At 72.2% G+C, this 56787-nt stretch carries 51 protein-coding genes (2 of these 51 only partly in view); 32 read left to right on the top strand and 19 right to left on the bottom strand.

The window, feature by feature from the left end:
• On the top strand, window positions 1–46 hold the 3' end of the coding sequence (locus tag ACFWJW_RS08135; protein ID WP_387236585.1) for a TetR/AcrR family transcriptional regulator. The gene continues 611 nt to the left of window position 1, outside the view; 46 of the gene's 657 nt are visible here — the last part of the coding sequence; the start codon falls outside the window, past its left edge; the stop codon is at window positions 44–46.
• Here ACFWJW_RS08135 and ACFWJW_RS08130 read toward each other — a convergent pair.
• Window positions 37–1521, bottom strand: a complete 1485-nt coding sequence (locus ACFWJW_RS08130; protein WP_387236583.1) for an LVIVD repeat-containing protein — start codon at window positions 1519–1521, stop codon at window positions 37–39. The two genes, ACFWJW_RS08135 and ACFWJW_RS08130, sit on opposite strands and share 10 nt — an antisense overlap.
• A gap of 174 nt (window positions 1522–1695) precedes the next feature.
• Between ACFWJW_RS08130 and ACFWJW_RS08125 the strand changes: the two genes are divergently transcribed.
• The gene (locus ACFWJW_RS08125; RefSeq protein ID WP_387236581.1) at window positions 1696–2388 is read left to right on the top strand and encodes a DUF305 domain-containing protein; all 693 of its coding nucleotides are present in this window, start codon (window positions 1696–1698) and stop codon (window positions 2386–2388) included.
• 97 nt (window positions 2389–2485) lie between these two features.
• Here the strand turns inward: ACFWJW_RS08125 and ACFWJW_RS08120 are convergent, their stop codons facing one another.
• The gene (locus ACFWJW_RS08120) at window positions 2486–3667 is read right to left on the bottom strand and encodes a DUF6214 family protein (protein ID WP_387236579.1); all 1182 of its coding nucleotides are present in this window, start codon (window positions 3665–3667) and stop codon (window positions 2486–2488) included.
• A 193-nt stretch (window positions 3668–3860) separates the two neighbouring features.
• Between ACFWJW_RS08120 and ACFWJW_RS08115 the strand changes: the two genes are divergently transcribed.
• Complete coding sequence (locus tag ACFWJW_RS08115) at window positions 3861–5258, top strand: FAD-dependent oxidoreductase (RefSeq protein ID WP_387236577.1); 1398 nt, start codon at window positions 3861–3863, stop codon at window positions 5256–5258.
• Window positions 5259–5364: 106 nt separating this feature from the next.
• Here ACFWJW_RS08115 and ACFWJW_RS08110 read toward each other — a convergent pair whose 3' ends face one another.
• A complete protein-coding gene (locus ACFWJW_RS08110) occupies window positions 5365–5736 on the bottom strand; it encodes an ArsR/SmtB family transcription factor (RefSeq protein WP_387236575.1) in 372 nt (123 codons plus the stop codon).
• A gap of 165 nt (window positions 5737–5901) precedes the next feature.
• On the opposite strand from ACFWJW_RS08110, the gene ACFWJW_RS08105 reads away from it, so the two are divergent.
• The 7 genes from ACFWJW_RS08105 (at window position 5902) to ACFWJW_RS08075 (ending at window position 12899) form a co-directional block, all read left to right on the top strand.
• On the top strand, window positions 5902–7005 hold the full coding sequence (locus tag ACFWJW_RS08105; RefSeq protein WP_387236573.1) for an NADH:flavin oxidoreductase/NADH oxidase: 1104 nt from the start codon (window positions 5902–5904) through the stop codon (window positions 7003–7005).
• Window positions 7006–7150: 145 nt separating this feature from the next.
• Window positions 7151–8236 (top strand): WD40/YVTN/BNR-like repeat-containing protein, encoded by a 1086-nt coding sequence (locus ACFWJW_RS08100; protein WP_387236571.1) that lies wholly within the window; start codon window positions 7151–7153, stop codon window positions 8234–8236.
• Window positions 8237–8381: 145 nt separating this feature from the next.
• A complete protein-coding gene (locus ACFWJW_RS08095; protein WP_387236569.1) occupies window positions 8382–9059 on the top strand; it encodes a uracil-DNA glycosylase in 678 nt (225 codons plus the stop codon).
• 23 nt (window positions 9060–9082) lie between these two features.
• Window positions 9083–10180 (top strand): phospholipid scramblase-related protein, encoded by a 1098-nt coding sequence (locus tag ACFWJW_RS08090; protein WP_387236567.1) that lies wholly within the window; start codon window positions 9083–9085, stop codon window positions 10178–10180.
• Window positions 10173–11201, top strand: coding sequence for an N-acetylglucosamine kinase (locus ACFWJW_RS08085; RefSeq protein ID WP_387236566.1), 1029 nt, complete (start codon window positions 10173–10175; stop codon window positions 11199–11201). The genes ACFWJW_RS08090 and ACFWJW_RS08085 overlap by 8 nt, the downstream gene beginning before the upstream one ends.
• Before the next feature lie 84 nt (window positions 11202–11285).
• Window positions 11286–12239, top strand: coding sequence for a sirohydrochlorin chelatase (locus tag ACFWJW_RS08080; RefSeq protein WP_387236564.1), 954 nt, complete (start codon window positions 11286–11288; stop codon window positions 12237–12239).
• 318 nt (window positions 12240–12557) lie between these two features.
• The gene (locus ACFWJW_RS08075; RefSeq protein WP_387236562.1) at window positions 12558–12899 is read left to right on the top strand and encodes a nuclear transport factor 2 family protein; all 342 of its coding nucleotides are present in this window, start codon (window positions 12558–12560) and stop codon (window positions 12897–12899) included.
• A 15-nt stretch (window positions 12900–12914) separates the two neighbouring features.
• Here the strand turns inward: ACFWJW_RS08075 and ACFWJW_RS08070 are convergent, their stop codons facing one another.
• Both ACFWJW_RS08070 and ACFWJW_RS08065 read right to left on the bottom strand, forming a co-directional pair.
• Entirely contained in the window at window positions 12915–13964 is a 1050-nt protein-coding gene (locus tag ACFWJW_RS08070) for a lactonase family protein (protein ID WP_387236560.1), read from the bottom strand.
• Between the two features lie 155 nt (window positions 13965–14119).
• Window positions 14120–15631 carry an FUSC family protein gene (locus ACFWJW_RS08065; RefSeq protein WP_387236558.1) on the bottom strand — a complete coding sequence of 504 codons (1512 nt, stop codon included), beginning with the start codon at window positions 15629–15631 and terminating at the stop codon, window positions 14120–14122.
• Window positions 15632–15860: 229 nt separating this feature from the next.
• Here ACFWJW_RS08065 and ACFWJW_RS08060 point away from each other — a divergent pair, with 229 nt between their 5' ends.
• Window positions 15861–16337 carry an Lrp/AsnC family transcriptional regulator gene (locus ACFWJW_RS08060; RefSeq protein ID WP_387236556.1) on the top strand — a complete coding sequence of 159 codons (477 nt, stop codon included), beginning with the start codon at window positions 15861–15863 and terminating at the stop codon, window positions 16335–16337.
• Window positions 16338–16488: 151 nt separating this feature from the next.
• On the opposite strand, the gene ACFWJW_RS08055 is transcribed toward ACFWJW_RS08060, so the two are convergent.
• Complete coding sequence (locus ACFWJW_RS08055; RefSeq protein ID WP_387236554.1) at window positions 16489–17568, bottom strand: sugar ABC transporter substrate-binding protein; 1080 nt, start codon at window positions 17566–17568, stop codon at window positions 16489–16491.
• Between the two features lie 812 nt (window positions 17569–18380).
• Here ACFWJW_RS08055 and ACFWJW_RS08050 point away from each other — a divergent pair.
• Window positions 18381–19268, top strand: coding sequence for a phenylalanine 4-monooxygenase (locus tag ACFWJW_RS08050; protein ID WP_387236553.1), 888 nt, complete (start codon window positions 18381–18383; stop codon window positions 19266–19268).
• A 33-nt stretch (window positions 19269–19301) separates the two neighbouring features.
• Here ACFWJW_RS08050 and ACFWJW_RS08045 read toward each other — a convergent pair whose 3' ends face one another.
• The gene (locus ACFWJW_RS08045; RefSeq protein WP_387236551.1) at window positions 19302–20150 is read right to left on the bottom strand and encodes an SDR family oxidoreductase; all 849 of its coding nucleotides are present in this window, start codon (window positions 20148–20150) and stop codon (window positions 19302–19304) included.
• Window positions 20151–20244: 94 nt separating this feature from the next.
• Here ACFWJW_RS08045 and ACFWJW_RS08040 point away from each other — a divergent pair, with 94 nt between their 5' ends.
• The 9 genes from ACFWJW_RS08040 to ACFWJW_RS08000 all read left to right on the top strand — a co-directional run bounded on the left by ACFWJW_RS08040 (window position 20245) and on the right by ACFWJW_RS08000 (window position 32433).
• On the top strand, window positions 20245–20706 hold the full coding sequence (locus tag ACFWJW_RS08040) for a MarR family winged helix-turn-helix transcriptional regulator (RefSeq protein WP_387236549.1): 462 nt from the start codon (window positions 20245–20247) through the stop codon (window positions 20704–20706).
• A gap of 237 nt (window positions 20707–20943) precedes the next feature.
• A complete protein-coding gene (locus ACFWJW_RS08035) occupies window positions 20944–22113 on the top strand; it encodes a lactate 2-monooxygenase (protein WP_387236547.1) in 1170 nt (389 codons plus the stop codon).
• The gene (locus tag ACFWJW_RS08030) at window positions 22110–23123 is read left to right on the top strand and encodes a 2-hydroxyacid dehydrogenase (RefSeq protein ID WP_387236545.1); all 1014 of its coding nucleotides are present in this window, start codon (window positions 22110–22112) and stop codon (window positions 23121–23123) included. Before ACFWJW_RS08035 ends, ACFWJW_RS08030 begins: the two co-directional genes overlap by 4 nt.
• 214 nt (window positions 23124–23337) lie before the next feature.
• Window positions 23338–24624, top strand: coding sequence for an MFS transporter (locus tag ACFWJW_RS08025; RefSeq protein WP_387236544.1), 1287 nt, complete (start codon window positions 23338–23340; stop codon window positions 24622–24624).
• A 274-nt stretch (window positions 24625–24898) separates the two neighbouring features.
• Window positions 24899–26209, top strand: coding sequence for a hypothetical protein (locus ACFWJW_RS08020; RefSeq protein WP_387236542.1), 1311 nt, complete (start codon window positions 24899–24901; stop codon window positions 26207–26209).
• A 165-nt stretch (window positions 26210–26374) separates the two neighbouring features.
• A complete protein-coding gene (locus tag ACFWJW_RS08015) occupies window positions 26375–27424 on the top strand; it encodes a UDP-N-acetylmuramate dehydrogenase (RefSeq protein WP_387236642.1) in 1050 nt (349 codons plus the stop codon).
• Between the two features lie 209 nt (window positions 27425–27633).
• Window positions 27634–27774 (top strand): hypothetical protein, encoded by a 141-nt coding sequence (locus tag ACFWJW_RS08010; protein ID WP_387236540.1) that lies wholly within the window; start codon window positions 27634–27636, stop codon window positions 27772–27774.
• A gap of 133 nt (window positions 27775–27907) precedes the next feature.
• Window positions 27908–31036, top strand: a complete 3129-nt coding sequence (locus ACFWJW_RS08005) for a lantibiotic dehydratase (protein ID WP_387236538.1) — start codon at window positions 27908–27910, stop codon at window positions 31034–31036.
• Window positions 31033–32433 carry a lanthionine synthetase C family protein gene (locus ACFWJW_RS08000; RefSeq protein WP_387236536.1) on the top strand — a complete coding sequence of 467 codons (1401 nt, stop codon included), beginning with the start codon at window positions 31033–31035 and terminating at the stop codon, window positions 32431–32433. Before ACFWJW_RS08005 ends, ACFWJW_RS08000 begins: the two co-directional genes overlap by 4 nt.
• Before the next feature lie 189 nt (window positions 32434–32622).
• Here ACFWJW_RS08000 and ACFWJW_RS07995 read toward each other — a convergent pair whose 3' ends face one another.
• The 6 genes from ACFWJW_RS07995 to ACFWJW_RS07970 all read right to left on the bottom strand — a co-directional run bounded on the left by ACFWJW_RS07995 (window position 32623) and on the right by ACFWJW_RS07970 (window position 38743).
• Window positions 32623–32907 carry an acylphosphatase gene (locus ACFWJW_RS07995; protein WP_387236534.1) on the bottom strand — a complete coding sequence of 95 codons (285 nt, stop codon included), beginning with the start codon at window positions 32905–32907 and terminating at the stop codon, window positions 32623–32625.
• A gap of 84 nt (window positions 32908–32991) precedes the next feature.
• Window positions 32992–33765 (bottom strand): DUF72 domain-containing protein, encoded by a 774-nt coding sequence (locus ACFWJW_RS07990; protein WP_387236532.1) that lies wholly within the window; start codon window positions 33763–33765, stop codon window positions 32992–32994.
• A 122-nt stretch (window positions 33766–33887) separates the two neighbouring features.
• The gene (locus ACFWJW_RS07985) at window positions 33888–35045 is read right to left on the bottom strand and encodes an XdhC family protein (RefSeq protein ID WP_387236530.1); all 1158 of its coding nucleotides are present in this window, start codon (window positions 35043–35045) and stop codon (window positions 33888–33890) included.
• A complete protein-coding gene (locus ACFWJW_RS07980; RefSeq protein WP_387236528.1) occupies window positions 35038–37185 on the bottom strand; it encodes a xanthine dehydrogenase family protein molybdopterin-binding subunit in 2148 nt (715 codons plus the stop codon). Before ACFWJW_RS07980 ends, ACFWJW_RS07985 begins: the two co-directional genes overlap by 8 nt.
• Window positions 37182–38174: an FAD binding domain-containing protein gene (locus ACFWJW_RS07975; protein WP_387236526.1), complete on the bottom strand. Its 993-nt coding sequence runs from the start codon at window positions 38172–38174 to the stop codon at window positions 37182–37184. The genes ACFWJW_RS07980 and ACFWJW_RS07975 overlap by 4 nt, the downstream gene beginning before the upstream one ends.
• Window positions 38171–38743: a 2Fe-2S iron-sulfur cluster-binding protein gene (locus ACFWJW_RS07970; protein ID WP_387236524.1), complete on the bottom strand. Its 573-nt coding sequence runs from the start codon at window positions 38741–38743 to the stop codon at window positions 38171–38173. The genes ACFWJW_RS07975 and ACFWJW_RS07970 overlap by 4 nt, the downstream gene beginning before the upstream one ends.
• A 341-nt stretch (window positions 38744–39084) precedes the next feature.
• Between ACFWJW_RS07970 and ACFWJW_RS07965 the strand changes: the two genes are divergently transcribed.
• Complete coding sequence (locus ACFWJW_RS07965; RefSeq protein WP_387236522.1) at window positions 39085–39663, top strand: TetR/AcrR family transcriptional regulator; 579 nt, start codon at window positions 39085–39087, stop codon at window positions 39661–39663.
• Between the two features lie 27 nt (window positions 39664–39690).
• Here ACFWJW_RS07965 and ACFWJW_RS07960 read toward each other — a convergent pair whose 3' ends face one another.
• The 5 genes from ACFWJW_RS07960 to ACFWJW_RS07940 all read right to left on the bottom strand — a co-directional run bounded on the left by ACFWJW_RS07960 (window position 39691) and on the right by ACFWJW_RS07940 (window position 43507).
• The gene (locus ACFWJW_RS07960; RefSeq protein WP_387236520.1) at window positions 39691–40308 is read right to left on the bottom strand and encodes an MBL fold metallo-hydrolase; all 618 of its coding nucleotides are present in this window, start codon (window positions 40306–40308) and stop codon (window positions 39691–39693) included.
• Between the two features lie 111 nt (window positions 40309–40419).
• Window positions 40420–41562, bottom strand: coding sequence for a trypco2 family protein (locus ACFWJW_RS07955; RefSeq protein ID WP_387236518.1), 1143 nt, complete (start codon window positions 41560–41562; stop codon window positions 40420–40422).
• Window positions 41546–42547 (bottom strand): caspase domain-containing protein, encoded by a 1002-nt coding sequence (locus tag ACFWJW_RS07950; RefSeq protein ID WP_387236516.1) that lies wholly within the window; start codon window positions 42545–42547, stop codon window positions 41546–41548. Before ACFWJW_RS07950 ends, ACFWJW_RS07955 begins: the two co-directional genes overlap by 17 nt.
• A 4-nt stretch (window positions 42548–42551) precedes the next feature.
• Window positions 42552–42896, bottom strand: a complete 345-nt coding sequence (locus ACFWJW_RS07945; RefSeq protein WP_387236514.1) for a hypothetical protein — start codon at window positions 42894–42896, stop codon at window positions 42552–42554.
• 116 nt (window positions 42897–43012) lie between these two features.
• Window positions 43013–43507, bottom strand: coding sequence for a MarR family winged helix-turn-helix transcriptional regulator (locus ACFWJW_RS07940; RefSeq protein WP_387236512.1), 495 nt, complete (start codon window positions 43505–43507; stop codon window positions 43013–43015).
• A gap of 286 nt (window positions 43508–43793) precedes the next feature.
• On the opposite strand from ACFWJW_RS07940, the gene ACFWJW_RS07935 reads away from it, so the two are divergent.
• Window positions 43794–44465: a DUF4142 domain-containing protein gene (locus ACFWJW_RS07935; RefSeq protein WP_387236510.1), complete on the top strand. Its 672-nt coding sequence runs from the start codon at window positions 43794–43796 to the stop codon at window positions 44463–44465.
• Between the two features lie 57 nt (window positions 44466–44522).
• Here the strand turns inward: ACFWJW_RS07935 and ACFWJW_RS07930 are convergent, their stop codons facing one another.
• On the bottom strand, window positions 44523–45665 hold the full coding sequence (locus ACFWJW_RS07930) for a substrate-binding domain-containing protein (protein ID WP_387236508.1): 1143 nt from the start codon (window positions 45663–45665) through the stop codon (window positions 44523–44525).
• A gap of 569 nt (window positions 45666–46234) precedes the next feature.
• Here ACFWJW_RS07930 and ACFWJW_RS07925 point away from each other — a divergent pair.
• From ACFWJW_RS07925 to ACFWJW_RS07885, 9 genes are all read left to right on the top strand, one after another.
• The gene (locus ACFWJW_RS07925; RefSeq protein ID WP_387236640.1) at window positions 46235–48586 is read left to right on the top strand and encodes an ATP-binding protein; all 2352 of its coding nucleotides are present in this window, start codon (window positions 46235–46237) and stop codon (window positions 48584–48586) included.
• A 25-nt stretch (window positions 48587–48611) separates the two neighbouring features.
• Window positions 48612–49043, top strand: a complete 432-nt coding sequence (locus tag ACFWJW_RS07920; RefSeq protein WP_006601854.1) for a roadblock/LC7 domain-containing protein — start codon at window positions 48612–48614, stop codon at window positions 49041–49043.
• Between the two features lie 49 nt (window positions 49044–49092).
• Window positions 49093–49524, top strand: a complete 432-nt coding sequence (locus ACFWJW_RS07915; protein WP_387236638.1) for a DUF742 domain-containing protein — start codon at window positions 49093–49095, stop codon at window positions 49522–49524.
• Window positions 49472–50086, top strand: coding sequence for an ATP/GTP-binding protein (locus ACFWJW_RS07910; protein ID WP_387236506.1), 615 nt, complete (start codon window positions 49472–49474; stop codon window positions 50084–50086). The genes ACFWJW_RS07915 and ACFWJW_RS07910 overlap by 53 nt, the downstream gene beginning before the upstream one ends.
• 316 nt (window positions 50087–50402) lie before the next feature.
• Complete coding sequence (locus ACFWJW_RS07905) at window positions 50403–52136, top strand: PKD domain-containing protein (protein ID WP_387236504.1); 1734 nt, start codon at window positions 50403–50405, stop codon at window positions 52134–52136.
• Window positions 52137–52425: 289 nt separating this feature from the next.
• Window positions 52426–53385: a LysR family transcriptional regulator gene (locus tag ACFWJW_RS07900; RefSeq protein ID WP_387236502.1), complete on the top strand. Its 960-nt coding sequence runs from the start codon at window positions 52426–52428 to the stop codon at window positions 53383–53385.
• 206 nt (window positions 53386–53591) lie between these two features.
• Window positions 53592–55580, top strand: coding sequence for a collagenase (locus ACFWJW_RS07895; RefSeq protein ID WP_387236500.1), 1989 nt, complete (start codon window positions 53592–53594; stop codon window positions 55578–55580).
• Between the two features lie 185 nt (window positions 55581–55765).
• Window positions 55766–56146 (top strand): VOC family protein, encoded by a 381-nt coding sequence (locus tag ACFWJW_RS07890; protein ID WP_387236498.1) that lies wholly within the window; start codon window positions 55766–55768, stop codon window positions 56144–56146.
• A gap of 286 nt (window positions 56147–56432) precedes the next feature.
• A protein-coding gene (locus tag ACFWJW_RS07885) for a M20 family metallopeptidase (protein WP_387236636.1) crosses the window boundary here: on the top strand, window positions 56433–56787 show its 5' portion. 938 nt of this gene lie beyond the right edge of the window; 355 of the gene's 1293 nt are visible here — the first part of the coding sequence; the start codon lies at window positions 56433–56435; its stop codon lies off the right edge, out of view.

The raw sequence follows: 56787 nt of genomic DNA, 5'->3' as shown, positions 1-56787 counted from the left end.
CGGCGGGACGCGGACACCGGGACCGGTGCAGGACGGTCAGCGGTAGTCGGGCTGGGTCTGGGCGTTGAGTTCCCGGAGCCGTACCGACGTGGCGCTGTCCGTGCGCCGGTCGTCGAGGGCGAGGACGTCGAAGCCCTTGGCGATGTCATTGGAGTAGACGTGGCCGTTGTAGTAGTACGCGGACCAGGCACCGCCGGTGACCAGTGAGTCCGTGGAGAGCGGACCGCGTTCGAAGTAGCCGATCTCCTTCGGGTGCGCGGAGTCGGTGAAGTCCCAGACGGAGACGCCGCCCTGGTACCACGCCTGGACCATGAGGTCGCGGTTTCTGGCCGGGATCAGCGAACCGTTGTGGGCGACGCAGTTCTCGGTGTCGGCCTGGTGGCGCGGGATCTTGTAGTAGCTCTTGAAGACGAGCTTGCGGTGGCTGCCCTTGCCGGTGATGTCGTAGATCCCGTCGGCACCGCGGTCCGGCCCGGTCTGCTCATTGCAGGTGGCCGCCACGCCACCGCCCAGCTCGTCGGTGAACACCACCTTGTTTCCGCGTTCGCTGAAGGTGGCCGAGTGCCAGAAGGCGAAGTTGACGTTGTCCTGGACCCGGTCGATGACCTTGGGCGCGGCCGGGTTCGACAGATCCATGAGGATGCCGTCGCCCATGCAGGCGCCCGCGGCCAGCTTCAGCTTCGGGAAGGTGGTGATGTCATGACAGCCGGTGGTCTGCGAGACCCCCGGGTTGGTGGGACCGCCGGGGTTGCCGCCGTCCGGGAAGAGGACGGGGAAGTCGACGACGGCGGCCTTCTCGGGTGCGGCACGCGGGACCTTGACGATGGAGATGCCGTCGTGCGGCGGCCGGCAGTCGGGGAAAGCCGGGCTGGGTGCGTACGACGAGACATAGACGTAGACGTCGCGGCCCTCGGGGAGCAGCGTGTGGGTGTGCGAGCCGCATGCGGTCTCGACGGCGGCGACGTAGCGGGGATGCTTCTTGTCGCTGATGTCGAAGACCTTGATGCCCTCCCAGGAGGACTTCTCCGTCGCGGGCTGGGTGGTGCTGGCGCAGGAGTCGTCGCTGCGCGAGGAGTCCGTGGACAGGAAGAGCAGATTCCCGGAGACCGAGATGTCGTTCTGCGATCCGGGACAGAGCACCTGGCTCACGGTCCTGGGGGCCGCGGGCCGGGAGATGTCGTAGACCACGAAGCCGTCGTAGTTGCCGGCGAACGCGTACTTCCCCTGGAAGGCGAGGTCCGAATTGGTGCCCTGGAGCGCCTGCTTGGGGAGGTTCGCCAACGGGCGGACGTTGTCGCTGTGCACGGCCTCGTCCACGCCGGGTATCTCGCCGTTCCTGATCGCGGCCCGGGTGTCCGCCTTCTGACCGTGGCTCATTTCGTGGGCGGCGGAGGGGTGATCGCCGGGGTCGGGGGTCGCGGCCGCCGGTCCGGCCACGAGGAGGGTGGCCGCGAGCCCGAGGGCCGCGGTCATCGCTCCGAGGGATCTGCGCCGCACGCGGGGTCTGTGCAACGACGTCACGAGGACCTCCCTGAAGTCCGTTCCGAGGTGAACGGTTCTCGGCCCTGAGTATCGCGCTGCTCATGTACATATCAAGAGGAGGGGACGAAGATGTCACCCGCCGGCACCCGTGGAAGCGGGCGGACGACGGCCGGGCGGCTCCCATGGAGGGTCCGACGGACAGGAGGGTGTGCGGTGAAGCGTCCCAGGAGAGCGAGCGTCCTCTTCGCGGCCGGCTGTGGGCCGGTGCTGGCCCTCTCCCTTGCGCTGAGCGGCTGTTCGGCCGGGGACGACGCCAAGGCGAGCGCCGCGGACGGGCAGAAGGTGCTGGCACCGGGCAGGCCGGGGGAATCGGCCAGGACCCTCACCGCCGACGAGGCGAAGAAGGCGCGCCGCGACGACTCCCCCAACTCCGCGGACCTCGCCTACGTCCAGATGATGATCCCGCACCACCAGCAGGCGCTGGTGATGACGGACCTGGCGAAGCGGTATGCCGGCAGCGGGCGGGCCGGGCGGCTGGCGGGGCGGATCGCCGCGGCCCAGGGGCCCGAAATCGGCGCCATGAAGGGCTGGTTGAGCAGCCATGGCGGGGACCACGCAGGGGGCGGGGACCACGCAGGGGGCGGGCACCCGCACCACGACGGGAAGATGCCCGGGATGGCGACCGCTGCCCAGCTCGACCGGCTGCGGGCGGCGCGCGGTGCGCGGTTCGACGCGCTCTTTCTGCGGCTGATGATCGCCCACCACCAGGGGGCGGTCTCCATGGCGACGGAGGTGCTCTCGGAGGGCAACAACGCGCTGGTGGAGGAGATGGCGAGCGAGGTCATCGCACAGCAGGGCGCCGAGATCGGCCGGATGCGGCGGATTCAGGCCGAGTTGACGCCCTGAGACCGCGCCGCCAGGGCCTGTCTCCCCGGTCCCCGTGGGCCTGCGGTGCGGCATCCGGCACCGCGAGGCCGGCCCACGGGGATCGGGGCGACAGGCCCTAACGCTTGTTGTGCCGCGGCGTCAGCAGACCCTCGTCGCGGGCGCCGGCGATCAGCCGCAGCGACCGCCGGCGGTTACGGCCGGTGGCCTGCATGACGGCCAGCACCGGATCGCGCCCTTCGCGCTGCGCCTGGCGGTACGCGTCCGCGGCGATCTTGCGGCGCTCACCGGCCCGCGTCCGGGCGAGGACGGCGGAGCGGGCCCGCTCGGCCGGCGGGGCGGAGGGGGACGAGGGGGACGACTCCGCGGCGTCGGGCGACGACGCCGAGGACACGGCGGGGACGGATGCCTCGGCGGGGGCGGACTGCCCGCCGCTCTGCGGACACGGCTGCTCGCAGGTCGGCTCCGCAGGAGAGTCGGATGACGGGGCGGCAGGCGGGTCGGCGGGGTGGGCGATGCCGGTCTCCGGCGCCGTCCGGTGCGGTACGCCCGCGTCCTGGCCGAGCCCCGGCGTGCCCGTCGGCCCCGCATCTGGCGCCACCGCTTCCGACGCCCCCGCCCCCGTCGCGCCCGCCCCCGCCGCCTCGCCCGCCGCCTCGCCCGCCGGATGCGTCACGCGCTCCGCCGCCGCTGCCACCGCCCCTGCCGCTCCCTCCGCTCCGGCCGCTCCCTCCGCTCCGGCCGCTGCCTCCGCTCCGGCCGCCGTCGGTGCCGTTTCCGGCTCGCTCGCCCGCGCCGGTCCGCCGGTGGGCGGGGCGTGCCGGGTCGGCCCGTGCGGCGCGGACGGTCGCGAGCCCCCTGGCGGGTCGGCCGCCGCGCCGCGTCCCGGCTCCGGTGGCGGCGCGGCCTGCGCTCCCCCGTCCCGTTCCGGTGCGGCGTCCGCCGGGCCGGTCTGCCGTGGTGCGGGCCGGGTCTTCCGCGGCTGCCCGGTGGCCGCCCGGAAGGCGTCGTCGAGGGGGCCCTCGATCCAGCGGGCGAGGTCCGCGAGGCCGTCGAGGGGCAGTGGCGGGTCGGCCCGTACGTCCTCGACGGTGATGTGGTCGTCGGAGACCGTCACGAGGACATCGACCCGGGCGCCGTCGGCGAAGGTCAGCCGGGCGCTGCACCAGGGGCCCAGGGGGTCGAGCCGGGGCAGCGGGCACCCGGGACCGGCGGAGCCGGCCGGATCGTCGGGGGCGGCGGGGTCGGGAGCGGGCGCGGCGGAGCCGTGCGCCTGAAGCTCCCACGTGGGCCACTCCAAGGGCGCGCCCTGGGCTTCATATCGGTGATTAACGGTATAAAAGTCACTTTCCGACACATTGAAAACCTAGCCCCCCGCTCACCCGGCCCAGTAGCGCGGCACGCTCATCCCACGGGGAGCAACCCCGATAGCGCATCTCCCGCCGCGCGCCCGCCGGTGCGATCCTGGGGGTATTCCGCGGAAGGGGCCACTCGTGCTTCGTGTCGCAGTGATCGGTTCCGGGCCCAGCGGCGTCTACACCGCCCAGTCCCTGATCGAGCAGCAGGCCGTACCGGACCTTGAGGTGTACGTCCTGGACCGCCTGCCCTGCCCGTACGGTCTGGTGCGCTACGGCGTGGCGCCGGACCACGAGAAGATCAAGTCGTTGCAGAACAATCTGCGCACGGTGCTGGAGCATCCCCGGGCGCACTTCGTGGGGAATGTCGAGGTGGGGGCACCGGGGCTGGGCGTCGCGGAGTTGCGGGAGATCTTCGATGCGGTGGTGTTCTGTGTGGGCGCCGCCACCGACCGGCATCTGGGCATCCCCGGCGAGGACCTGCCCGGCAGCCATCCGGCGACCGAGTTCGTCGCCTGGTACAGCGCGCATCCGGACGCCGCCGCGCTCCGCTTCACCCTCGCGGCCAGGTCCGCCCTGGTGATCGGGGTGGGAAATGTGGCGGTGGACGTGGCGCGGATGCTGTCCCGTGGTGCCGCCGAACTCGCCGCCACCGACATGCCGCAGGGGCCGCTCAGCGCACTCGCGGACAGCCGGGTAGAGGACGTCTGGATGGTCGGCCGACGCGGCCCCTCCCAGGCCAAGTTCACCACCAAGGAGCTGCGGGAGCTGGGCTCCCTGCCGGATACGGACGTACGGGTACGGCCCGAGGAACTGGCCCTGGACCCGGCCTACCGGGACCCGGGCGCGCTGCCCGCGGTGGCGCGGCGGAACGTCGAGGTGCTGCGCGGCTGGGCGGAGCGGCAAGCGGCCGGCCCGGAGAACCCGGACGCCGCGCCGGAGCCGTCGCCCGCGCGCCGTCGCCGCCGTATTCATCTGCGGTTCTTCCTGCGGCCCGTCGAGATCCTGGGAGATGCCACCGGCGTCCGCGCGGTGCGGTTCGAGCGGACGGCACCGGACGGGCACGGCGGGGTCTCGGGTACCGGTGAATTCGAGGAGATCGAGGGGCAGTTGGTGCTGCGCTCGGTCGGCTACCGCGGGACTCCGCAGCCCGGTCTGCCGTTCGACGAGACGACGGGGACGGTGCCGCACCAGGCGGGGCGGGTGCTGCGGGACGGCTCGCCGCTCCCGGGGGTATATGTGGCGGGCTGGATCAAGCGGGGCCCCACGGGGGTGATCGGCACGAACCGGCCGTGCGCGAAGGAGACCGCGCTGTCGCTGCTGGCGGACGCCCCCGCGCTGACGGAGCACGCCTCGGCCGGCGATCCGGTGGCGGCGCTGATCCGGGCCGGGCAGCGGCCGGTCACCTGGCCGGGCTGGCTGGCCATCGAGGCCGCCGAGGCGGCGTGGGGCCGCGGACTGGGGCGGGGCACCGTCAAGCTGCCGGACTGGTCAGGGCTGTTGGACGCGGCGCGCACGGCCGAACGGATCAGCTGATCGGCGGGCCGGCCGGTGACGCGGGCGGACCGGGCACGCGGGCGACCAGGCACACGGGCGGACCGGGTGCGTCCGCCGTTGATGCGCCGCACCGGCCGCCGCCCGCTTACTCCTCCCCGAGGCGGCGCGCCTGAAGCTCCGCCCCCTGGAGGACGTCGTCGATCAGGCCGGGGAAGAGGGCGTCCAGGTCGGCCCGGCGCAGTCCGTTCATCTTGGCCGTGCCCCGGTAGAGCTGCTGGATGACGCCGTGCTCGCGCAGCACCCTGAAGTGGTGGGTGCAGGTCGACTTGCTGACCGGGAGTTCGATGTCCGCGCAGTTCAGCTCGCCCTCGGCGGCCGCCAGGGCGCGGACGATCCGCAGTCGCATCGGGTCGGCCAGCGCATGCAGCACCTCGGCGAGCCGGATGTCCTCGCGGGCCGGGTGCTCCAGCGAACGGGCGCCCGACGGGGTGCGCGGGGAGGTGGTATCGGTCGGCATGACGGCTCCTGACTCTTCTGCGGGGCGCGGTAGGGCCTGGCGCACCGACCCACCCGTTTATTGTACGAGAAGCGTCGTAGTTTGACATCCACCGTAGTACGACGACTATCGTATGACTGCGGGTTCCGGCCGGTACCCGTTCATCTTCAGGTACAGGAGCCTGCTGTGAGCGCACTGTTCGAGCCCATCACCCTCCGCTCGCTGACCGTCCCGAACCGCCTCTGGATGGCCCCGATGTGCCAGTACTCCGCGGCCCCCGACGGCCCGGAGACGGGGGTGCCCGGCGACTGGCACTTCCAGCACCTGGCCGCGCGGGCGGCGGGCGGAACCGGCCTCATCCTCGCGGAGGCGACCGCGGTGAGCCCCGAGGGGCGCATCACCCCGTACGACCTCGGGCTGTGGAACGACACCCAGACCGCGGCATTCCGGCGCATCACCGACTTCCTCAAGACCCAGGGCACCGTTCCGGGAATCCAGCTTGCCCACGCCGGCCGGAAGGCGTCCACCGAGCGCACCTGGGTCGACCGCGGTGCCCCGATCCTCCCTGGTCAGCGGCTTGGCTGGGAGCCGGTCGGGCCGAGCCCGGTGCCGTTCGACGACGGGTTCGCGACCCCGGCGGAGCTGTCCGTGGCACAGATCCGGGAGCGGGTGGCGCAGTTCGGCGCGGCGGCCCGGCGGGCGCTCGCGGCAGGCTTCCAGGTGGCCGAGATCCATGGTGCGCACGGCTATCTGATCAATGAGTTCCTCTCCCCCTTCACCAACCGGCGCACCGACGAATACGGCGGCTCGTACGAGAACCGGACGCGCTTCGCGCTGGAGGTCGTGGACGCCGTACGGGCGGTCTGGCCCGACGAACTGCCGGTCTTCTTCCGGATCTCGGCGACCGACTGGCTCACCGAGGACGCGAGCGACGCGCGCGAGGGCTGGACGGCCGACGACACCGTGCGCTTCGCCCGCGAGCTGCGGGAGCACGGCGTCGACCTGCTGGACACCTCCACGGGCGGCAACGCCCCCGACGCCAAGATCACCCCGGGGCCCGGCTACCAGGTGCCGTTCGCGGAGCGGGTCAGGAAGGAGAGCGGTCTGGCGGTGGGCGCGGTCGGCCTGATCACCGAGGCGCGGCAGGCCGAGAAGATCATCGCGGACGGCCAGGCCGACGCCGTGCTGCTCGGCCGTGAGCTGCTGCGCTCGCCCAGCTTCGCGCAGCACGCGGCGCGGGAACTGGGCGCGGAGGTCGCCGTGCCGAAGCAGTACCACCGGGCCGTCTGAGGCCGCCGGACGGCCTGCGGCATCCGCGGCGACAGCGGGTGCCGCACCGTCCGACCTGCGCGGATGTCCGCTGGGACGCCATTGTCAGTGGTCGGGTGCAGACTTGCCACTATCTGAGACAACGGCGTCCCGGAGGTGTTCCGGCATGACTGACGTACTACTCGCGGTGGGCACCCGCAAAGGGCTCTTCATCGGCCGTCGGCGGCACGGTGACTGGGAATTGAGCGGCCCCCATTTCCCCGCCCAGGCGGTGTACTCCCTCGGGATCGACACCCGCCGCGCGGTCCCCCGGCTGCTGGCCGGCGCCGACAGCGCCCACTGGGGCCCGTCGGTCTTCCACTCCGACGACCTGGGCGAAACCTGGCACGAGCCCGCCCGCCCCGCGATCAAGTACCCACCGGATACCGGGACTTCGCTGGAGCGGGTGTGGCAGCTGCATCCGGCCGGGCCCGCCGCCCCCGAGGTGGTCTACGCGGGCACCGAGCCCGGCGGCCTGTTCCGCTCCGAGGACGGCGGCGAGACCTTCGAGCTCGTACGGGCGCTGTGGGACCACCCGAGCCGGGAGCAGTGGGTGCCGGGCGGCGGCGGGCTGGCCGTCCACACCGTGATCACCGACCCGCGGGACGCCGACGCGGTCACCGTCGCCGTCTCGGCCGCCGGGGTCTTCCGTACCCGTGACGGGGGCGCCAGCTGGGCACCGTCCAACAAGGGCGTCAAGGCGGTCTTCCTGCCGGATCAGCATCCCGAGTTCGGCCAGTGCGTCCACAAGATCGCGCAGGACCCGGTCAACCGCGACCGGCTGTATCTACAGAATCACTGGGGCGTCTACCGCAGTGATGACGCGGGCGCGACCTGGACGGATACCGGCAGCGGGCTCCCCTCGGACTTCGGCTTCGCGGTGGCCGCGCATCCGCGTACAGGGGATGTCGCCTATCTCTTCCCGATCACCGCCGATATCGACCGGGTGCCGGCCGGGCACCGCTGCCGGGTCTACCGCACCGCCGACGCCGGCCGGAGCTGGGAGCCGCTCAGCGCGGGCCTGCCGGACGAGGACCATTACGGCACGGTGCTCAGGGACGCGCTGTCCGTCGACGACAGCGACCCCGCGGGGGTGTATTTCGGCAATCGCAACGGCGAGGTGTACGCCAGCGCGGACGACGGCGACAGCTGGCAGCAGCTCGCCTCCCATCTGCCGGATGTGCTGTGCGTACGGGCGGCCGCCGTTGCCTGAGGGGGAGCATGGAGGAGGGGGAGAGCGCCGGAGAACCGGGTAACGGAGCGGTGGGAGAGGACAGTTGGGGCGTCCCACCGCTCCGGGCGGCCGGGCTCGGGCCATCGGTTGAAGGGAAGGGGGCCGCGGCCAGTAGGGTGATCCCGTGGCTGCACAACCTCTCCAAGACATTGTCGAACCGGGCTGGGCCAAGGCACTTGAGCCCGTCGCCGGACAGATCGCCGCGATGGGCGATTTCCTGCGGGCGGAGATCGCCGCGGGACGCACCTATCTCCCGGCCGGCAACAATGTGCTGCGCGCCTTTCAACAGCCCTTCGACGAGGTGCGGGTCCTCATCGTCGGACAGGACCCCTACCCCACCCCGGGGCATGCGGTCGGGCTCAGCTTCTCCGTGGCGCCGGACGTCCGCCCACTGCCCGGCAGCCTGGAGAACATCTTCCGCGAGCTGCACTCCGACCTCGGGCTCCCCCGCCCCTCGAACGGCGATCTGACGCCGTGGACCCGCCAGGGCGTACTCCTGCTGAACAGGGCGCTGACGACGGCTCCCCGCAAGCCCGCCGCGCACCGCGGCAAGGGCTGGGAGGAGGTCACCGAGCAGGCCATCCGGGCGCTGGTGGCGCGCGGGCGCCCACTGGTGTCGGTGCTGTGGGGGCGCGACGCCCGCAATCTGCGGCCGCTGCTCGGCGAGCTCCCGGCGGTCGAGTCCGCCCACCCCTCCCCGATGTCCGCCGACCGGGGCTTCTTCGGCTCGCGGCCCTTCAGTCGGGTGAACGAGCTCCTGGTGCGACAGGGCGCCCAGCCCGTCGACTGGAGGCTGCCCTGACCCCGGGCGATAGTGTGCCCCGCATGACGAATGCGAACATCCCTGCGGGTTGGTACGCCGACCCGCAGGGCACCCCCCACCAACTCCGCTGGTGGGACGGGTCCCAGTGGACGGAACACACCCACCCGGGACAACAGGCCGCGGCGCCCGCCCAGGGCCAGGCTCCCCAGCCCGGCCCCCCACAGGCTCAGCAGGCGCCCGCGCAGCAGGCCACCCAGCAGCCCCCGCAGCAGCAGATGCCGCAGCAGTTCGCGCCGCAGCAGGCCGCGCAGGCGCCCGGCCAGGCGCCGGGCCAGGCACCGTATCCGGGTCCGCAGCAGGGCGGCGCGCCACAGGGCCAGGGCTATGGCCACCCGCAGCAGGCGCCCGGCCGGCCCATGCCCGGTCAGCCGGTGCAGCAGCCGTACGGACAGCAGCCGATGGCCGGGCAGCCGATGACGGGGCAGCCGGGCGGGAACCCGGCCGCCGTGCAGCAGCAGGTGCAGCAGAAGGCGGGCGTGGCGCCCGGCGGGCCGGGCGGTGGCACCCTGTTCACCGAACCGGTGCTGGTGGTCAACCAGAAGGCCAAGCTCATCGAGGTCACGAACGAGTACAGCGTCTTCGACCAGCACGGCAACACCCTGGGCGCGGTCGTCCAGGTCGGCCAGAGCACGGCCAAGAAGGTGCTCCGGGTGGTCTCCAGCCTCGATCAGTACATGACCCACAAGCTGGAGATCCGGGACGCGTACGGCCAGCCGCAGCTGGTGCTGACCCGGCCCGCGAAGATCATCAAGTCCAAGGTGATCGTGCAGCGTCCGGACGGTTCGCCGGTCGGCGAGATCGTGCAGCAGAACGCCATCGGGAAGATCAACTTCGCGATGATGGTCAACGGCCAGCAGATCGGCGCCATCAAGGCGGAGAACTGGCGCGCCTGGAACTTCGCCATCGTGGACCACGCCGACACCGAGATCGCCCGGATCACCAAGACCTGGGAGGGCCTCGCCAAGACGATGTTCACCTCCGCGGACAACTACGTCCTCCAGATCCACCAGCAGCTGCCCGACCCGCTGCTGAGCCTGGTGGTCGCCACGGCCCTGACCGTCGACACCGCGCTCAAGCAGGACGCCCGCGGCTTTGGGTGAGCCGGCCGGCCGCCGCCCGGACACCCTCCGGGCCGGCCATGTCCTCGGCGTCGACTCGGGCGGCTCGGGGCTGCGGTGCGCCGTCGCACGCGCCGACGACGCCGAGGCCCGCCCGCTGGCCGCCCGCACCTCGGACGAGCCGGTGCGCACCGGCCCCGCGGGGATCGACGCGGAGCATCTGCTGTCCCAACTACTGCCCGCCGCAACGGAGTTGGCGCGGGCAGCGGGTGCGGACGGGTTCACCGCGGTGTGCGTGGGGGCGGCCGGTATGGCCACGCTGGGCGAGGAGCTCCGCGCCCGGCTGCCGGGCGCGCTGGCGTCCGCCTTCGGGGTGCGGCGGGTCGCCCTCGCCGCGGACGCGGTCACCGCGTACGCCGGGGCGCTGGGCCAGCGGCCCGGTGCGGTGGTCGCCGCGGGCACCGGCATGATCGCCCTGGGCACCGACCTGACCCCGGAAGGCGGTTGGCGCCGCGCGGACGGCTGGGGCCATCTGCTGGGCGACTGCGGCGGCGGCGCCTGGATCGGCCGCGCCGGGCTGGAGGCCGCACTGCGCGCGTACGACGGGCGGCCGGGCGGCTCGGCCGCGCTGCTGGCGCGCGCGGAAGCGGTGTTCGGGCCGGTCGCAGGGCTGCCCGGCGCGCTCTACCCGCGTCCCGACCGGGCCGCCGTATTGGCCTCGTTCGCCCCGGAGGTCGCCCGCTGCGCCACCGGGGACGACGCGGTGGCCCGCGGCATCCTGCGGGCCGCGGCGGGCCATATCGCCGAGGCCGCGGCCGCGGTCTGCCCGCCGGGCGCTGGCAGCACGGTGGCTTGTACGGGCGGGCTGTTCGGCATGGGGGAACCCCTGCTGGCTCCGCTGCGTACGGCACTCGCCGAGCGGCTGCCGCAGGCCCGTACGACAGCCGCTGCCGGGAGCCCGCTGGACGGGGCGCTGACCCTCGCCGCGGCACTGGCCGGGGACCGTCTGACACTGCCCACGGATCGGAAGTTGTTGCAGATCACACGGCCTGTGCCGGGGTGACGCGCGGGATAAATCGGGACGGATACCGCTCCACCGAACCCTCCCTCCGCGCGGGGGTGGTCCGAGGCGTTAGCATGCGACGCCATGAGTTCCCCCACTGGGCCCGCACCTGGCTCGCCCGATTTTGACGCCGCCTCCCCGAGCCCGGGAGCCGCACCCGGTCTGCCGGTACGTATGCCGCGTCGGCAGTCCGGCCGCCACCGCAAGCCGGAGCCGCTCGCCGCACCCGAGGGCGCACCCGCCCTGGTGCTGGCCGTCCCCGGCTCCCCCTCCGCCGCCTCGCGCAGCCTGGCGGAGGAGGTCTCCAGCATCGCCCGCTCCGAACTCCCGGGCCTCGACGCCCGGATCGGCTATGTCGATGGTGGCGACGACGAGTTCCCGTCCCTGGAGGCCGTACTGGCGCACGCCGCCGCCGAGCACAAGGACCGGGTGGGCGCCGACGGACAGCCCGACCCCGGTCCCGCCGCGGTGGTGGTACCGCTGCTGGCCGGTCCGGACAGCGCGCTGCTGCGCCGGATACGCCAGGCGATGATGAACAGCGGCTCCGGCGCCGAGCTGACCGATGTCCTGGGCCCGCACCCGCTGCTCGCCGAGGCGCTGCACGTCCGGCTGTCCGAGGCCGGTCTGGCGCGCGCTGACCGCGCCCGGCTGTTCACGGTCGCCACGGCCGCGGACGGCATCATCCTCGCCACCGTGGGCGGCGAGGAGGCCGTACAGGCCGCCGGGATCACCGGCATGCTGCTCTCCGCGCGGCTCGCGGTGCCGGTGCTGGCCGCCGCCCTGGACCAGGAGGGCGCCATCTCCCGTACCGCCGAGCAGCTGCGGGAATCCGGTTCGCAGCAGCTGGCGCTGGCTCCGTACCTGATCGGCCCGGAGATCAGCGACGGCCTGCTGGGGGCGGCCGCCGCGGAGGCCGGCTGCGCGTCGGCCGAGGCGCTGGGCGCCTACGGCACGGTGGGCCGGCTGGTGCTCTCGAACTACGCGGCGGCGGTGGGGATCAACCTTCCGACGCAGACGCAGGGGGTTCCGGTCCGCTAGTCGGGACCGGTCACCGTTCTCCGAAGGGCCGTCCTCGCGCAGTGCGCGGGGCGGCCCTTCGCCGTGTCCGGGCGGAGGCGATAGGTCCGATTCCGCCCCGGGCGGCGCAGACGCCCGCCAGACGGCCCGGCAGGGCGAAGGGTGCGGTGCGGGTGGGTGGACAGCCGTACGTCCGTGAGAGACGCCCACAGGGCGCCTGCCGTCCCCCTGACGCGCCGACCGATGAGTCCGGGCATCCCACCAGGTCCAACGTCCTGTACAGGCCATGCGCCGACCGCTCGTCCCTCGTGGGCGAGCGGCCGCCCAGGAGGGAAGTTCATGTCGCACATCGATGTCGTCCGCGCCGCCTTCGCTGCCTATCTCGCCCAGGACCGCGCGGCCATGGACCGGTTGCTCGCCGAGGATTTCGTCTTCACCAGTCCGCAGGACGATCACCTCGGCAAGGCCGCGTTCCTCGAAATCTGCTTTCCCACGGCGGACCGGCTCCGGCGGCAGGAGATCCTCGATGCCGTGGCGATCGATGCCGAGCAGGTCTTCGTCCGGTACGCGTACGAGCTGACGACCGGCGAGCGGCATCGCAATGTCGAGGTGATGACGGTGCGGGACGGCCGGGTCACGGAGACCCAGGTGTACTTCGGCGGGTACTTCCCGCAGGGGTGAGGCGGTCGGGGCGGGTCAGACGAAGACCACGCAGGAGGCGGCCGGTGCCGCCACGGATCCGCCCCGGGCCGGGATGCCGGTCGCCGGGTCGACGGTGAACCAGGTGACGTCGCCGGAGCGTTCGTTGGCGGCGTAGAGGTGCCGGCCGTCGGGGTGCAGCGCCAGGTCACGGGGCCAATGGCCGCCGCAGGGGACGGTGGTGACGAGCGTCGCGGTGTCGCCGGACGCATCGAGGGAGAGGACCGAGAGGCTGTCGTGGCCCCGGTTGGCGGCCCAGGCGAACCGGCCGTCCCGGGAGAGGACCAGTTCGGAGGGGAAGGTGCCCTCCGTGGTGGCCCCGTCCGGGAGGAGGCGGGTCTCCCCCAGCGGCGTCAGCACCCCCCGGTCGGCGTCCCAGCGGCAGACCGTCACCGTCGGATCGAGTTCATTGACGACATAGGCGCGGTCGGCACGCGGGTGGAAGGCGAGATGGCGCGGGCCGCTGCCGGGCCGCAGGGCCGCCTCGGTGTGGACGGTCAGCGCCCCGTCGCCGGAGCCGAGGGCGCAGCTGCGTACCGAGTCGGTGCCCAGGTCGACGCTGAGCAGCCAGCGGCCGCCGGGGTCGGGCAGCACGGCATGGGCGTGCGGGCCCTCCTGGCGGTCGGTCCGCGGGCCGCCGCCCCGGTGGGTGAGCACGGTGGCGGGGCCGGAGAGTGTGCCGTCGGCCCGTACGGGGAGCGTACTGACGCTGCCGGAGCTGTAGTTGGCGGTGATGAGCCGGCCGCCGGCCAGGGTGAGGTGGGTGGGGTCGGCGCCGTCCACGGGGACGGCGGGGGCGAGCAGCTCGGGGCCCCGTGGGGTGAGGGCGAAGGCGGCCGCGGCGCCGTCCGGGGTCTCGCTGACCGCGTAGAGGTACCGGCCGTCGGGGCTCGGCGCCAGGTAGGAGGGGTTGGGGACGGCGTCGGTGGAGTGCAGCGGGGTGAGGGCGCCGGACTCCGGGTCGACCGCCGCGGTGGTGATGCCGAGGCCGCCGGCCGTGGTGAACGATCCGATGTACGCCCGCCGGCCGTTGACGCTCGTCGCCACTGGTCCGCCCTTCGTCCGCCTGCCCGTTGAGGTGCTGCGGCGACGCTAACAGGCAGGGGCGGGGCGTCCCGGGCGATGGCCGGTTCCCGCCGTCGGCCCCGGACCGTACGTACTCCGGAGGGCGCTCAGGACGCCGCGGGCCGCCCGGCCGCGGTTCAGGCGTCGACCAGTTCGGCGCGCGGGGAGCTGCGCAGGGGCGCGGAGAGTTCGGCCAGCGCCCGCTCCAGACCGTGCAGATGGACGAGCGCGGGTTCCGCCGCGGGCGGCTGCGACACCGCCACGGCGACGGCCGCCGGGTGGTGGCGGCTGCTGCGCGGTGCGGTGAGCGCCTCGACGGCGGCTTCCACGCGCTGGCAGGCGGCGGTGAGCCGGGCGTCGTGGGATGCCTCCGGGTCGGCGGCGATGGAGGCCAGCCCGCGGACCTCACGGGCGCAGTCGTCGAGCAGCGCCAGCACCTGCCGGGCCCGTTCCTTACGGGCGCGCAGCGGGCTGAGGGGGTGCACCAGCGGGGCGAGCGAGAGCCGTACCCGGCTCAGCAGCGGTGCGAGCTCGGCGACGTGCGGGGCGGGATCGGCCGTCGGCGAGCCGGCGAGGCGGGCGGCGGCCTCGGCGGTGCACCGGTGGACGCAGCGCAGCGCGCGCTGGATCCAGGCGTCGGTGGTGGCATGAGTGGTGACGGGCAGGACGAAGAGCACGGCCAGTGCGGCGCCGAGCGCTCCGACGCCGGTCTCGGCGAGGCGCAGCGTGAGCAGCGCGGGGTCCAGCACCCCCAGCAGCCCGTACAGCAGCCCGGCCATCAGCGTCACCGCGAGCATCATCCAGGTGTAGGAGACCGCGGCCGTGTAGAAGATCCCGAAGACGCTGACCGCGACCAGGGCGACCGTGGGGACGGGCGCGCCGTGCAGCGGGACGGCGACGACGAGGCCGAGGGCGATGCCGAGCACCGTGCCGAGGGCCCGGCGGAAGCCGCGGACCAGGGTCTCGCCGCGTGAGGTGGTGTTCACGAAGATCCACCAGGTGGCGCCCACGGCCCAGTACCAGCGCTGCTCGGAGAGCAGCTGGCCGACGAGGAGGGCGAAGGCGCTGCCGGCGGTCGCCTGGATCGCCTGGCGGGTGGTCGTCCGGGCCAGTCCCCGGGCGCTCGGCGGAACGGGCACGGCCACCGGGGGCAGCCGGAGCTCGTAGCACCACACGGCGAAGCGGACGGTGGCGGCGGCGAGCAGTGCGAGGGTGACCGCGGTGTACAGCTCGGGCAGCTGGTCCGGCACCGTGTGCAGGAACTGCGTCGCGAAGAAGGTCATGAACGCGAACACGCCCAGGGCATGACCGCGCGGCCCCCAGCGGCGGGCGTAGACCCCCGCGCCCACGACGGCGACGAAGACCGCGTCCCGCGCCATCGGGTGGTCGTGCAGCAGCGCCGCGGCGGCGAGTACCGGGAAGCCGACCGCGGGCAGCAGCGCGGTGGTGATCAGCTGGCCGCGGACCGTGGCGTCGGTGACCGTGAAGAGGGCGAGCAGCGCGGCGAGCCCGCCGGTGATGGCCGCGACGAGTGAGTGGCCGGTAAGCGCGCACACCGCGACCGCCAGGCCGATGCCGAGGACGGCCCGGGTGGCGCTGCGCAGCCGCAGCAGTCCCGGATCCGGAGCCACGAACACCCTCTTCAGCACAGCTTCCGCCCCTTCGACAAGCCCGCATGAAAAAGGCGCCGCGGGAGTCCGCAGCGCCATCGACGGGGCCATCACAGCATCATGTCGGCAGGTTGCTCAACAGAGGCCGTGAACGCTGTGCCATTGGTACAGTTTCCTGGCCTCCCTGGCCGCCAGAAGGAGGCCAATGGGCAAGGGCGTGACCGAGGGTGACGGCTCCTTTTCAGCCACTCGTGAGGAGAGCGTTGACATGGCCGTGGATGTCCTGGACGCCAAGATCCTGCGGCTGCTGCTGGAGCAGCCGCGCACCAGCGTCCGGGAGTACGCACGCCTCCTCGGCGTCGCCCGGGGCACCGTGCAGGCACGTCTCGACCGCCTCGAACGCGACGGCGTGATCACCGCCTACAGCCCCCGGCTGTCCCCCGCCGCGCTCGGCCACCCCGTCCTCGCCTTCGTCCATATCGAGGTCACCCAGGGGCATCTGGAGGAGGTGGCCGACGCGCTGGCGGAGGTGCCGCAGATCATCGAGGCGTTCTCGACGACCGGCGGCGGGGATCTGCTGACCCGGGTGGTGGCCCGGGACGCGGCGCATCTGGAAGATGTGATCCAGCGGCTGATCAGCCTGCCGGGCGTGGTCCGCACCCGTACGGAGATGGCGCTGCGGGAGCGGGTGCCGCACCGGATGCTGCCGCTGGTCGAGGCGGTGGGCGGCGCCGGGCCCCGCTGAGCCGCGCGCGCACGGCAAGCCGGCGCCGGAGGTGTTCCTGGAGGCCGCGCGCCGGCTGAGCGTCGATCCCCGCGCCTGACGGTGGCCGGCGTCGCAACACCGGGCCACCGTCAGGTACTTCGTGCCCAAGAGGGCGCTCAACGAGGGGGCGTCACTCCAGGCCGACGGACTTGCAGGCGGTGGTGAGGCCCTCGCAGAGCAGGTCGGTCCGGACGGCGCCGTCGCGCACCACGGTGTTCTTCATGTTCTTCTTGGTGACGATCTGCGCCTTGAACAGCTTGGCGGGGATACCGGACTTGCTCTTGCTGTCGGCGGTGGTCGTCGTCAGGGACTTGATGCTCTTGCCGCGCAGCAGACGGAAGGCGATTTCGGCGGCGGTTTCGGCCTCCGGCCGGACTTCCTTGTAAATGGTGAAGTACTGGGTTCCGGCCACCACCCGCTGTAGCGCGGGGAGTTCGGCGTCCTGGCCGCCGACCGGCACATTCTTGATACCGGCCGACTTGAGCGCCGCGGCGATGCCGGCCGCCATACCGTCATTGGCCGAGTAGACCGCGTCGAAGCCCTCCGCGCCCTGGGCGTTGATGACATCGGTCATCTCCTTCTTGGCCGCCGCGGCGGACCAGTCGGGGATGTCCTTCTCGAAGACGATCTTATGCACCTTGTCGTCGAGGACCTCGTGGGCGCCCTTCTTGTAGGCCGGCGCATTCGGGTCGGTCGGCGAGCCGTTCATCATGACGACATCGGAAGTGGCCGCCTGGGAACCGAGGGCGGTAAGAATCCCCTGCCCCTGGAGCCGGCCGATCTTCTCGTTGTCGTAGGAGACATAGGCCGCGACATCGCCCTCGGCGAGCCGGTCGTACGCGATGAGCTTGACGCCCTTCTTGGCGGCCGAGTCCACCCAGCTCTTGGCCGCCGCGGCGTCGACCGGGTCCAGAATGATGACCTTGACGCCCTTCTTCACCAGCGCGTCGAACTGTCTTTTCTGGGTGTCGACCTGCTGCTCGGCATTGTGGTAGTCGACCTTGCATTCAAGGCAAAGGGAGGCAACACGCGAAGAAATGATACGGCGGTCGAACTTCTCATAGCGGGCCGCTTTGTTCTCCGGGAGCAGCAACCCTATGGAGTCCTTGCCGGCACCGGCATCCTTTTGCTCGCTTCCGCAGGCCGCCAAGGGCGCCGCCAGCGAAATCGCCACCGCGCCGGTGAGCGCCCGCCGCATTATTGCATTCATTTCCGGTACCTCCAAAGGGGCCGCCTGACCGGCCCAGAACGGCTGAAGTGAACGCCACCTGCGGCCCTACCGTCAAGAATCAAAGTCACAACGATATGAAAGCGAGTCGTGAGTTGACTCTCTGAACCGCCGTCATCCGGCGGGCGTTCCGGACAGTACCGAAAAGTTCAATTCGTTCCGTATCACTCCGGAACGTTCCATTTACCGGTCGGTCACCAGGCCCGAATCCGGGAGTGTAACGGGCGGTAACACCACGCCCCTCCCCGCCGATTGACCCCCCAATCAGGGCATATCCGCACGGAGTTGTACGACCACGCCCGACCACGAGCGCACGGGTGACGCGATCGCCACCTTTCGTCCCACATGGCGGACCGCACGGAGGGCGGGAAACTAGATGCGGGGCGCAGCTTTCCGGGGTCGGGGGCCGCGGAGCCGCTGCGGCCCCCCGCCCCCCGGCCCCCGGCCAGGACGGCCGCCGTGCCGACCACGCCGCCGCCCGATGACAAGAAACCCCGCCGAATAGTTATTCGGCCCCACACCGCAATCAAATACAGCCACGGCAAAGGGAATTCCCGTAAATCGCGTCAGCTTGTTTGCTGCCACGGATATCCTCATCGCGGGCGAACCGCGAGGCGTCAACGGCGACGGATATCGAGCAGCCGCCACCCGGCCCGCCCACCGGCCGCCACCCGGCCGGCCGTCCCGTTCGATGAGATCCTGAGGAAGGAGCGGGCGACCCGCCGATCCCCCGCAGCCGCCGATGGACGGCGGACGTCGCCCGACGCACCTGGGCGCAGAGCAAGGTGACGGACATGAGCACGGCGTGGCAGTACACCCCCATCTCCGCCGACGGCCGGCTGGGGCTCGCGAACCAGCACCCCGGCCGCAGCGACCCGGCCTACCGGCGCCGTCGTGATGCGCTGGCCGCGCGGGCCGAAGGCCATCGGGTGGGGGCGCCCTACCCGGCCGTCGACTACACCGAGGACGAGCACCGCACCTGGCGGGCGGTACACCGGGCACTCGGCCCGGCACACCACGCCCACGCCTGCCGTGCGGTGCTGGACGCCGGTGAGGACGCGGGCATCCGCGCCGACCGGATCCCCCAGCACACGGAGGTCAGCGCCGCCCTCACCGCCCGCACCGGATTCGCCTTCACACTGGCCGGCGGGGTGGTGCCCAATGAGCGGTTCCTGGGGGCGATGGAGCACGGCTACTTCCATGCAGTGCAGTTCGTCCGCCACCCCGCCGTCCCGCTGTACGCGCCCGAACCGGACGTTCTGCACGACGTCTTCGGGCATGGCGTCCATCTGTCGTGCGCGCGCCTCGCCCGGCTGTACCGGCTCATCGGACAGGCCGCCAACCGGACCGAAACCGCTGAGGCCCTCGACATCCTCAGCCGGGTCTACTGGTTCACCCTCGAATACGGGCTGATCACCGAGGCCGGCACCCCCAAAGCCTTCGGCGCCGCCCTCCTGTCGTCCTACGGCGAGATCGGCGCCCATGACCGGCGGATGATCCGCCCCCTGGACCTGCGCACCGCGGCCGCCACCCCGTACCGCATCTCCGGCTACCAGCCCGTCCTCTACACCGTCCGCTCCCTGGAACATCTCGAAGACGTCCTGGGCGCTTTCTGCGCGGACTTCGACGACGAGAGCGCGCGCCGCCTGCGCGTTCCGGCGCTCTCCCGCGACCGGGCGTAGGCGCCGCGTACCACCGGACGCCCGTCTGCCGGGTCAGCCGATCCAGCCGCCCGTGAGACCGAGCACCGCCGAGCCGTCCAGGTCGGTGAGCTTGATGCCGGTGAACTCGCGTGCCCAGTCCGAGGTCTGGAGGCGGAACGCGGGCCGGTCCGCGGTGAGCGCCTCCAGTACGGCCCCGGCGGCCTCGGCGGGAGTCTGCGCGCCGTTGGCGAACTGCGCGACGGTGCGGTCCAGGTACGCCTGCAACGCCTCCGCGTACGGGCCCGCAGCGGCGACCTCGCCCGCCAGATCGACCCCGATGTTGTTCACGAACTCGGTCGCCACGGCCCCGGGCTCGACCACGGACACGGTCACCCCGAGCCGGGCCGCCACCGGCGCCAGGCTCTCCATGTATCCCTCGACGGCGAACTTGGCCGCGCAGTACGCCTCGTTGAAGGGCTGCCCGATGACCCCGCCGACGCTGGTGACGGTGATCAGACGGCCGCCGGTGGCCCGCAGATGCGGCAGGGCCGCCTTCGAGACATGGAGCACGCCGAAGAAGTTCACCTCCATCACGCCGCGCACCGCGGCCACGCCCTCGTTCTCAAGGGTGCCGAGGTGTCCGGCACCGGCGTTGTTGATCACGGCGTCGAGCCGGCCGTAATCGGCGATCACCCCGTCGACCGCGGCGGCGACGGAGCCCTCATCGACGACGTCCAGCTGCCGGACGTCGAGCTCCACCCCCGCCTCCTCGGCCGCCTTGCGCAGCGCACCGGAGCGGCCGGTGTCGCGCAGCGTCGCCACCACCCGCCAGCCGGCCCGCGCCGCGGCGACCGCGGCGGCCAGCCCGATGCCGGAGGACGTGCCGGTGATCAGAACAACCTTGGACGAGGGAGAAGACATGGCGAGCCTTTCGGGCCGTGCGAAGCAGATTAGGTGCGTGTACACACACCATAAGCATTATGTGTGCGCACACGCAAACGGTAGCCTTGGGGGCATGGCGAAAAGGAAGCTCACCCAGGCCGAGATGCCCGTGGCCGATTACGCCTTCTACGGGCTGGTCTGGGCCGGAACCGTGCTCACCGAACGCGTGGACCGCGCCCTGAGCAAGGCCCATGACCTGCCGGTCTCCTGGTTCGAGGTGATGCTCTGGCTCGCCTCCAGCCCGGATCCGGTGCCGGCCTCGGTGCTCGGCAACAGCACCATGCTCAGCCGCAGCCAGGTCTCCCGGGTCGTCGACGCCCTCCAGAGCCGCGGCCTGGTCACCCGCACCCCGTCGGCCCGCGACGCCCGCTCCGTCGAGGTCTCCCTCACCCCCGAGGGCCACCAGCTCTTCGAGGCGGCCGATGCCACCCGGCGCGCCTGTCTGGCCCCGGTCTTCACCGACCTCCTCGACCAGCAGGATCTCGAAGCGCTCAGCACGGTGTGGAAGAAGCTCAAGGCCAACAAGGACGGCTGATCCGGCGGGAGTTGGGGGCCGGACGCGGCTTCCGGCCGTTTCCGTTCGCCCACGGCGACGATCGCCGCGACGACCCGCGGGGCGGCGAGCAGCTGCTGCCGGACAGGCTCCCGTTCCTCTGTCACAGGGTGATGATTCCACCCGCGTGTTGTGCGCAGCGCGGTGGACGGGACTTGTCACGGTCGCCAGGATCTCCGGGGAGCACGCAGGTTCGGCGACGAGAGGCGGGACGTACGGATGGCGAAGCACTGGGCGGACTTCCAGTACGAGATCTATCTTCACGGCATGACGGGCGTCGTACCGCGGCTGCCGACGGATCTGACCCGGCTGGAGCGGCTCGCCGAGCAGCGGCTCGGGCCCGGCCCGGTCGGCTATGTGGCGGGCAGCGCGGGCACCGGCAGCACCGCTGCCGCCAACCGGGCCGCACTGGACCGCCGGCGGATCGTCCCGCGGATGCTCCGCGATGTGCGGGAACGCGATCTGTCCGTGGAGGTGTGCGGCCGCGCGCTGCCCGCGCCGCTGGCGCTCGCGCCGGTCGGGGTGCTGTCGATCATGCACCCGGACGCCGAGTCCGCGGCCGCCCGGGCCGCCGCGGCCCAGGGTGTGCCGTACATCCTCTCCTCCGCCTCCAGCACCCCCATGGAGGAGGTCGCCGGGGCCATGGGTGACGGGGAGCGGTGGTTCCAGCTGTACTGGGCGAAGGACCGCGAGGTCACCAGGAGCTTTCTGCACCGGGCGAAGGCGGCCGGCTACACCGCACTCTTCGTCACGCTCGACACCCCGCTCCTCGCCTGGCGGCCGCGCGATCTCGACCAGGCATATCTGCCGTTCCTGCACGGCGTGGGCACCGCCAACTACTTCAGCGACCCCGCGTTCCGGGCGGGGCTCGCCAAGCCGGTCGAGGAGGATCCCAACGCGGCGGTCCGGCACTTCGTGGGGATGTTCGCCGACCCCGCCAAAACCTGGCCGGACCTGGCGTTCCTGCGGGAGAACTGGGACGGCCCGATCGTGCTGAAGGGCATTCTGCACCCGGATGACGCGCTGCGGGCCGCCGAGGCCGGGGTGGACGGGGTGGTCGTCTCCAACCACGGCGGCCGCCAGGTGGCGGGCTCCGTCGCCGCCGCCGATGCGCTGCCCCGGGTCGTCGAGGCGGCCGCCGACCGGCTCACCGTGCTCTTCGACAGCGGTATCCGCACCGGCGACGACATCTTCAAGGCGCTCGCCCTGGGCGCGAAGTCGGTACTGGTGGGGCGGCCTTACGCCTACGGGCTCGGCCTCGACGGCCAGGCGGGCGTGGAGCACGTGCTGCGCTGTCTGCTCGCCGAGTTCGACCTCACCCTCGCCCTGTCCGGGCACTCCCGCCCCGCCACCCTGACCGCCGACGACCTGATCGAGGAGTCCGTATGACCAGCGCGCCGCACTCGGCCCCGGCCCCGGAGCCGCAGCCCGTGAAGAACGTGCTCGCCGTTGTCTCGCCGCATGTCGGCGGCCGGGCCGCCGGAGCCGCGCTGGCCGGTCTGTTCCCCGGCCGGGCCCGGGTCACCGTCGTCGAGTCGGCCGACGAGGACCCGGCGGCGCTGCGCGAAGCACACCTGCTGATCACCGGGCTGAGTCCGGTCACCGCCGCCCATCTCGCCGCCGCACCGCGGCTGGAGCTCGTCCAGTGCGCCAGCCACGGCTTCGACTACGTCGACCTGGACGCGGCCCGCGAGCGGGGCATCCCGGTCTGCAACATCGGCTCCAGCGGCGCGGAGAAGCAGAATGTGGCGGAGCAGACCTTCGCCCTGATGCTCGCCCTCGCCAAGCAGCTGGTCCCGGCCCACACGGCCCTGGTCGAGGCCGACTGGGCGCTGCCGCGCCTCCAGCAGTCGCTGACCGAACTGTCCGGCAAGACCCTCGGCATCATCGGCCTCGGCCACATCGGCGAGGAAGTCGCCCGCCGCGCCGTCGCGTTCGACATGACCATCGTCTATACGGGGCCGAGGCCCGCCGGACCGGAGACCGAGGCCCGTCTCGGCGGCGCCCGGCACCTGGACCTCGACGCACTGCTCCGCACGTCCGACTACGTCACCCTGCACGCCCCGCTCACCGACCGGACCCGCAACCTGCTCGACGCCGAACGCCTCGCCCTCCTCAAGCCCACCGCCTTCGTCATCAACACCGCACGCGGCGCCCTCATCGACCAGGACGCCCTCGCCGACGCCCTGGAGGCGGGCACCCTCGCCGGGGCCGGGCTCGACGTCTTCGACCCCGAACCGCCCACGGCGGCGCTGCGCCTGCTCAAGGCCCCGAACGTGGTGCTCTCCCCGCACGTCGCGGGCGTCACCCGGGAGACCCTGGTCCGTATCGCCCTGGCCGCGGTGCAGAACGTCGTCGGCCATCTGGAGGGCGAGCCACTGCGGGACGTCGTGTCGTGACGGCGGAGTGCCGGGTGCGCACTCCGTCCTGAATTTCAGCCATTGTTCGGGGTGCCGCTCAGTGGGCTCGCACACCTGAGCGGGCGGTGCGGTGGCGCGTTCCTGGCGTGCCACCGCCATTTCTCGACACCACCGACGGCTGCCCCCTCGGCGACTGGAGTAGCGTCCGCCCGGCTCCCTCCGAGGCCCCACCAGGAAAGGCTGGCGCACGCTCGTGGAACCCCGTGGACGTACCCGTTGGGCGATCGGCGGACTGCTCGCCGGCGGTATCGTCGTCAACTTCCTTGACCGTACGGCGATATCGGTGGCGAGCTCCTCGATCGCCGACGACTTCGGGCTGGACCTTCAGCAACTCGGGGTGGTGCTCTCGGCGTTCACCTGGTCGTACTGCCTGGTGCAGTTACCCGCCGGCATGCTCGTGGACCTCCTGGGGGTCTCGCGGCTCACCCGGATCGCCTCCGCGCTGTGGGCCGTCGCGGGCCTGCTGACCGCGGTGGCCGGCGGGGTCGGGCCGGTCATCCTGGCGCGGCTGCTGCTCGGGGTGGCCGAGGGTCCCTCGATGGTCGGCGCGTCGAAGGCCACCGCGGCGTGGTTCCCGGTCAGTGAGCGCGGGATGGCGACGGCCCTGTTCGACGGGGCCACCAAGCTGGCCAACATGGTGGCGTTCCCGGTGCTGGCGTTCGTGATGAGCGAGTGGGGCTGGCGGGCCGGGTTCCTGTTCAGCGCCGCGGTCAGTGTGCTGTTCACCGTCGTGTGGTGGTGGGGCTACCGGGACCCGTCCGAGTACCGCTCGCTGCGGCCGGCCGAGCGGGGGTTCATCCTCCGGGGCGGGGCGCGGGACACCGACCGGGGCGGGCCGCGGCAGTTCCGCACGGCCCTGCGTTCCGGCAGGGTCTGGGTCGTGGCCTGCGGCTTCGCCTGTTACGGCTACACCATCAATATCGTGCTGACCTGGATGCCGGAGTTCCTTCAGCGGGAGTTCCATGTGCGGCTGTTGCAGTCCGGGTTCTACTCGATGGTCCCGTGGGCGGTGGCGACGGTTGCCGAACTCGCCGTGGGCGGCTGGCTGGTGGACCGGCTGATCCGCCGCGGCCGCGACCCGTGGGTGGTCCGCAGAACCGTGCTGACCTGCGGCCTGGCGCTCGGTGGCACGATCGGTGCCGCGGGCGGCGCCGGATCACCCGCCCTCGCGGTCTGCTGGATGTCCGTCTCCCTGGCGGGGCTGGCCATCGCCGCGCCGGTCGCCTGGGGGCTGCCCGGACTGCTCGCACCGCCGGGCGCGGTGGGTGCGGTCAGCGGGCTGATGAACTTCCTCAATACGGCGGCCACCGCGGGCGGGGTGCTGCTGACCGGCTGGCTGGCGCAGGTGAGCGGGTCGTTCGCCACGCCCTTCCTGTTCGCGGTCGGCGTGCTGGCGGTCGGGGTCGCGCTCTACTGGAGGGCGCTGCGCCCGGCATCGGTACGGGACGCGGCCCCGGCCCCGCAGCTGCTCAAGGTCTGAGGCCCGGGTGCGTCTGATGCTTGAATCCTGTACTTGCATATGGTGTGCAGTAGCTGTGTCAGTCATCACAGATTCGGCCTCCCGCCCCAGGGAATCCCTACTATGACTGGGCAGTTGTCGGCAGGGGGGCGTGGAAAGCGGCTATGCACACCGTCGGCCCGATTCCGCTCCGGTCTGACATGACTCCGGAGCACCCCCGGCGGTCGCCGGAGCCGACAGTCCCGGCCGCCCCTCCCACAGCATCGAGCGCCGCCGCGGCCGAGGTTCTCCGCCGATGAACGATACGTCTGTGTTAGCGACCTGCCTGGCGCGCTTGTCCTGGCCGCCGGAGCGGCTGGCCCGTGAGATCAACCGGCGGTGCGGCAGCGGCACCATCAGCAGCAAGGCTCCGTACAACTGGCTGAAGGGCGCCCGCCCCCGGCGCCGGCTGCCGTACATCATCGCGACGATCCTGTCCGACCACCTCGGAGAGCCGGTCACGGTCGAGGCGCTGTGGCCCGGGCACTTCGCGTCCGCGGTCCCGCCGCAACGGCGGCTGCCCGCTCAGCCGCGCCCCGCGGCGCCCGTGCAGCGGCCGGCCGCCCTCGATCCGCTCACCGCGTCGGTGGACTGGCTGGTGGCCGATGACGCGCTGCCGCCGCCCTCGCGGCTGCGCGGCGAGGAGGTTCCCGGGGTCGCGATCGAGATGCTGACCGCCAGGATCCAGCAGCTGCGCCAGCTGGACGACAGCGGCAGCAGCGGGCTCGTACTGGACTGGGCGCTCCAGGACCTCCAATGGGCGGAGCGGCTGGCCGCCAAGTACTCCTACGACGCGTCGACCGGACGGCAGCTGCACCGCATCATCGCCGAACTCGGCCAGCTCACCGCCTGGCTGACGGCGGATCAGGGGCAGGACGAGCTGAGCAACTCGCGCTTCCTGGCCGCCCTGGGCGCCGCCCGGGCCGCCGGTGACCGGCCGCTCGCCGCGTACATCATCTCCTGTATGAGCTACCGGGCCGGATGGGCCGGCCGCGGGGAGGAGGCGCTGCGGCTGATCCGTATCGCCCGCAAGGGATCGGCGCAGGAGGACATGGGCATCGGCCAGGCGCTGCTGGCCACCCGCGAGGCCCGGGCCCACGCCGGTCTCGGCGACGAGGCGGCCTGTCAACGGGCCCTGGACGACGCGGCCGAGCTCAGCCGGGCGGGCCGGCCCGCGGCCGCCGAGCAGCCCTGGGCGTACTGGCTCACCCCCGCCGTCATGGTGGCCGATGCCGGCCGGGCCTGGCTGGAGCTGGGGTGCCCCGAGCGGGCGGAGTCGTATCTCACCCGCGGGATCGACCTGCTCCGGGGCAGCCAGCCGCGCAACCTGCTGCTGCACAGCGCCTCGCTGGCCGAGGCGCGGCTGGCCCGCTGCGAGCTCGACGGCGCGGCGGCGGCCGCCACGGACGCGCTGGCGCTGGCCGAGCACATCAGCTCGCAACGCGCCCACGCGCGGCTGATGGCGCTGCGGCGGCGGTTCGTGCGGTACGACAGTGCGGTGGCGCGCGACATCGTGCAACGGGCCGACGAGCTGCTGGCGGCGGGCCGGGCGCGGGCGGCGTGCTGAGACATGATCACGAAGTCCCCTCGGCCGCCGTGCCGTTCCGGGACCGTCGGCAGGGCCCCGGCCCCCGCTCGTCGTGCGGTGACGCCGGGCGGCGTGCTGCCCGTCCCCCACTGAGGGCCGGCCCTCGCCCCCCTCCCCTCGCACGACCCCTCGACACGGAACGGCATCCAGGAGAAACAGGAACATATGCGAGTCACTCACGAGGTACCGCTTGCCCCGCTGACCACGCTGGGTCTCGGAGGACCGGCGGCGGTCCTCTTCGAGCTGTTCGACCCCGCGGACTTCCCCGAGTTCGTCGCGCTGGCCGATGCCTCCCCCGGCCGGCCGGTCTGTCTCGGCGAAGGAAGCAATGTGGTGGTCAGCGACGCCGGCTGTCCGGGCCCGGTGCTGCGGATGAGCACCAAGGGCGTCCGGATGACCGGCCGCACCGCCGACGGGCGGGTGCTGGTCGAGGTGCAGGCCGGACACCTCCTCGGCGACCTGGTCGACGCCACCGTCGCCGAGGGCCTCACGGGCATGGAGATGCTGGTGGGCATCCCCGGGACCACCGGCGCCACCCCGGTCCAGAATGTCGGCGCCTACGGCCAGGAGACCGCCGACTGCCTGGTGGAAGTGACCGCGTGGGACTGGGAGTTGGGCCGGATGGTCACCCTGGACGCCGCGGCCTGCGGGCTGGGCCACCGCACCAGTGTCTTCAAGCACTCCCGCCGGTGGACCCTGCTGAATCTGGTCTTCGCGCTGCGCCGGTCCGAGCTGAGCGCGCCGGTGACGTACCGGACGGTGGCCGCCGCGCTCGATGTCCCGGTCGGGAGCCGGGTGCCGCTGGACGAGGTGGCCCAGGCGGTGCTCGCGGTCCGGCGGAGCAAGGGCATGGTGCTGGGCTGTAGTGGCACCGACGACAGATCGGTCGGCAGTGTGTTCCTCAGCCCCGAGATCTCCCCCGCACAGGCCGACGGCCTGCGGGCGCGCAACGCCCCGGTGAACCGCTTCCCCGACGGCTCGACACGGGTGAGTGCGAGCTGGCTCATCCGGCAGGCCGGTTTCGAGCTGAGCACCCCGATCGTCAAGGGTGTTCGCCTTTCCTCGCTGCACTACACCCTGGTCGCCGACGAGGGCGCGACCGCCGCCGGTTTCACCCGGGCGATCGAGCTCGTACGAGAGGAAGTGCTGCGCCGCACGGGGGTCCGGCTGACCTCCGAACTCGACTTCCTCTGAGCGGGGGCCGACGGCCTCGCGGAGACAGTTCACCCGGCGCGCGTCGGAGGTGAACACGGGCCCGGAGCAGGGGAGTTGCCCCGGCGGGCGGGTTCTAAACGCTCTTGACGAAGATCGCGACCTCGGATGAAATACCTCGGCGGTTGCGAAATATTTCCGCAACAACCGGGATTACTCCGGAATTAAATTATCTTTCTTTGGAGGGGACCATGGAGAACGTCACCATCAACCTGGACGAATTCGACCTCGACCTGGACATGGAGATCATGGAGTCGGCCACGACCGCGGCGAAGGCGCAGGACTCGAAGCTGATGACGCAGGTCTGCCCGCCCACCTCCTGGCACTGCTGACCACACCGGTGCGGGGTGCCGCGGGACGCTCTCCCGCGGCACCCCGCGCTGTCGTCGGGCGGAGCGGTGGCACGTGAACGGGGCGGGGACAGGCGTGAGTGGTACGGGTGATGTGCGATTCGAGTGCGGGAAGGTGGCTCTGGTACGGGCCGCGGCCCTCCCGCTGCCCTCGGACGATCCCCCGGCCCCCGGGCCCCGGCCGTCCGGCGAGGCCCCGCACGAGGCAGCCCGGCTGCGCCACCGGATAGCGCAACTGGCCGCCGAACCACGGCTCATGGCGGCGGTGAGCCTGGCCAGCGCGAGCCTGGCGGACGAGGTGGACCGCGCCGTCGCCGGAGAAGCGCTCCGACTCAAGTCGCTGCGCCGTATCGCGAGGTCGCTGACGAAGTACCGCTCACGGATGTCCCACCGCCCCACCCCGTTCGGCTTGTTCGCCGGGGTCGGGCTCGCCGGATTCGGACCGGAACCCGCCCGGGAACCGCTCGGAGCCGGGCGCACCGTGACCCGGCCGGACGCGGCCTGGCTGGACGGCGTACTGGAGACGCTGCGCGATCTCCCCGCCGCACTGGAGCGCTCGCGGCTCACGGCCAACAACCTGCACACCGTACGGGACGGCCGGCTGGTGCTCGTCGACCACCACGACCCCACCGGTGAACGGCAGTTGGCGGGGTCGGTGCGCCACACCCGGGTGGTCCGGGCCCTGCTGGCGGCCGCGGCGCGGCCCACGCCGTTTCCCCGGCTGGTGGAAGCGGGCCGGCGAGCGTTCCCGCACGCGCCCGAAGGGGCGGTCGAGGGCAGCATCACCCAGCTCGTACGCGGCCACTTCCTGCTGACCGATCTGACACCGCCGCCCGACTGCACCGCCCCTCTCGACCACGTACGCGACCGGCTGCAGGGGGTCGACCACCCCACTGCCCGTGAACTGTGCGCGATTCACGGTGAGTTGGCATCTCTGGACACCGCATCGCCGGGCGACCGGCGGGGGCGGCTGACCGCGGTCTCCGCTCGGATGCGGGCGCTGGAGCCGGCGTCCGACGTGCTCCAGACCGACCTGTCCCTGGACATCCGGCTGACCCTGCCGCCCGAAGTGGCCCGGGAAGCGGCACGGGCCGCGACGGTGCTGTGGCGGGCCTCCCCCGTCCACCGCGGCAATCCGCACCTGCGCGACTACCACCTGGCCTTCCTCGAAAAGTACGGAACCGACCGCGCGGTGCCCGTCCTGGAACTGCTGGACGACGCCCGTGGGCTGGGGCTGCCCCGCGCCTACCGGCAGCCCGCAGCCGTGCCCTCCCCCGACTCCGGGGAGCGCGACCGGGTCCTGGGCGAGCTGCTGATGGACGCGGCGCGCCGTGGCGTACGGGAAGTGGAGCTGGACGAGGAGACCGTGCGCGCCCTGGAACCGGCGGAGCGCGCACCGGCCCCGCTGAGCATGGAGGTGGGCGCCGAACTGGTGGCTCCGGACTGGGAGGCCCTGTGCGCCGGGGACTTCCAGCTGGTGCTGGCGCCGCAGGCCGTGTCGCCGCTGGCGGGGGCGATGTTCAGCCGATTCACGCCGGTATTCGGCCCCGCGGACGCGCGGATCCAGGAGCTGGCGCTGCACGCGGAGCACAGTGCACCGGACGGCGAGATCCCGGCCTGTGTCGCCTACCGGCCCAGGGTGGCACGGTCCGCCAATGTCTCCGCCGTCCCGCAGTGGCTGTCCCATCGCCTCCCCCTGGGGGTCGGCCCCGCCGCGGCGGAGACGGCGCACGATCTGCGCCTGGAGAACCTCGCGGTCCACGCGGACACGGACCGCCTCCGGCTCGTCGACGGAGCGACCGGCCGCGGGGTGCGTCCGCTCTCGTACTCGATGCTCAACCCGGCCAACGGTCACCTTCCGTACGTGGCCCGGTTCCTGCTGGAGCTCGGGCAGGAAGGCCGGTCCTTCTGCGCACCGTGGAGCTGGGGACGCTGGGCCTCGGCTCCCGCGCTGCCGCGGGTGCGCCACGGCCGGACCGTGCTCTCCCCGGCGCGCTGGCTGCCGGACCGGGCCCTGCGCGCCGCGGCCGACCGGGGCGACGAGGAGTGGGGGGAGCAGGTCGGGGAGTGGCGGCGGCGCTGGGAGGTGCCCCGGCAGGTGCTGCTCACCAAGGCCGATCACCGGGTCGCGGTCGACCTCGACGACCCGCTGCATCTCCCGGTTCTCCGTGACGAGGTGCGGCGGGCGGCCGGTCTGACGGTGGTGGAGCGGTGCGGAGGCCGGGCGGAACGGCAGTGGTTCCGGAGCGCCGAGGGCCCCCATGCCGCCGAGTTCGTCTTTCCGGTCTTCGCCCGGTCCGCGGGCCGGAGCGCCCCGCCCGGTACCCGGCAGGCCCGCCCCGCCGCGGCGCCGCTTCCAGCCCCGCTTCCGGTCCCGCTCGCGACGGACGGCCCGGACGGCGACCGCGGCGCGCGCGCCCATCTGCCCGGCGGTGAGTGGCTCTACGCGAAGCTCTTCGTGCCCCCGGCCCGCCAGCCGGAGGTGCTGGCCCGTCACCTCGGCGCGCTGACCGATCCCGAGCTGCTGGGCAGAGCGGGCGCCGACCGCTGGTTCTTCCTCCGTTACGCGGACCCGGAACCGCACATCCGGCTGCGCTTCCACGGCAAGCCGGAATCCCTGTGGCCGGTGCTGCTGCCCGAGCTCCACTCCTGGGCGCGGGAGCGGGCGGCGGCGGGACTCCTCGGGACGGTGGCCCTGGACACCTACGAACCCGAGATCGAGCGGTACGGCGGACCGGCCGCCCTCGGGCACGCCGAGCGCGTCTTCCACGCCGACAGCGAGTCCGTCGTCACGCTGCTGGCCATGGCCCCCGACCAGCTGGGCGATCCCTCGCTGCCGGCCGCGCTGGGCATCCTCGACATCCTCACCCGCCTCGGCTCCCCGGAGGAGGCGCTCGACTGGCTCAGCGGCCCGTCGGTGCTGGCACACCGGGGAGCGGTCCCGCGGTCGCGGAAGCAGGAGGTCGCCGCGCTGCTGGACGCGCACGCCCGGCCCCGGCCGCCGGCCGCGGCGGACGGCTGGGGCGTGGGATGGAGCACCCGCGGCCCGGCGCTGGCCGGTCTGCGTGAGGTGCTGCCGGCCGGTGCGACGGACCACGACCGGAGGGCACGGATCGCCCTGAGCCTGGCCCATATGCACTGCAACCGGCTGCTCGGCCCACGGCGCGAGCAGGAACGGACCGCGCAGGTGACGGCCCGTGAGGCGCTGGCGCTGTGGCTCGGACGGCGGCGGAACGACCGATGACCGTACCCCTCGCCCTGTGCGACGCCGCGTCGGACCTCGCGTACCGGGTCGCCGATCTGCTGAGCTCACCGGAGCAGGTGGCCGGTACGGCGCACGAGGCGTGCGCCGCGCTGCCGCCGGAACTGCTCCAGCCCGCCTGGCAGCCCGCGTCGCTGCTGATGGGGCACCCGGGCATCGCGCTGCTGCACACCAGGTGCGCCCGGAACGACGCCCGGTACGCGGCGGTCGGGCACGCCCATCTCGCGGCGGCCGTCGCGGCGACCACCGACGCCGGCCCGGCCGCGGTCGGTGATCTGCTGCTGCCCGCACGGCTGCACGCCGACGCGCACGGCGGCTACACCCGGCTGCTGGCGCGTTGCGCCGAGGTGCACGCCGACTATGTCCAGGCCCGGGTCGCCCGGTTGGTGGCCCGGCGGCAGGAAGACGGCGCGGGGCAGGCGGCCGACGACTACGACGTGATCTCGGGCCTGACGGGCGAGGGCCGTGGCCTCCTCCTGGCCGCCGACCACGGCGACGAGCGCTGCGCGCGGGTACTCCGCGACGTCCTCACCTGGCTGGTCGGGATCACGCATCCCGTGCGGCCCCCGGCGGCCGGCGGAATCCAGGTGCCGGGGTGGTGGTGCGCCCCCGACCGCTATCTCCTCCCCCGTGACCGCGAGGAGTACCCGGGGGGCGACCTCAACGTCGGTGTCGCGCACGGGATTTGCGGCCCCCTGGCCCTGATGTCGCTGGCGTACCGGTCCGGACACCGGGTGCCGGGGATGGCCGATGCCCTCCGCCGTATGGCCGACTGGGTGGTGAGCGTGGGGTACACCGACGACCTGGGCACGCGGTGGCCCGGCCGCGTCGCCCCCGCGGAGGCGGCCGGGGAGTCTTCCCCACCGTCCCGGGAGCGTCCGCCCCGGGAGGCGGGGGCGAGGAGCCGGCCGGGATGGTGTTACGGGACGGCCGGGATCGCCTGGTCGCTGTATCTGGCCGGGCGGGCGCTCGGTGACCGCGGGCTGACGGCCCTGGCCGAGGACGCGGTCGGTGGCCTGGTGCGCCGCCCGCTCGATGCCGCGGTGTCCGCCGACCCGGGCTTCTGCCATGGCCGTGCGGGCGTCCTGCACACCGTCAGCCGGATGGCCGTCGCCACGGGACGCACCGAGTGGTGGACGGCGGCGGACGACCTCGCCCAGGAGCTCGTGGCGGAGTGCGATGCCCGAACTCCCTTTGGCTACCGCCAGGTTGTACCGCCCGCCCCCGGGACGGGGTCCGCACCGCACCGGGTGCACCACCCCGGGCTGCTGGACGGCGCCGCCGGGATCGCGCTCGTCCTGGCCGACTACGCGGACGCCCGCCGGGGAGTCGGCGTGGAGGAGGTGAACGGCTGGGACGCGGCCTTCCTGATGGGGTGAGGCGGCCGTTCGTCGGGCCGGGCGCGGCTCGGGCGTCGGGCCGGGCGCGGCCTCGGCATCGGGCGGGCGCGGCTCGGCATCGGGCGGGCGCGGCTCGGGCGTCGGGCCGGGCGCGGCCTCGGGCGTCGGCCCCTGACACGGCACGGCCTGGGTGCCCCGGCCGTTCAGAAATCTGCGGGTGCCGGCCGGTCAGAAACCCGCGGGTGTCGGCCGGATCTCGAAGCCCGTCAGCCCCTCCGGCTCCTCCTCCCGTACGGATACCGCTTCGACGGTGGCCAGGGGCGGGCCCTCGTGCGCCCAGTCGACCAGCTTCCGCACCCGCTCTGGCTCCCCCTCGCCCACGGCCTCCACCGTCCCGTCCGGGAGGTTGCGCACCCAGCCGGCCACTCCCAGCGCGTCGGCCGTGCGCCGGCAGGTGTCGCGGAAGAACACGCCGTGCACGTCTCCGGAGACCACCATCCGTCTGCGGATCATCCCTGTCTCACCTCGTCACCTCAGCGCCTCGTTCGCCCGGCCCGTCCCGTCCCGTCCGAGCGCAGATATATCCCGGGGCCACGGTCACCGGGCGGCGCCACGCCCGGACGGCGCACGGCTCACGGTGTGGCCGGCGGCCGCGGCGGCACGGGCGAAGGTGGTGGCGTCGCGGACGGCCGCCCCGCCCGGATCGTTGTTGAAGTAGGTGTAGACGTCGGCCCGGTCCGGCCAGGCGTCGGCGATCCGCCGTGCCCAGGTGGTGAGCGCCTGCCTGCCGTAGCGTGGCCAGGGCTCCGCGCGGCCCTCGTGGAAGCGCACATACCCCCAGTCGGTGGTCCGCCACAGGGGCGCCACGGGCCGGGAACCGCGGTCCGCCCAGCACAGCGCGGCGCCCCGCCGCTCCAGCACCGTACGGACCTCCGCGGTCCACCACGACGGGTGGCGGGGCTCGACGGCGACCCGGGTACCGGCCGGAAAGCAGCTGAGGCAGTCGTCCAACAGGCCGGGGTCCGCCTTGAGTGTGGGCGGCAGTTGGAGCAGGACCGGCCCGAGCCGGTGGCCGAGGGCGGCGGCCCGCGACATCAGCCGCCCGACCGGCTCCTCCGGCTCGCGCAGCCGCTTGATGTGGGTCAGATAGCGGCTTGCCTTCACGGCCATCACGAACCCGTCGGGGGTCCGGTCCCGCCAGTCCGCGAAGGTCTTCTCCTCGGGCAGCCGGTAGAAGGCGGCGTTGCTCTCGACGGTGGCGAAGTGCCGCGCGTACTCCTCCAGCCACAGTCGCTGCGGCCGGTCCGGCGGGTAGAGGACCTCGCGCCAGTCCTTGTACTGCCAGCCGGAGGTTCCGACGAGGACGGTCATATCCGCATCCCTGCCCGTTCCGGGGCACGGCATATCAGTCACCGGCCGTCAGTCACCGGCTACCCGTCACCCGGCGTCTCGCGGTCCTCCTTTCCCGGGACCGGCGCCCGGACCCGGCCGTGTCATGCGGCCGCCTGCGGTCCGGCCGGATCCGTGCTCCGCTGGTGGGCATCGTGGTGAATGGGGGTCCGCAAGCCGGTGAGCGGGACGCCCGTGCCGCCCTGGCGTATCGCGACGATCTCGGCCGCGATCGACAGGGCGGTCTCCTCGGGGGTACGGGCCCCGAGGTCGAGGCCGATCGGTGAACGGAGCCGGGCCAGTTCGCGTGCGGTGAGGCCGGCCTCGCGCAGCCGGCGGTTGCGGTCCTCGTGGGTGCGGCGGGAGCCCATCGCCCCGACGAACGCGACCGGCAGCCGCAGGGCCACCGTCAGCAGGGGGACATCGAACTTGGCGTCGTGGGTGAGGACGCAGAGCACCGTACGGGCGTCGGTCTCGGTGCGCCGGAGGTAGCGGTGCGGCCAGTCGACGACGAGGTCGTCGGCCTCCGGGAAGCGGGCCCGGGTGGCGAAGACGGGGCGGGCATCGCACACGGTCACGTGGTAGCCGAGGAATTTCGCCGTCCGCACCAGCGCCGCGGCGAAGTCGACGGCACCGAAGACGATCATGCGGGGTGGCGGCACGCTTGACGCGACGAACAGGGTCAGCGCGCTCCCGCAGCGCGCTCCGCTCCCCGAGAGGGCGAAGGTGCCGGTGCGGCCCGCGTCCAGCAGGGCGCGGGTCTCGTCGGCCACCGCACGGTCCAGCCCGGCAGGTCCGTCGAGGCCGCTTTCGTACGACCCGTCGGGGTGGACGAGCAGGGGTCTGCCGAGGAGTTCGGCCGGTCCACGGGCCACCAGGGCGAGGGCCGCCGCCGCTCCCCCGGCGGCGGCCGCCAGCGCCGCCGCCCACACCGGCCGGCCCGGCGTGTCCGCGCGGAGCGGCGTGACCAGCACCTCGATGGCCCCGCCGCAGGTCAGCCCCACCGCGAAGGCGTCCTCGGCGTCCGGGCCGAACCGCTCCAGCACCACCTGACCGTCCTGGAGCGCCTGGGCACACAGGTCGTGCACCGCCGCTTCCACACAGCCGCCGGAGACCGAGCCGATGACCTCGCCCCGGCTGTCGACGGCGAGGGCGGCGCCCGGGCCGCGCGGCGCGCTGCCGTCGACGGCCACGACCGTGGCGACGGCGAAGTCCCGCCCCTCCGCCAGCCAGCGGTGCAGGGCGTCGGCGAGGTCAAGCATCCCGGTCTCCTCCTGGTGCGGTGCCGGCGAGCAGGACGCGGTCGGGGCGGATCGGCAGGTGCCGGTGGCGTACACCGGTCGCGTGCCAGACCGCGTTGGCGATCGCCGCCGCGGCTCCCACGATCCCGACCTCGCCGATGCCCTTGATGCCGACCGGGTCGTCGGGGTCCGGGTCGTCCACCCAGTCCGCCTCGATGGACGGGACATCGGCGTGCGCGGCGAAGTGGTAGCCCGCGAGGTCGGCGCCGACATGGCCGCCCGATGCCTGGTCCCGGACCGCCTCCTCGTGCAGCGCCATGGACAGCCCCCAGGTCATCCCGCCGATGAACTGGCTGCGCGCGGTCAGCGGGTTGACGATCCGGCCCGCGGCGAAGATGCCGAGCATCCGCCGCACCCGGACCTCGCCACTCGTGACGTCCACGGCGACCTCGGCGAACTGCGCCCCGTAGGAGTGCCGTTCCTTCTTCGCCAGCGCCCTGACGGCGTCGCCGGTGTCCGCCCGTGCCGTGATGCCCTGCGGCGGGATGCCGCCGCCCAGCGCCAGTTGCTCCCGCAGCTCGCGTACCGCGGCGGTGATGGCCCAGGCCCAGGAGCGGGTGCCCATCGAGCCGCCGGCGATCATCGCCGGGCCGAAGTCGCTGTCCGCGATCTCTATGTGGATCCGTTCCGGTGCCACCTCCAGTGCGTCTGCGGCGATCAGGGCGAGCGCGGTGCGTGCCCCGGTCCCGATGTCCGCCGCGGTGATCCGTACGGTGAAGGTGCCGTCCGCCTCCGCCGTCACGGCGGCCGTGGACGGCGCGACCCCGGCGGGGAAGGTGGCCGCGGCGGTGCCGGTCCCGAGCAGCCAGCGCCCTTCGCGGCGGATGCCGGGGCGCGGGTCCCGGTCCGGCCAGTTGAACCTGCGGGCGCCCTCCCGGAAGCAGGCGAGCCCCCGGCGGCTGCTGAAGGGCAGCCCCGAGACCGGGCCCACGTCCGGTTCGTTGCGGGCACGCAGTTCGATCGGGTCCATGCCGCACTTCTCGGCGAGTTCGTCGAGCGCGGACTCCAGCGCGAACGAGCCCGGCGCCTCGCCCGGTGCGCGCATCCAGGTCGGTGTCGGGACATCGAGCGGGACGACGCGGTTGACGGTGTGGTGCGCGGCCGCGTCGTACATCGGCCGCCCGAAGTTGGCGCTGCGCTCGACGAATTCGTACACGGTGGAGGTGAGGCACTCCGCCTGGTGGTCGAAGGCCCGCAGCCGCCCGTCGGCGTCGGCGCCGAGCCGGACCCGCTGCACCGTGGGGCTGCGATAGCCGACGACCGAGAACATCTGGCGGCGGGTCAGGACGACCCGGACCGGACGGTGCAGGACGGTCGCGGCCATCGCGGCGAGCACCACATGCGGCCGGGTCGCCTTGGAGCCGAAGCCACCGCCGACGTGCTCGGACCGCACCCGCACCGAGCCCGGGTCGAGCGAGAACAGCTGCGCCAGTTCGTCCGCCACGAACCTGCTGCCCTGATTGGAGTCGACAACCTCCAGCCGGCCGCTGTCCCAGCGCGCCATCGCCGCATGGGGCTCCAGCGAGCTGTGATGCTCTTCCGGTGTGGTGTATTCCGCGTCCACCACCACGGCGGACGCGGTGAGCTCGGCGTCCAGGTCGCCCTTCGCCGTCTCCGCCGCCACGGTGGGGGAATTCTCCGGGGTGTACATCCCGGGCCGGCCGGCGGAGAAGGCGACATCGTGCGGCTCCTGGTCGTACCGGACGACCAGCTGTTCGGCGGCTTCCCTGGCCTGCTCGGGGGTTTCCGCGACGACCAGTGCCACCGGCCAGCCGACGTACGGCACCCGGTCGTGCTGGAAAGCCTGAAGGATCGGGTCGGGCGGGCCGAACGGCCCCGAGTAGTCCCCGTTGACGCGCGGGGCGTTGTCATGGTGCAGCACCGCGAGGACACCGGGCAGGGCCAGAACGGGCGCCGACTCCACGGAGCGGATCCGGCCGCGGGCCACGGTGGACAACACCAGCCAGCCGTGGGCGAGTTCGGCGAACGGGACCTCACCGGCGTAGCGCGCCGTTCCGGTGACCTTGTCCCGGCCCTCCAGGCGGGTGTGGGCGGCGCCCACGGCCCCGGTCACCGCGGGGTTTTCCGTGGTGGTGGTCATCGGGCGGCCTCCTCGGCGAGTTCGGTCAGCACGGCCACGACGAGGTTGCGCATCAGGGTCACCTTGTATCCGTTGTGGGGCAGCGTCTCGGCTGCGACGAGTTCGGCGTCCGCGGCGGCGGCGAACGCCGCGGCGTCGGCCGGGCCCCCGGTCAGCGCCCGCTCGGCCGCCCGGGCCCGCCACGGCCGGGACGCGACCGCCCCGAAGGCGAGGCGCACCTCGCGGACGACACCGTCCCGGACATCGAGGGCGGCGGCGAGCGAGCCGATCGCGAAGGCGTACGACGCGCGCTCGCGCACCTTGCGGTAGCGGGAGGCTGCGGCGACCGGGGCCGGTGGCAGGGTGATTCCGGTGATCAGCGCACCGGGCGGCAGCGCGGTCTCCCGGTGCGGGGTGTCGCCCACCGGCAGATAGAAGTCGGCGAGCGGCAACTCGCCCGGACCGTCCGCGGTTTCGTAGGAGACGACGGCGTCGAAGGCGGTGAGCGCCACCCCCATGTCCGAGGGATGCACCGCCACACAGTGCGCGGAGGCGCCCAGGATGGCGTGGTTGTGATGCTCGCCCTCGACGGCCGGGCAGCCACTGCCGGGGACGCGTTTGTTGCACGGCTTGGCCGGGTCGGTGAAGTAGCCGCAGCGGGTGCGCTGGAGCAGATTCCCGCCGACCGTGGCCATGTTGCGCAGCTGCCCCGAGGCACCGGCCAGCACGGCCTCGGCCAGCGCCGGGTAACGCCGGCGCACTTCGGGATCGGCGGCGAGCTGGCTGTTGGTGACCGTCGCGCCGATGTGCAGCCCGCCGTCGTCCGTGGTCTCGATCCCGCCCAGGGGCAGGTCACGTACGTCGACGAGCAGTGCGGGCCGCTCCACCCCGGCCTTCATCAGGTCGACGAGGTTGGTGCCGCCGCCGAGACAGCGTGCGCCGGGATCGGCACCGAGCAGCGCGACCGCCCCGGCGACCTCGGTCACCCGCTGATATCCGAATTCCCTCATGCCGTCAGCTCCCCGTCCGCCGCGCCGGCCGTCCGCCGGGCCTCGGCCTCCGCGGCCTGCGCGACCGCCTGCACGATCGATACATAGGCACCGCAGCGGCACAGATTGCCGCTCATCCGCTCCCGGATCTCCTCGGCGGTCAGCGCGGGTGCGCCCGCTTCGGGGCGTATATCGGCGGTCACGGCACTCGGCCAGCCCGCCGCATGCTCCTCGATCACCGCGATGGCCGAACAGATCTGTCCCGGTGTGCAGTAGCCGCACTGATAGCCGTCGAAGTCGAGGAATGCCTGCTGCACCGGATGGAGCCGCTCGCCGTCCGCCACGCCCTCGATGGTGGTGATCTCCCGCCCCTCGGCGGCGACCGCGAGCTGGAGACAGGAGACGGCCCGGCGGCCGTCGAGCAGGACCGTGCAGGCACCGCACTGGCCGTGGTCACAGCCCTTTTTGGTGCCGGTGAGATCGAGTTGCTCGCGCAGCGCGTCGAGCAGGGTGGTGCGGTGGTCGACGGGCAGCGTGCGCTTTTCGCCGTTGATGTTGAGGGTGATGACGCTGGACGTCGATAGGGCCATGATCAGCCTTCTTTCGCGTGGGTGAGGCGCGGCCGGACCGCCCTGAGGGCGTGTGGGCCGACCAGGACGTCGAGCTGTCCTTGTCGCGCGGAGCGGGAGCGTCGAACGGGACGGCCCCGCAGGCAGTTCGGAGGGGGAGGCGCTGTATGTCGCGGCGGCTGGGGTTCCTGCGGCGGTGCGGTGGGACGCGAAGCCGGTCGCGGGATCGCGGACCGTCCCCACCGGCCGCATTCGGCGGTATGGTGGACCTAAGCGGACAGCTGTCCGCTAGCGTGGAAAATCTACCGGACAGTTGTCCGGTTAGCAAGACCCGGCCGTCCGCGAATCCGGGAGGAGGACGAGTGCAGCAGAGAAAACCCGCGCCGGTGCGCTCGGACGCGCAGCGGAATCGCGAGCGCATCCTGGAAGTGGCCCTCGCGGAACTGACGCGGTCGGCCGACGCCCCGCTGAGCGCGATCGCGAAGAAGGCGGGCGTCGGGCAGGCGACGTTCTACCGCAACTTCCCCAACCGCGAGGCACTCGTCCTCGAGGTCTATCGCCATGAGGTGCAGCAGGTCTCCGCGACCGCGTCCCAGCTGCTGGAGACCCACGCGCCCGACCAGGCCCTGCGGGAGTGGATGGACCGCCTCGCCCAGTACGCCATGGCCAAGGCCGGCCTGGCCGACGCGATGCGCAAGACCACCTGCGCGCCCGGCTCGCTGGCCGGACTGGGACACGGCCCGGTGACCTCAGCCGTCGCCCTGCTGCTGAAGGCGAACGAAGAGGCCGGCACCATCCGCCCGGGGGTGACCCCCGACGACTTCGTGCTGGCCATCTCCGGCCTCTGGCAGATCGATCCGCACGGTGACTGGCACGGGCGCGCCGAACGCCTCCTGGACCTCGTCATGGACGGCCTGCGCGCGGGCGCTCCGGGGGCCTGAGCGGGGCGGCTCGGCCGAGCCCGGCGCTCACCGCTCCGCGCCGGCCAACCGGGCACCCGGCGGCACCCAGCGGTAACACCCGCCCGCCTGCTCAGCGAGCCAGCCGTTGACGCTGTGCAGGCCCCGCTCGTTGAGCTGCGCGTCATGGATGCCGTAGGCCCGTTCCGGCTCGACCGCCCGGACGAAGTCGATGGCCTCGGACGTACGCAGCCACGACGCCTGCACGGGCACGAACAGCGTCTCCACCGGCTTGTCCGGCACATACAGCGAGTCGCCGGGGTGATAGAGGCACTCGTCGATCAGATAGCCGAGGTTGGCGCAGTCCGGGAGGTCGCCGTAGATGCGCGCATGCCGGCCGCCGTGCGCCGTGACAGCGAAGCCGGCCGCGCTGAACTCCTCGTCCGGCTCCACCTCGATGACGTCCAGGAGACCGCCGAAGTCCGCGCCCTTGGGTGCGTAGACCGGCGCGCCGAGTCCCTTGAGGCGCAGCACATCGACATGGTCGGCATGTTCGTGCGTCACCAGGATCGCGTCGGCACCGTGCAGCGCCCGTGCCTCGCTCCAGATACCGGGGTCGATGACCAGTGTCCCGCCCCCGGGACGCTCCAACCGGACGCAGGAATGGGTGTACTTGGTGAGGCGCATCCCGGCGAGAGTACGCGCCCGGGGTACCGGCGTCGACCCTCCGCGGCGGCCGTGCGGCAGGGCTCCGAAGGCGTCAACGAGCGGCAGCAGCCGGCCTGGACCGGCCTCCTTTCACACCATGTCCCCCGTATCGACGATCCGATAGCCGAGCTGCCGTGGCGTCAGCGTGAGCTTGAGCCGGTGCCTGGTGGGGGCTGCTGCCACCTTCCCGGCGCCGGTGTCCGTGACCACCCAGGTGCGGACCCCCGACCGTGCCCGGGGGTCGCGCTCCAGCTCGACGGTGAATTCCAGCTCGATCGGTCCCATCTCGAACTGGAGGTCACCGCTGTCGAACGACGCGGTGGCCGCACGCAGATCATCGCGTACGGCCTGCACCGCTTCGGCGAGGTCAATCAGGTTCCGGTCCATGCTCCGCTGCTCTCTGTGTGGCTGTGCGACGTGGTCGACGGATTCAACACGATGGATCTCCACATGCGCCGGGATGCCGGCCAGTCCCGAGGTGGCCGAGTACGCATCGGCCTCCGCTGCCAGGTGGTAGGCGGACAGCGCTTCACCCGCGACGTCCCCGGCCTCCCCCTCTCCTCCCGCCAGTACGGCGTGCAACTGCTGGGCCCGGCTCCGCTCCGCCGCCAGCGCCGTGTTGCCCCCTACGGAGAGCTGGTCGTACATCGCGAGGGACTCTTCCAGGGGGACCAGGGCCCGCTCCCACTGGGCCCCGGCGGCCAGCAGGGTGGCGAGGTTGTGCAGACCACGGGCCAGCTCCGGCCCCACGCTCGGGTCTTCCTCGAACAGCTCCCGGTAGCCCGTGATCGCCTGGTGCGAGGCGGCGACGGCCTCCGCCGTGCGGCCCGACGAGCCGAGGATCAGCGCGAGGCATTCGAGCGCGTTGCAGCGCAGCCGCAGCGCGGACGGCCGGAAATGCGCCGGCAGGAGATCGGTGAACGCGAGGCACTCCTGCAACACGTCGACCGCCTCCTCGGCCGCCCCGACCTCGGCCAGACAGAGACCCAGCTGAAGCAGCGCGTGCGCCAGCCCGGTGCCGGCGGAGTGGTGGCGGTCGAGGAGTTCCCGGTGAATCCCCACCGCTTCCTGCGCGATGAGGAGGGCTTCCTCTCCTTCACCGGCGGCCCGGAGCCGCCGGCAGGCGGTCAGGAGCCGGTCCGCGAGCTGCGGGCCATAGGTCCGGAAGTCCTCCTCCGCCTGTGCGCGCAGCCGGTCGAGCTCCCCGCTCCGCTTCCTATCCGGCGTGCTCATCGTCACCCCCCATTGCCATGGCTTGTTGCAGCAGCGTCAGTGCCAGCGTGGAATCGAAGATGTCCGCGCTGCCCACCGGGGTGTGCCAGCTCATGAGTTTGGCCGGCCCGTCGCCGTGCGGCGCGACCGCCGCCGCGGCCACGGCCTCGTCCGCCGCCGTCGGAGGGCATACGACCGCGGCCTCCGGCACCGCGACGGGAACGGGATCGACGGCCGTCGGACGCTTCACCAGCGCCAGCCGGCGGGCCCCGCCCATCGAGGCGATCAGTGGCGCATGCCGGAGCTCCGCGGACACCATCGCCGCCTTCGTCCCGTCGAACACCGCTTCCAGATCCCGCACTTCACCGGTCTGGGTGGCGGCCTTCAGCGTGGCGAGGAAGTGCCCCGTGAAGGCCGTGTGATCCGCCCCGTCCGAGTCCTGGGACGGCTGGTTGGGGCCGCTGGAAGCGATCACGCAGACACCGTCGGCATGGTCGTCGGGCAGCTCCTCGGCCAGGGGGATCTCGACCTCGGGTTCGCTGAGGCGCAGGTCGCCCGCACCGCCCAGCAGTCCCGTGGCGACCCCGCTGAAGCAGCAGTCCAGGACGATGATCCGGATCGCGGCCGGGGAGCTCCGGACCAGCCGGCGGACCGTCTTGTACGCCAGCCCCGTGGTTTCGATCGAATCAGGGCTCGACGACTGGGAGGCCAGATAGAGGTCGCCCTCGACCTTCCAGCCGTGCCCCACGTAGTAGAGCAGCAGTACGTCGGTGGCGGACTCGGCCGCCCGCTTGATGGCGACCCGCATCCCCTCGCCCGTCCGCGGGTTGGAGACCATCCGGCACTTCTCGCGGGGAAAGCCTCCGCCGTCGGACGGGGCGAGCACACTGCGCAGCCCCGCCAGATTGTGGATCGCGGCCGGCACCTCGGGAAACTCGTGGTCCTGATACTCCGACACCCCGATCAGCAAGGCATACGAAGCGTCGAACCGCGGCAAACGGGCCAATGCTTCACTCTTCGTCAAGCTGCCGGACGGCGCGAGCGATCTCCTCGGCGTCCGTTCCCCGCACGGTCACGGGGCGGCCGTTCCGCTCGAAACTCATGGTCAGCTGCGGGGCGTTCAGCTTCTTCCACTGGGCGACGGTGTAGCCCAGGGACGCCGCGCTGAAGCCGGAGCTGACGACCAGCTGCACCATATCGAGCACGAATCCCAGTTCACCCTCGACCGGCTCGGCACCGACCAGCCGCACCTCGGCATGCCGGCGGGCGTCCGGCTCGTCGAGCAGCCACTGATGGAGACTCGCGGCCAACTCCCCTGCGGTGTCGGCATCTTCACACCGGATCGTGATCTGCACAGGAAGCCTCCGGTCCCGCGAGCGAATGTGGTTTGAGCATAGAGCCCGGCGGTGCGCCCGGACGGCACTTTGCCGCATCGAAGGCATGCACGAACCCGGCCCCACACCCGAGCCGCTCACCCCAGCGGGTGCGCCTCCCCCTCGTCCACGGGTGGTTCGCCACCGGCTTCGTTGAAGGCCGTGAGCGCCTCGATGAGCGAGGCGCGTTGCGCGGGTGCGAGACGTTCGACGATGGCGCTGATCTCCGCGCGGCGGCGGGCGGTGACCTCCTCGACCGTGCGCCGCCCCTCGTCGGTGAGCTGGAGCAAGGTCTCGCGCCGGTTGTCGGGGTTGGCCTGACGGAGCGCCAGGCCCGCCGTGATGAGCCGGTCCACCATGCGCATCGCGGTCGACGGGGCGACCTGGAGGAGCTCGGCGAGGGTCACGAGCTTGGTGGCGCCTCGTGTGGAGAGCACCACCAGCATCCGCAGCTGCGGCAGCGTCACCCGCTCCTCCACCTCGCCGAGTGACCGCGCGGACACCGCGACCAGCAGCCTCGACGCCGTGAGCACCGCTTGGGTCACCGCATCCACATCATCCGTGCCCCTCGTGGGGACCGCGCGCTCCGCCATCTCCCCTTTCTACCGCCCGGAATCCTTCGACGTCGTCATGGGACGCCGGCAGGCGGCCGGCCTGCGGCCCCGGGCAGCCGCGCGGGTGACCGGACCTCAGGGCGTGCCCATCAAGTCCTGTGCACGGGGGGCGGCATGGTAGCTCATCGTCGCCGGCCGCCCCGGGGATTTGCGCATCGTCGCTGAATCATCTTCTTTGCTCAATGCAAACGTTAGCGTGACCGTGCCCCAACAGCCCCATGGGCGACCGCGCTCCGGCGCCCCTCGCGCGCAATCAGGAGGCACGATGAAATCTCATGCACGCAAAGCCCGGCCCACCTCGAGCCGTGGCCGTCTGATCGCCGGCGTGGTCGCTCTTCTCGCGGTCGTCGCGAGCGTATCCGTGTGGCTCGCCCAGAGAGACAGCGCCGCCGACGAGTCGCACTCGGCCCATCTGCCGGCCGCGAACGCGGCCCCGGCCGGGCCTCAGGGAGCTAACGCGGGCCCGCTCAGCGCCCTGGACAAGACCTTCCTCACCAAGGTCCGGCAGGCCGGGCTGTGGGAGATGCCGGCGGGCCGGCTCGCGCAGACGCATGCATCGAGCGAGGCCATCAAGCGCGCCGGTATGCACCTCCTGGAGGGGCACAGCAAACTCGACCAGCTGGCCCGGGAGGACTCCGAGGCGCTGAGCGTGCCCATCCCCGACGAGGCCAGCGCCGAACAACAGGGCTGGGTGGACCAGTTGAAGGACGCCCGGGGCAAGGCGTTCGACCAGCTCTTCGTGGACCTGCTCCGCGCTTCCCACGGCAAGATCTTCATCACCATCGGAGAGGTCCGCGCCACCACCAAGAACACCCTCATCCGGCGGCTGGCCACCCAGACCAACAACACCGTCCAGGACCACATGGACGTCCTGGAGGACACCGGCCTGGTCACCGAGGCGACGCTGGACGATGTCGCCTCGACCATCCCCAAGTGACCACCCGCCGAAGGGACATGGGCGCGGTCGGGTGAGCCGTGCGCCCGCCCGGGAACGTCAGTCGCCCCAGATCTTGCGGTATGCCTGGCGGTAGCCCTCGGAGTCCCAGGACAGTGCGCCGCCGCTGTTGGTGGCCGTGGCGACGTGGACGGGGGCGACGTACCCGCTGTCCGGGGCGCCGGTGAAGGCGCGGTTGAACTCGTCGACGATCTGCCAGCCCTGTTCGGAGAGCGGCTCGGGCACCGTGGCGGTCTGGAACTCCTTGCCGTTGACGCGCTGGAAGGCCGACGGATCGCCGTCACCGGCACCGATGTTGAACGGGGCGCCGGCGCCGTCCTTGCCCGCGGCGCGCAGCGCGGGCGCGGCGTGCTGGAAGTACAGGTCGTTGATGGCGGCGGAGTAGGTCCACTTGCGGCCGAAACGGGACAGCAGGGAGCGGACTTCCTTGATGGACCGGCGGTTGACCTCGGGAATGGGCATGTTGGTGTAGCTCAGCAGCTTGGTGCCGGAGCAGGTGGCGAGTTCCTTCTTGATCAGATCGGACTTGCGCTTCGCGAACGGAACCGTGGCGTCGGTGAACAGGACGACGCCCGCGCGCCCGTTGGACCGGGCGATGATCCAGTCGGCACTGATCTTCGCGACATCCTCGACCCGGGAGGTGATGTTGCTGAAGAGCTTCGGATCCTTGCTGGGGCCGGGGGCCGGGGCGGCGTGCCAGCCGATCAGCCGAATTCCCGCAGAGTTCGCCTTCTTGACCTCTTCCGGGGCCGTCCCGGGGTCGAAACCACTGATGACGATGCCATCCGGCTTGAGGCGGAGCGCCTGCTTGAAGGCGGCCCGCAGGCCCTCGGGCGTGCCCTGGCCGTTGAGGGTGCGGGCGTGCCAGCCGACGATCTTGGCGGCTTCCTGGACGCCCTGGGCGACTCCGGCGACACCGGGGTTGGTCAGGGTCTGGGCTATGTAGACGACGGACTTGCCGTGGACGGCCTTGGGTCCGGTGGTGGGGCCCCGCCAGGGAGCGTTGACCGCTTCGGCCTTCTTGACCGCCTTCTTGGCGCGCGACAGGACGGCGGGGCATCCGGGCTCGGCGGCGGAGTCCCGGTGGGTCGCGGTGGCGCCGGCGCCGGGTTCACAGCCGGCGGAGGTGGCCATGACCAGGAGTGCGGCGGCGGTCACGACCGCCTTGCGGGTGGGGTGCACGGGTCTCCTCGCAGGGCGGGATGAGCATATGGGTCGGTGTGGGGGGAGACAGGTTACGGGTGGCGGCGCCCGGCGGAGCAGCCGCCTTCGGGAACGGACGACGCGCCCCTCCGGCACAAGTCCGTGGTGCGGAACGAGCCGCTCCGTGCGCCCCGCTCCCCATGAAATCCGGCCAATCATCCCATCCGTCGGCACTGCTCTCCGCAGCGGAGGCAACGGGCCAAACATGACAAAGAATTGAATACCACCTGGCTATTGGTCGTCATGTGTTGCATGCCCGTGCACAAGCGGTAGTGTTCACGGCCGGTTGGGCATGTGGCGCGATCTTTTCGTTCGTGTTCGGAACGAAATCCACAAGCGTCACTTTCCCCATCGTCGGCGGTCGGCAACAACAACACCTCGGTCACCGCTCAGGAGCACGTCGCAAGGAGACCTGGGTGTCTGTGGACACAGTGGACCCGCCACACGAACCGGACCGGTCCCGGCGTTCACCGATGAGGCCGCGGCTCGGTTCGCAGACGAGCGCGCTCCTGGACCGATGGCCGTTCCGGCGGAAGCTCAATGTGCTGGTGATCGCGCCGGTCGCGGTCGTCGGCGTACTGCTGGGCATCGGCGTCACCACGCAGATGGACAAGGCCCTGGACGCCGACCGGACCGCGGAGCTGGTGCGGGACAGCGAGCAGGTCGCCAGGCTGATCAACGACATCCAGGCCGAACACCGGCAGGCGCTGCTGCTGTCCGTGGAACAGGAGTCGGCCCGGCCCGGTGCCGCCCTGCCGTCCACCGCCGACTACCGGCAGGCACAGCAGGCGACCGATGAACAGGTCACCGCCGTCCAGTCCGCGTTCGGAGCGGGCCTGCCGAAGGACGAGGCGCGGGCCCTGACCTACATCCGGGGCCTCGCGGTGCTGCGCGACAAGGCCGAGCGGGGCTCGGTCCCGGCCGCCGGCATCGACCCCGCGTACGCCGCGGCGGTCGGCTACCTGATCGACGGCATCGGCCTGGACCGCTTCATCGGCACCTCGTCGTCCTCGGTCACCCACCTCCTCGACACGGTGCTGCGCGCCGACGCCGCCCACGCGGCCTTCGAGAGCGGGGTGTTCTCCGCCCAGACCCGCGATGCCAACGCGCTCACCGAGTACACCCGTGCGGTCGGCGCCCACAAGCTCTACGACGAACAGACGGCACGCTTCGGCCGGATCGCCGGCCCGGACCAGGTGCTGCGCCTGGGCGGGATCGAGCGCGACGCCGAGGAGAACGGCATCGAGGCCCAGTTCGCGGAGCTCCAGATCGACCCCGGCTCCCTACAGGGCCAGAGCCCGCAGCAGCTGCGCAAGGCGATGGCCGCCGGAACCCGGCAGGCCGAGGCCCGTCTCGACATCGCCCGGTCGCTGATCGAGGAGATCGCCGACGAGGCCGACAGCCTCTCCGCGAGCGCCCTGCGCAACGCGCTGGCGATGCTCGGCATCGCCCTGCTCGGTTTCACCTCCTGGCTCACCTTCTCCGTGCTGGTCCGGCGCTCGGTGGTCCGTCCCCTGACGGCCCTGACCGGCGCCGCCGAGCAGGTGGTCGACGTGGCCGGCGAGGAACTCGCCAGGGTCGAGGACGACGAGTCGCCGGAGCGCGCCCCGCTGCGGCCGCGGCCGATCCCCGTCCCGGTCCACGACGAGATCGGCCACCTGGCCAAGGCGTTCAACCAGGTGCAGGTCACCGCCGCGGCGCTGCTGGAGCGACAGGTGCTCAGCCGCCGGAACGTCGCCGAGATGTTCGGCAATGTCGGACGCCGGGTCAGCAACCTCACCTCACGCCAGCTGATGCTGATCGACGCCGTGGAACGCGAGGAGACCGACCCCGACGTCCTGGAGCGGATGTACCGCATCGACCACATCGCCGTGCGCCTCCAGCGCAACGCCGACAGTCTGATGCTGCTCGCCGGAATCCGGGACCCCGAGGTGGAGGCCCGGCCGACCACGCTGGTCAACGTCATCCGGGCAGGACTCGGCCAGATCGAGGGCTACCAGCGGGTGTCCCTGCGGTCCGAGACCGAGGTCACCGTCGGACCCGACATCGTCGACGACCTCACGCTGCTGCTCGCCGAACTGCTGGAGAACGCGGTCTCGTTCTCGCCTTCCGACTCCCCCGTCGAGGTGGTCGTCCGGCCCGGCACCGACATCACCGCGGACGGCGGTGCCCTGATCGAGATCATCGACCACGGCCTCGGTATGAGCGCGGAACGGCTCGACGAGGAGAACTCCCGGCTGATCCGCCGGGAGCGGCTCGACCTCGTCCCCACCAAGGTCCTCGGCCTGTTCGTGGTCGGCAGTCTCGCCCGGCGCTCGGGTATCCGGGTCACCCTGAGCCGTACCCCGGGCGGCGGCGTCACCGGCACCGTCTGGCTGCCCGCCGGACTGCTGCTGGCCGTGCAGCCCGCCGGCACCCCGTCCCCGGCGGCGGACGTGACCGGGGACCGGGGACCGTCGACCGCCCCCGAGCCCGAGTCCACCGCCTCCGAGCCCGAACCGGCCCCGGCCACTCCCCTGCCGGTGCGGACCCCCGCCACCGCTTCCGAGCGGCGGGCCACCGCCCCGTCGCAGCAGGGCGAGCTCCCCCGGCGCCTCCCGCAGCGTACGGACGAGGAACGGCCCGACGCCGCGTCCGGGCCGCAGCCGGCGGACTCCCCCCGCCCGCTGCGACGGCGGGTCCGGGGCGCGACACTCACCATGACCGCCCCGCCGCCCGACCGAGCGTCCCAGGACGTGCGCCCGCCGGCCGACGCCGACGCGGTCCGTTCGGAACTCGACGAATTCGTAGCCGCCGTACGCCGGGCGGAGCAGGAAAGCGCTCCGCCCCCGAGGGATTCAGGGCCCTCGACACACCAGCAACCCCGGAAGGAGTCGGGCAGTGAACACGCCGACGGGTAAGAGCGGTTCCGAGCAAGCGGAACCCATGGATCTGACCGCTGCCGCGGCCGACTTCACCTGGCTGCTCGACCGGTTCGCCACCCAGACCGCCGGTGTCGTCGACGCCATCGCGGTGTCCTCCGACGGGCTGCTGATCGCGGTCTCCCAACTGCGTGAGCAGGCCGACTCCGAGCGGCTCGCGGCGATCGTGTCGGGTGTCACCAGTCTGGCCGCCGGCGCCTCCGGCAACTACGGTCTGGGCGGCCTCAACAAGGTCATCATCGACCTGGAGGGCGGCCATGTCCTGGTGTCGGCCATCGGCTGCGGTGCCGTCCTCGGCGTGGTGACCTCGAAGGAGGCCAAGCTGGGCAACATCGCCTACGAGATGACCCTCTTCGCCAACCGGGCCGGGAGCGCGCTCACCCCCCAGCTGGTGCTGGAACTCAAGAAGAACGCCGGCGCCACACCGGCCCGCTGACCGTTCCACTCCGCGGAGGCGGGATACCGGTGCTGAGAAGAGGATCATGATGGCGGACGGCGAACCAGGGCCGGACGAGGCGGCGGGCCCGTCGGAGCCGGCCGGCCGTGCTCCCGCGATCCGGCCTTTCCTGCTGACCGCCGGCCGGGTGGCGGGGGGCGGCACCGGCCCGCCGCTCCCGGTGGAGACCCAGGTCGTGGCGACCTCGTCCGGGCTCACCGCCCTGGGGTCGCTCGCCTTCGAACAACACGACATCGTGGCCGCCTGCCGGCGGCCGCAGTCGGTGGCGGAACTGGCCGCACGGCTGCGCCTGCACCTCAACGTGGTCCGGGTGCTGGCGGAGGACCTGCGCGCCGCCGGACATCTGGCGGTCCACGTCCCGGACGCCGGCACGACCCAGGACATTTCCGTACTGCGAAGGGTTATCGATGGTCTCCGTGCCGTCCCCGACTCACGGGACACACTCCGTGACAGCGGTTGAACAGCCGCCGGTACCGGTCAAGCTGGTCATCGCCGGCGGCTTCGGCGTCGGCAAGACCACGGCCGTCGGCTCGATCTCCGAGATCCGGCCGCTGACCACGGAGGCCGCCATCACCGAGGTCGCGGCAGGCGTGGACGATCTCACCCACACGCCCGGCAAGACCACCACCACGGTCGCCATGGACTTCGGCTGCATCACCATCGACCCGACGCTGAAGCTCTATCTGTTCGGCACGCCGGGCCAGGACCGCTTCGGGTTCATGTGGGACGACGTGGTCGAGGGCGCGCTCGGCGGTCTGGTGATCGTGGACACCCGTCGGCTGGACGACTGTTACGCCGCGGTCGACTACTTCGAGCACAAGGGCATCCCCTTCGCCGTCGCCGTCAACGCCTTCGACGGCGCGGTCCACCACGACCTCGATGAGGTGCGCTGGGCGCTGGACGTCTCCGACCACGTCCCGCTGGTCGTCTTCGACGCCCGCAACACGGGCTCGGTCCGGGACGCCCTGCTGGTCGTACTCGAAGTCGCCCTGTCCCGCGCGGAGAACACCGTGGCGGGCTGACTCCCTCACCACCGCCGGGCGCAGGCGCGTCCCCCGGCACCACATCACCCACCCCACACCCCGTAACTACAGGTAAGTGATCAGTTTCACTCGGTGCGGAACCCCGCTCGCCGGCCACGCCGCCCTCCCGGCTGTCATGATCCCTACCGATGCGGAATCCAGCTGATTCCGCACGCACCGAAATGACGGCGAAATCAGGGGTGTTGGCGTGAATTTAGCGTGGTCGTGGCGGGCTGTGCGACAGCGGACGGGCACCGGAGCGGGGCCCGCTCCGTGCGGGCCGGGGGTGGCGCCCCGGGCCCCTCGCGCACGGGCGATGAGGCGTTTCGCAGCGGTCGGCGCGGTCGCCGTGCTCCTCGGCCAGCTCCTCGGCGGGCACCCCGCCGTGGCCCGGGCCAGTGCCTTGCCGGGATCGGCGTTCCCCCTCGTTCTCGACGTGGACCTGACGCCGAATCCGGTGTGCAGCGGCCCCGTGCACGGCCGGGTTCAGGTCTACGACCCCGCCGCGGCGAAGCACGGAGCGACCGTGGAGTGGCGGGTGCGCGCGGGGGCGAAGCAGCTGGCCGGCGGGCGTCTCGCCATGAACGCCAATGTGGGCACGGCGACGTTCGCCATCCCCTTCGACCGGGTGCCGGCCACCGAGACCGCGTTGCAGATCGACGCCCGTACCGCCGCCGCCTCCGGGGACGAGGCGCCCGGCCGCTACGGCAAGGTCTGGCGCGACACCATCCGCCGGGGGTGCGACCCGGTGCGGGTGGCCTCCGTCGGTGACTCCGTGGTCTGGGGGCAGGGCCTGGACCACGACCAGAAGTTCCCCTACCTGACCGGTCAGCAGCTCGGCCGGGAGACCGGCCGGGGCCATCAGCAACTGGACTACTCGATCTCCGGCGCGGTGCTCGACGCACCCGACCTGCCCGCGGGCAACAACGACGCCGCCTGTCTGCGCACGACGGAGAAGCAGGACCCGGACGGCGACGGGGAGATGGAGTTCGGCGAGGTCACCCAGCAAATGCCCGATGTGTTCTGCCAGTTGGAAAAGGCGGGCGCACAGGCGCGGAAGGGCGGCTACGGCCTCGATCTGGTCGTGATCAACGGGTGCATCAACGACCTCGACCCCTTCTTCGGCATCGGCGTCGGTATCACCCCCGGCTCGGAGAATCTGCCCGAGGCGGTCAAGCGCGAGTGCTCCGGCGTGGGCGCGGCCCCGGAGAACCCGGCGAAGGACGTGCCCTACTTCAGCGGCGCGAAGGTCGGATACGGCGGACGCGGCATGGGGGCGGCGATCGAGAAGGCCCACTCCCTGCCGGGGCACCCGAAGGTGCTCGTGGCCGACTTCTACTACGCGCTGAGCCGCAGCAGTTCCCCGATCCCGGTGAAGCGCTGCTCGGTCCCGGGAATCACGGCGGGGCGGCTGCTCTCCTGCAAGGGCGCGCTCGGCAGCGTGTCCGAGCGCTACGAGCAGTACACCCAACTGGCCAATGCCGCCTACCGTCAGGCGGCGACCGCCGCCAACAAGGCGTCCGCGGACGGCCCGTACGCGACGGCGGCCGACGGACTCTTCACCGTGGACAATGCCGTCCTCACCCCGGACTCCAAGGTCTGGAACACCCCGGTGACCGACCCGGCGTTCCCGCTGCGCACGCGGGCCTGCCCCGAGCTCAGCGCCACTCCGGCCCAGTGTCTGAGCGCGGCCGTCGGCCACCCCGACATCGCGGGCGCCCAGCAGTACGCCGAGTCCTTCCTCCGCAACCCGAGCCTGCGCCAGTGGTTCCACCTCCCCCGGCAGGGCCCCCGGGCCCAGCTGAAGGTCCCCGGGCACGCACACGTCGGCAGTGAGGTGCCCCTGTCGGTGACGGTGGACGGCAAGGCACCCGCCGCCGGATACCGCTACCACTGGTACTTCGGCGACGGCACCCAGCGGGAGACGGACGAGCCGGCCGTCACCCACGCCTACGACCACCAGGGGCCCTGGCTGCCACGGCTCGTGATCACCGGCCCGGACGGCAAAAAGATCCTGGTCGAGGCCCCACGGGCACTCACCGCCGACTGACACGCCACGGCCCGGCGCACCACCAGCACAGGACACCGTCCAAGGGGCGGCTCGCAGAAGCGGGCCGCCCCTTGGCGCGCCCGCACCGCGCCCGCACCACGTCCGCACCCCGCCCGCTTCGCGATCTCGGACGTCGCGAAGACGCTCCCGGCTCTGGCGCGAGCGGCCGGAGAACGATGAGGTGGGATGCCACGTCGAACAGTCGGACGAGGGGCCGCGCGCCCGGCACCGACCCGTGGTGGCACGGGACGGTCCGGACAACCGCCGCGCGGACGGGAGGAGTGCGGGCATGGAGTTGGAGCTTCGGCACCTGAGAGTGCTGTGTGCGATCGCCGACGCCGGGAGCGTGGGCCGGGCCGCCGCGGACCTGGGGTACTCACAACCGGCCATGAGTACCCAACTCCGGCGGATCGAGCAGCACTTCGGCCATCCGCTGTTCGTGCGGAACACCTCGGGTGTGGAACTGACGCGGTACGGCACGGAGGTCCTGGCACAGGCCCGCGACGTACTGGCCCGCGCCGCGGCGATCGGCCGCCGGCCCGCCCCGGAGGGGACGACGACCCGTCGCCCCCTCCGCCTGGCCGCCACCAACTCACCGGTCCTGGCCGGCATGCTCATCCGCCTCCGCAGCCAACTTCCCGAGTTGGCGCTCAAGGTCAGCAGCGTGTATCCGTCCTCGGAGATCGTCGAACTGCTGGAGCACGGCGAGGTGGACGCCGCGATCGCCGCGGACTACCCCGGCCGGGAGCTGCGGCACTCGGCCACCGTGACCCACCGCGGGATCGTCACCGAACCGTCCTTCGTCGCCCTGCCGGCCGGCCACCGGCTCCGGCACTGCCCCGAGGTGACACTCGCCGACCTGGCCGACGACGCGTGGTTTCTGACCCCGGACGACGGCGCCGGCTGGCCGGGAGTGTTCTACGCAGCCTGCCGGGCGGCCGGATTCACCCCGGCGGCGGTCCACGAATTCCTGGGCGACCAGCAACAGTTACAGAACATGATCGCCGAAGGCATCGGCGTCTCCGTCGTGCAGGCCACGCTCCGGCCGATCCCCGACGTCCTCATCAAACCGCTGGTCGGCACCCCCCTGTGGTGCCGCTATGTGCTGGCCTGGCGCCGCGAGAGCGTGGCCGACGAGGTGGCGGACACCCTCTTCGGCTCCGCCGCCGCGGCCTACCGCGCGCTCATCGCCCAGTCCCCCCACTTCCGGACCTGGGCCTCCCGCACCTGGAGCGTGGCCAGACCGTAGGGCCGGACCCTCGATCGACACCCAACAGACCGCCGCAGAACAGCAGTTGTCCATAGTCGGCCATCAAGGGCACCCCTTCCGAATGTTATGACGAACTCACCCCAGGTGCTATGTCACACCTTATTGTCGCGGTCGATGTGCGCTGAGAAGGTGCCACTCACGCCTCAGCTCGATCCCGAGGCGCATCTGTCCACGAAGGAGCATGGATGCGCTACCGCTTCCCCCTGCCCAGATCTGCGGCCGGCGGCCTGGCCGCCTGCCTCGCCACGGCCGGCCTGCTGGCCTCACCGGCACTCGCGGCGCCGCACTCGCCGGCTGCCGACCGGCCCGTCGCCGCGTCCCGGACCGCCGCCCACCCCGTACCTCCGACCGGCCCGACCGTCGGCGCGAACGAAAGGTCCGCGCTTCAGGGCCGGCCGCGCGGCATCGCCCAACTGCCCCCGCTCAGCGCGAAGAGTCCCCCCACTTCTTCGACTGCGGCGGATGACCGGAAGGACGCGGACCACGGTGCCGCGGCGGCGTGCAGCCCGTCCGACTTCGGCAGCCGCACCGGACCCGAACTGGTCACCTTCATCGAGTCCTCGACCACGGACTGCGTCAACACCCTGTTCAGCGTCACCGGCAAGGACGCGTACAACGTCTTCCGCGAGGACCAGATGGTCACCGTGGCCAACGCCTTCCAGGGCAGGGCGACATCGTATCCCGGCAACAACTCGGAGCACGCCTGGCAGCTCGTGCTGTTCCTGCGCGCGGGCTATTACGCGCAGTACAACCACCCGGACGATGTCGGCGACTACGGCCCGACCCTGGCGACCGCCTCCCGGAGCGGCCTGGACGCGTTCTTCGCCAACTCGCACACCAAAGAGGTCACTTCGGACAACGGCAATGTCCTGGGCGAGGTCATCATCCTCTCGGACAGCGCCAATGAGCAGGCCCGCTATCTGACCACCTACAAGCAGGTGCTGAGCGGCTACAACAGCTCCTACGACACCATCCCCAGCATGCTGGCCGCCGTCAACGACGTCTACACCCCGCTCTGGCGCGGGAACTGGAACCCCGACTACGTCAAGGCGGTCACGGCCGATCCCAGCATCATCGACACCCTCAGCACCTTCGCCCTCGACCACCTGGACATGCTGGACACCGACAACTCCTACCTCGACTCCAACGCCGGGATGAACGTCGCCCGGTACGTCGAGCACGCGGCCCTCCAGGAGAAGGTCCGGCCCCTCATGAAGGGCCTGCTGGACGCCTCGAAGATCTCCGGTCCGACCGCGCCCCTGTGGGTCACCGTCGCTTCCCAGGCCGACGCCTACGACAAGGCCAACTGCTCGTACTTCGGCGTCTGCGACCTGTCCGGCCAGCTGACCAAGGCGGCCCTGCCGACCACCCACAGCTGCGACGCGACCCACACCGTCAAGGCTCAGTCCTTGAAGCCCGAGGAACTCGACGCCACCTGCGCCAGCGTCCTGGCCCAGGGCCCGTACGTGCAGAACCTGGTGAAGAACAACGGCCCGATCCCCGGCCAGTACGAATCGACCATCGATCTCGTCGTGTTCGGCAGCCGCAAGGACTACCAGACCTATGCCGGGGCCATCTTCGGCGTCGACACCAACAACGGTGGCATCACCATCATCGGAGACCCCACCAAGCCCGACAACAAGCCCATGTCGATCATGTACCAGAGGAGCGACGACAACGGCTTCCCGGCCCGGATCTGGAACCTCAACCACGAGTACACGCACTACCTCGACGCCCGTGACGACATGAAGGGCGACTTCGGCCAGCAGACATCGGTCCCGGACATCTGGTGGATCGAGGGCCTCGGCGAGTACATCTCGTACAGCTACCGCAAAATCACCAACACCCAAGCGGTCAGCGAGGCCGGCAAACACACCTACAAGCTGAGCACGCTGTTCCAGAGCACCTACGGCAACAGCGACGTGACCCGCACCTACCCCTGGGGCTACCTCGCGGTCCGCTACATGTTCGAGAAGCACCCCCAGGACATCGCCACCATGCTCGAACACTTCCGCACCGGCGACTACGCCGGCGGCTACGCCGTCTACAACACCGACATCGGCACCCGCTACGACACCGACTTCGACTCCTGGCTCACCACCTGCGCCTCAGGCGCCTGCACCACCAAGCAGTCCACGAAGACCACACCTTCAACACCAAGGCCCCAAGCCTGACCGTTCCCTCTGAGCGCGAGCTTCGGCCCCGGGTGCTTACTGGCCCCGGGGCCCCTCGGCCCAGCGGACCAGTACCGGCGGACCAGGACCAACGGCCGATCGCGTCCCGCTGACCGGGGCTATACGTTCCTTGGACCACCATCCGACGGGCCTGCCAGGGGCCCGCGCGTCCCAAAGGAACTTTCATGCGTGTCACCGGCTTCGACCACCTCGTTCTGAACGTCGCCGACATCGAGCGATCGCTCGCCTTCTACTGCGGGCCGCTCGGTCTGGAGCCCGTTCGGGTGGACGACTGGCGCGCGGGCGCGGTGTCCTTCCCCTCCGTGCGTGTGAGCCCGACGACCATCATCGACCTCATCCAGGGGCCCCGCGAGGGCTCCAATGTCGACCACCTCTGTCTGGTCGTCGAGCCCCTCGACTGGCAGGAGGTCATCGACTCGGGCGAATTCACCGTGGTCGACGGTCCCGGGCCGCGCTTCGGCGCCCGTGGCGAGGGCCAGTCCCTGTACGTCAGCGATCCGGACGGCAACACCGTCGAACTCCGCTGGTATCCGCACGGCGCGTAGGGGTATGGACCGGACGGCTCGCCCGAGGGGGCGCCTGGGCGGTCTGCTCCGACGGGTCGCCTGGCCGGGCTGCGTTGGCAGACAGCCCCCTGATGGGGTTACCCCCACTTCCACACGGTGGACCGCTGGATAGGCAACGGTACGTGCGTGCGGCGATCGTGGCGTATCCGGGTTTTCCGCTCGCCCGGCGGCGAGGGCCCCGGCACACAGTGCCGAGAGGCGACAGCCCGTCAGGCGCTCGGAGGGCCGCCCGAAGGATCACGAAGGGGGAACAGTGGACCGTTCGATGGGGCGCGCGCTCTCGCGCCGTACGTTGCTGGCCGGCGCGGCGGGTACCGGTGCGGGAGTCGTGTGGGGAACTGCCGGGAGGGCGGTCGCCGGCGGGTGGGGACAGCCGGTGGCGCAGGGGGCGGTGGACTCCGAGGTGGCGCGTCTGGAGCGGGGGCTGATCGCACTGCGGCGGGACATCCACCGGCATCCGGAGGGGCCGGGGCAGGAGCAGCGCACCGCCGGTGTGGTGGCCCGTGAGCTGTGGGCGGCCGGGCTGGCCGTCACCACGGAGGTGGGCGGCCACGGCGTCATCGGCGTCCTGCGGGGCTCACGTCCGGGCCGGACCGTCGCGTATCGGGCGGACATGGATG

The organism is Streptomyces sp. NPDC127097, assembly GCF_042724075.1.
GTDB lineage: Bacteria > Actinomycetota > Actinomycetes > Streptomycetales > Streptomycetaceae > Streptomyces.
This window is presented reverse-complemented; position numbering and strand designations above follow the sequence as displayed.

Excerpts from the sequence above, each read along its gene's own strand:
- ACFWJW_RS08110 (WP_387236575.1), bottom strand. The coding sequence starts at position 5,736 with ATGCCGACCGATACCACCTCCCCGCGCACCCCGTCGGGCGCCCGTTCG.
- ACFWJW_RS08100 (WP_387236571.1), top strand. The coding sequence starts at position 7,151 with ATGACTGACGTACTACTCGCGGTGGGCACCCGCAAAGGGCTCTTCATC.
- ACFWJW_RS08090 (WP_387236567.1), top strand. The coding sequence starts at position 9,083 with ATGACGAATGCGAACATCCCTGCGGGTTGGTACGCCGACCCGCAGGGC.
- ACFWJW_RS08080 (WP_387236564.1), top strand. The coding sequence starts at position 11,286 with ATGAGTTCCCCCACTGGGCCCGCACCTGGCTCGCCCGATTTTGACGCC.
- ACFWJW_RS08075 (WP_387236562.1), top strand. The coding sequence starts at position 12,558 with ATGTCGCACATCGATGTCGTCCGCGCCGCCTTCGCTGCCTATCTCGCC.
- ACFWJW_RS08060 (WP_387236556.1), top strand. The coding sequence starts at position 15,861 with ATGGCCGTGGATGTCCTGGACGCCAAGATCCTGCGGCTGCTGCTGGAG.
- ACFWJW_RS08055 (WP_387236554.1), bottom strand. The coding sequence starts at position 17,568 with ATGAATGCAATAATGCGGCGGGCGCTCACCGGCGCGGTGGCGATTTCG.
- ACFWJW_RS08050 (WP_387236553.1), top strand. The coding sequence starts at position 18,381 with ATGAGCACGGCGTGGCAGTACACCCCCATCTCCGCCGACGGCCGGCTG.
- ACFWJW_RS08045 (WP_387236551.1), bottom strand. The coding sequence starts at position 20,150 with ATGTCTTCTCCCTCGTCCAAGGTTGTTCTGATCACCGGCACGTCCTCC.
- ACFWJW_RS08040 (WP_387236549.1), top strand. The coding sequence starts at position 20,245 with ATGGCGAAAAGGAAGCTCACCCAGGCCGAGATGCCCGTGGCCGATTAC.
- ACFWJW_RS08035 (WP_387236547.1), top strand. The coding sequence starts at position 20,944 with ATGGCGAAGCACTGGGCGGACTTCCAGTACGAGATCTATCTTCACGGC.
- ACFWJW_RS08030 (WP_387236545.1), top strand. The coding sequence starts at position 22,110 with ATGACCAGCGCGCCGCACTCGGCCCCGGCCCCGGAGCCGCAGCCCGTG.
- ACFWJW_RS08020 (WP_387236542.1), top strand. The coding sequence starts at position 24,899 with ATGAACGATACGTCTGTGTTAGCGACCTGCCTGGCGCGCTTGTCCTGG.
- ACFWJW_RS08010 (WP_387236540.1), top strand. The coding sequence starts at position 27,634 with ATGGAGAACGTCACCATCAACCTGGACGAATTCGACCTCGACCTGGAC.
- ACFWJW_RS08000 (WP_387236536.1), top strand. The coding sequence starts at position 31,033 with ATGACCGTACCCCTCGCCCTGTGCGACGCCGCGTCGGACCTCGCGTAC.
- ACFWJW_RS07995 (WP_387236534.1), bottom strand. The coding sequence starts at position 32,907 with ATGATCCGCAGACGGATGGTGGTCTCCGGAGACGTGCACGGCGTGTTC.
- ACFWJW_RS07990 (WP_387236532.1), bottom strand. The coding sequence starts at position 33,765 with ATGACCGTCCTCGTCGGAACCTCCGGCTGGCAGTACAAGGACTGGCGC.
- ACFWJW_RS07985 (WP_387236530.1), bottom strand. The coding sequence starts at position 35,045 with ATGCTTGACCTCGCCGACGCCCTGCACCGCTGGCTGGCGGAGGGGCGG.
- ACFWJW_RS07980 (WP_387236528.1), bottom strand. The coding sequence starts at position 37,185 with ATGACCACCACCACGGAAAACCCCGCGGTGACCGGGGCCGTGGGCGCC.
- ACFWJW_RS07975 (WP_387236526.1), bottom strand. The coding sequence starts at position 38,174 with ATGAGGGAATTCGGATATCAGCGGGTGACCGAGGTCGCCGGGGCGGTC.
- ACFWJW_RS07970 (WP_387236524.1), bottom strand. The coding sequence starts at position 38,743 with ATGGCCCTATCGACGTCCAGCGTCATCACCCTCAACATCAACGGCGAA.
- ACFWJW_RS07960 (WP_387236520.1), bottom strand. The coding sequence starts at position 40,308 with ATGCGCCTCACCAAGTACACCCATTCCTGCGTCCGGTTGGAGCGTCCC.
- ACFWJW_RS07955 (WP_387236518.1), bottom strand. The coding sequence starts at position 41,562 with ATGAGCACGCCGGATAGGAAGCGGAGCGGGGAGCTCGACCGGCTGCGC.
- ACFWJW_RS07940 (WP_387236512.1), bottom strand. The coding sequence starts at position 43,507 with ATGGCGGAGCGCGCGGTCCCCACGAGGGGCACGGATGATGTGGATGCG.
- ACFWJW_RS07935 (WP_387236510.1), top strand. The coding sequence starts at position 43,794 with ATGAAATCTCATGCACGCAAAGCCCGGCCCACCTCGAGCCGTGGCCGT.
- ACFWJW_RS07920 (WP_006601854.1), top strand. The coding sequence starts at position 48,612 with ATGGATCTGACCGCTGCCGCGGCCGACTTCACCTGGCTGCTCGACCGG.
- ACFWJW_RS07915 (WP_387236638.1), top strand. The coding sequence starts at position 49,093 with ATGGCGGACGGCGAACCAGGGCCGGACGAGGCGGCGGGCCCGTCGGAG.
- ACFWJW_RS07910 (WP_387236506.1), top strand. The coding sequence starts at position 49,472 with ATGGTCTCCGTGCCGTCCCCGACTCACGGGACACACTCCGTGACAGCG.
- ACFWJW_RS07905 (WP_387236504.1), top strand. The coding sequence starts at position 50,403 with ATGAGGCGTTTCGCAGCGGTCGGCGCGGTCGCCGTGCTCCTCGGCCAG.
- ACFWJW_RS07900 (WP_387236502.1), top strand. The coding sequence starts at position 52,426 with ATGGAGTTGGAGCTTCGGCACCTGAGAGTGCTGTGTGCGATCGCCGAC.
- ACFWJW_RS07895 (WP_387236500.1), top strand. The coding sequence starts at position 53,592 with ATGCGCTACCGCTTCCCCCTGCCCAGATCTGCGGCCGGCGGCCTGGCC.
- ACFWJW_RS07890 (WP_387236498.1), top strand. The coding sequence starts at position 55,766 with ATGCGTGTCACCGGCTTCGACCACCTCGTTCTGAACGTCGCCGACATC.